53 protein-coding genes, 1 other RNA gene, 1 pseudogene and 1 riboswitch (2 of these 56 running past the window's edge) are annotated in these 55,577 nt (G+C 63.7%); of the genes and pseudogenes, 23 read left to right on the top strand and 32 right to left on the bottom strand.

The window, feature by feature from the left end:
* The 7 genes from F9Z44_RS14340 to pqqA all read right to left on the bottom strand — a co-directional run.
* A protein-coding gene (locus tag F9Z44_RS14340; protein WP_159607236.1) for a hypothetical protein crosses the window boundary here: on the bottom strand, positions 1-249 show its 5' portion. It extends 363 nt beyond the left edge of the window; the window shows 249 of its 612 coding nt (coding positions 1-249); its start codon is at positions 247-249; its stop codon lies beyond the left edge, outside the window.
* A complete protein-coding gene (locus tag F9Z44_RS14335; protein ID WP_201449966.1) occupies positions 224-1,009 on the bottom strand; it encodes a hypothetical protein in 786 nt (261 codons plus the stop codon). Before F9Z44_RS14335 ends, F9Z44_RS14340 begins: the two co-directional genes overlap by 26 nt.
* Before the next feature lie 2 nt (positions 1,010-1,011).
* On the bottom strand, positions 1,012-2,136 hold the full coding sequence (gene pqqE, locus F9Z44_RS14330) for a pyrroloquinoline quinone biosynthesis protein PqqE (protein ID WP_159608736.1): 1,125 nt from the start codon (positions 2,134-2,136) through the stop codon (positions 1,012-1,014).
* A 28-nt stretch (positions 2,137-2,164) separates the two neighbouring features.
* Positions 2,165-2,422: a pyrroloquinoline quinone biosynthesis peptide chaperone PqqD gene (gene pqqD / locus F9Z44_RS14325; protein ID WP_159607234.1), complete on the bottom strand. Its 258-nt coding sequence runs from the start codon at positions 2,420-2,422 to the stop codon at positions 2,165-2,167.
* Positions 2,419-3,150 carry a pyrroloquinoline-quinone synthase PqqC gene (gene pqqC, locus F9Z44_RS14320; protein ID WP_159607232.1) on the bottom strand — a complete coding sequence of 244 codons (732 nt, stop codon included), beginning with the start codon at positions 3,148-3,150 and terminating at the stop codon, positions 2,419-2,421. The genes pqqD and pqqC overlap by 4 nt, the downstream gene beginning before the upstream one ends.
* 12 nt (positions 3,151-3,162) lie before the next feature.
* Positions 3,163-4,080 carry a pyrroloquinoline quinone biosynthesis protein PqqB gene (gene pqqB / locus F9Z44_RS14315; RefSeq protein ID WP_159607230.1) on the bottom strand — a complete coding sequence of 306 codons (918 nt, stop codon included), beginning with the start codon at positions 4,078-4,080 and terminating at the stop codon, positions 3,163-3,165.
* A 74-nt stretch (positions 4,081-4,154) separates the two neighbouring features.
* Positions 4,155-4,229, bottom strand: a complete 75-nt coding sequence (gene pqqA, locus F9Z44_RS22785) for a pyrroloquinoline quinone precursor peptide PqqA (RefSeq protein ID WP_068167214.1) — start codon at positions 4,227-4,229, stop codon at positions 4,155-4,157.
* A gap of 95 nt (positions 4,230-4,324) precedes the next feature.
* Between pqqA and F9Z44_RS14305 the strand changes: the two genes are divergently transcribed.
* Both F9Z44_RS14305 and F9Z44_RS14300 read left to right on the top strand, forming a co-directional pair.
* Positions 4,325-5,398 (top strand): alpha/beta fold hydrolase, encoded by a 1,074-nt coding sequence (locus F9Z44_RS14305; RefSeq protein WP_159607226.1) that lies wholly within the window; start codon positions 4,325-4,327, stop codon positions 5,396-5,398.
* Entirely contained in the window at positions 5,395-6,405 is a 1,011-nt protein-coding gene (locus tag F9Z44_RS14300) for an MBL fold metallo-hydrolase (protein ID WP_159607224.1), read from the top strand. The genes F9Z44_RS14305 and F9Z44_RS14300 overlap by 4 nt, the downstream gene beginning before the upstream one ends.
* Before the next feature lie 14 nt (positions 6,406-6,419).
* On the opposite strand, the gene F9Z44_RS14295 is transcribed toward F9Z44_RS14300, so the two are convergent.
* Positions 6,420-8,507, bottom strand: a complete 2,088-nt coding sequence (locus tag F9Z44_RS14295) for a sigma-54-dependent Fis family transcriptional regulator (protein WP_159607222.1) — start codon at positions 8,505-8,507, stop codon at positions 6,420-6,422.
* A gap of 410 nt (positions 8,508-8,917) precedes the next feature.
* On the opposite strand from F9Z44_RS14295, the gene pedF reads away from it, so the two are divergent.
* Positions 8,918-9,409, top strand: a complete 492-nt coding sequence (pedF, locus tag F9Z44_RS14290) for a cytochrome c-550 PedF (RefSeq protein WP_159607220.1) — start codon at positions 8,918-8,920, stop codon at positions 9,407-9,409.
* A 46-nt stretch (positions 9,410-9,455) separates the two neighbouring features.
* On the top strand, positions 9,456-10,334 hold the full coding sequence (locus tag F9Z44_RS14285) for a substrate-binding periplasmic protein (protein WP_159607218.1): 879 nt from the start codon (positions 9,456-9,458) through the stop codon (positions 10,332-10,334).
* 32 nt (positions 10,335-10,366) lie between these two features.
* On the opposite strand, the gene F9Z44_RS14280 is transcribed toward F9Z44_RS14285, so the two are convergent.
* Positions 10,367-11,389, bottom strand: a complete 1,023-nt coding sequence (locus tag F9Z44_RS14280; protein ID WP_201449965.1) for a TRAP transporter substrate-binding protein — start codon at positions 11,387-11,389, stop codon at positions 10,367-10,369.
* Positions 11,390-11,522: 133 nt separating this feature from the next.
* Here F9Z44_RS14280 and F9Z44_RS14275 point away from each other — a divergent pair, with 133 nt between their 5' ends.
* The 3 genes from F9Z44_RS14275 (at position 11,523) to F9Z44_RS14265 (ending at position 14,715) form a co-directional block, all read left to right on the top strand.
* Entirely contained in the window at positions 11,523-12,326 is an 804-nt protein-coding gene (locus tag F9Z44_RS14275; RefSeq protein WP_159607216.1) for an IclR family transcriptional regulator domain-containing protein, read from the top strand.
* A 236-nt stretch (positions 12,327-12,562) separates the two neighbouring features.
* Positions 12,563-14,083 carry an acetaldehyde dehydrogenase ExaC gene (exaC, locus tag F9Z44_RS14270; RefSeq protein ID WP_159607214.1) on the top strand — a complete coding sequence of 507 codons (1,521 nt, stop codon included), beginning with the start codon at positions 12,563-12,565 and terminating at the stop codon, positions 14,081-14,083.
* A gap of 260 nt (positions 14,084-14,343) precedes the next feature.
* Positions 14,344-14,715, top strand: a complete 372-nt coding sequence (locus tag F9Z44_RS14265; protein ID WP_159607212.1) for a DUF779 domain-containing protein — start codon at positions 14,344-14,346, stop codon at positions 14,713-14,715.
* Between the two features lie 77 nt (positions 14,716-14,792).
* Here F9Z44_RS14265 and F9Z44_RS14260 read toward each other — a convergent pair whose 3' ends face one another.
* The 5 genes and pseudogenes from F9Z44_RS14260 to F9Z44_RS14240 form a co-directional block, all read right to left on the bottom strand.
* A complete protein-coding gene (locus tag F9Z44_RS14260) occupies positions 14,793-15,911 on the bottom strand; it encodes a sigma-54-dependent Fis family transcriptional regulator (protein ID WP_159607210.1) in 1,119 nt (372 codons plus the stop codon).
* A gap of 41 nt (positions 15,912-15,952) precedes the next feature.
* The gene (locus tag F9Z44_RS14255; protein WP_159607208.1) at positions 15,953-16,645 is read right to left on the bottom strand and encodes a nucleotidyltransferase family protein; all 693 of its coding nucleotides are present in this window, start codon (positions 16,643-16,645) and stop codon (positions 15,953-15,955) included.
* Positions 16,642-17,730 (bottom strand): XdhC family protein, encoded by a 1,089-nt coding sequence (locus F9Z44_RS14250; protein ID WP_159607206.1) that lies wholly within the window; start codon positions 17,728-17,730, stop codon positions 16,642-16,644. The genes F9Z44_RS14255 and F9Z44_RS14250 overlap by 4 nt, the downstream gene beginning before the upstream one ends.
* 12 nt (positions 17,731-17,742) lie before the next feature.
* Positions 17,743-18,177: a CoxG family protein gene (locus F9Z44_RS14245; RefSeq protein ID WP_159607204.1), complete on the bottom strand. Its 435-nt coding sequence runs from the start codon at positions 18,175-18,177 to the stop codon at positions 17,743-17,745.
* Positions 18,178-18,205: 28 nt separating this feature from the next.
* Positions 18,206-18,495 (bottom strand): annotated as a pseudogene (locus F9Z44_RS14240) ((2Fe-2S)-binding protein).
* Between the two features lie 443 nt (positions 18,496-18,938).
* Here F9Z44_RS14240 and F9Z44_RS14235 point away from each other — a divergent pair.
* The 5 genes from F9Z44_RS14235 to F9Z44_RS14215 all read left to right on the top strand — a co-directional run bounded on the left by F9Z44_RS14235 (position 18,939) and on the right by F9Z44_RS14215 (position 23,483).
* Positions 18,939-19,415 (top strand): 4Fe-4S dicluster domain-containing protein, encoded by a 477-nt coding sequence (locus tag F9Z44_RS14235; protein ID WP_056275763.1) that lies wholly within the window; start codon positions 18,939-18,941, stop codon positions 19,413-19,415.
* 124 nt (positions 19,416-19,539) lie between these two features.
* Complete coding sequence (locus tag F9Z44_RS14230) at positions 19,540-21,387, top strand: aldehyde ferredoxin oxidoreductase family protein (RefSeq protein WP_159607202.1); 1,848 nt, start codon at positions 19,540-19,542, stop codon at positions 21,385-21,387.
* Positions 21,388-21,469: 82 nt separating this feature from the next.
* Positions 21,470-22,813, top strand: a complete 1,344-nt coding sequence (locus F9Z44_RS14225) for an NAD(P)/FAD-dependent oxidoreductase (protein ID WP_159607200.1) — start codon at positions 21,470-21,472, stop codon at positions 22,811-22,813.
* A gap of 111 nt (positions 22,814-22,924) precedes the next feature.
* Positions 22,925-23,179, top strand: a complete 255-nt coding sequence (gene thiS, locus F9Z44_RS14220; RefSeq protein ID WP_159607198.1) for a sulfur carrier protein ThiS — start codon at positions 22,925-22,927, stop codon at positions 23,177-23,179.
* Positions 23,180-23,183: 4 nt separating this feature from the next.
* Positions 23,184-23,483, top strand: coding sequence for a hypothetical protein (locus F9Z44_RS14215; protein ID WP_159607196.1), 300 nt, complete (start codon positions 23,184-23,186; stop codon positions 23,481-23,483).
* Between the two features lie 27 nt (positions 23,484-23,510).
* Here F9Z44_RS14215 and F9Z44_RS14210 read toward each other — a convergent pair whose 3' ends face one another.
* The 6 genes from F9Z44_RS14210 to F9Z44_RS14185 form a co-directional block, all read right to left on the bottom strand.
* Positions 23,511-24,296 carry a flavodoxin family protein gene (locus F9Z44_RS14210; protein WP_159607194.1) on the bottom strand — a complete coding sequence of 262 codons (786 nt, stop codon included), beginning with the start codon at positions 24,294-24,296 and terminating at the stop codon, positions 23,511-23,513.
* Between the two features lie 95 nt (positions 24,297-24,391).
* Positions 24,392-24,766, bottom strand: a complete 375-nt coding sequence (gene crcB, locus F9Z44_RS14205; RefSeq protein WP_442907197.1) for a fluoride efflux transporter CrcB — start codon at positions 24,764-24,766, stop codon at positions 24,392-24,394.
* Positions 24,767-24,866: 100 nt separating this feature from the next.
* Entirely contained in the window at positions 24,867-25,853 is a 987-nt protein-coding gene (locus tag F9Z44_RS14200) for a recombination-associated protein RdgC (protein WP_159607192.1), read from the bottom strand.
* 81 nt (positions 25,854-25,934) lie between these two features.
* Positions 25,935-27,245 carry a TRAP transporter large permease gene (locus F9Z44_RS14195; protein ID WP_159607190.1) on the bottom strand — a complete coding sequence of 437 codons (1,311 nt, stop codon included), beginning with the start codon at positions 27,243-27,245 and terminating at the stop codon, positions 25,935-25,937.
* Positions 27,246-27,812 carry a TRAP transporter small permease gene (locus F9Z44_RS14190; RefSeq protein ID WP_159607188.1) on the bottom strand — a complete coding sequence of 189 codons (567 nt, stop codon included), beginning with the start codon at positions 27,810-27,812 and terminating at the stop codon, positions 27,246-27,248.
* 6 nt (positions 27,813-27,818) lie between these two features.
* Positions 27,819-28,784, bottom strand: a complete 966-nt coding sequence (locus F9Z44_RS14185) for a TRAP transporter substrate-binding protein (protein ID WP_159607186.1) — start codon at positions 28,782-28,784, stop codon at positions 27,819-27,821.
* Positions 28,785-28,878: 94 nt separating this feature from the next.
* On the opposite strand from F9Z44_RS14185, the gene F9Z44_RS14180 reads away from it, so the two are divergent.
* The 7 genes from F9Z44_RS14180 (at position 28,879) to F9Z44_RS14150 (ending at position 38,301) form a co-directional block, all read left to right on the top strand.
* Positions 28,879-29,814 carry a LysR family transcriptional regulator gene (locus F9Z44_RS14180; protein WP_159607184.1) on the top strand — a complete coding sequence of 312 codons (936 nt, stop codon included), beginning with the start codon at positions 28,879-28,881 and terminating at the stop codon, positions 29,812-29,814.
* Between the two features lie 163 nt (positions 29,815-29,977).
* Positions 29,978-30,754 (top strand): putative hydro-lyase, encoded by a 777-nt coding sequence (locus F9Z44_RS14175; protein WP_236574368.1) that lies wholly within the window; start codon positions 29,978-29,980, stop codon positions 30,752-30,754.
* Positions 30,755-30,768: 14 nt separating this feature from the next.
* Positions 30,769-31,737: a TRAP transporter substrate-binding protein gene (locus F9Z44_RS14170; RefSeq protein ID WP_159607180.1), complete on the top strand. Its 969-nt coding sequence runs from the start codon at positions 30,769-30,771 to the stop codon at positions 31,735-31,737.
* Positions 31,738-31,801: 64 nt separating this feature from the next.
* The gene (locus F9Z44_RS14165) at positions 31,802-32,335 is read left to right on the top strand and encodes a TRAP transporter small permease subunit (protein WP_442907290.1); all 534 of its coding nucleotides are present in this window, start codon (positions 31,802-31,804) and stop codon (positions 32,333-32,335) included.
* 12 nt (positions 32,336-32,347) lie between these two features.
* The gene (locus tag F9Z44_RS14160; RefSeq protein ID WP_159607176.1) at positions 32,348-33,658 is read left to right on the top strand and encodes a TRAP transporter large permease; all 1,311 of its coding nucleotides are present in this window, start codon (positions 32,348-32,350) and stop codon (positions 33,656-33,658) included.
* Positions 33,659-33,840: 182 nt separating this feature from the next.
* Complete coding sequence (locus F9Z44_RS14155) at positions 33,841-34,692, top strand: TRAP transporter substrate-binding protein (protein WP_236574140.1); 852 nt, start codon at positions 33,841-33,843, stop codon at positions 34,690-34,692.
* 12 nt (positions 34,693-34,704) lie between these two features.
* Positions 34,705-38,301, top strand: coding sequence for a hydantoinase B/oxoprolinase family protein (locus tag F9Z44_RS14150; protein WP_159607172.1), 3,597 nt, complete (start codon positions 34,705-34,707; stop codon positions 38,299-38,301).
* 109 nt (positions 38,302-38,410) lie between these two features.
* On the opposite strand, the gene lapB is transcribed toward F9Z44_RS14150, so the two are convergent.
* From lapB to gyrA, 9 genes are all read right to left on the bottom strand, one after another.
* Entirely contained in the window at positions 38,411-39,556 is a 1,146-nt protein-coding gene (gene lapB / locus F9Z44_RS14145; protein WP_159607170.1) for a lipopolysaccharide assembly protein LapB, read from the bottom strand.
* Positions 39,546-39,851 carry a lipopolysaccharide assembly protein LapA domain-containing protein gene (locus F9Z44_RS14140; RefSeq protein ID WP_159607168.1) on the bottom strand — a complete coding sequence of 102 codons (306 nt, stop codon included), beginning with the start codon at positions 39,849-39,851 and terminating at the stop codon, positions 39,546-39,548. Before F9Z44_RS14140 ends, lapB begins: the two co-directional genes overlap by 11 nt.
* A 59-nt stretch (positions 39,852-39,910) precedes the next feature.
* A complete protein-coding gene (locus tag F9Z44_RS14135) occupies positions 39,911-40,231 on the bottom strand; it encodes an integration host factor subunit beta (protein ID WP_056275700.1) in 321 nt (106 codons plus the stop codon).
* A 94-nt stretch (positions 40,232-40,325) separates the two neighbouring features.
* Positions 40,326-42,011 (bottom strand): 30S ribosomal protein S1, encoded by a 1,686-nt coding sequence (gene rpsA, locus F9Z44_RS14130; RefSeq protein ID WP_159607166.1) that lies wholly within the window; start codon positions 42,009-42,011, stop codon positions 40,326-40,328.
* Positions 42,012-42,195: 184 nt separating this feature from the next.
* Positions 42,196-44,214, bottom strand: a complete 2,019-nt coding sequence (locus F9Z44_RS14125) for a bifunctional 3-phosphoshikimate 1-carboxyvinyltransferase/cytidylate kinase (RefSeq protein ID WP_159607164.1) — start codon at positions 44,212-44,214, stop codon at positions 42,196-42,198.
* Positions 44,215-44,249: 35 nt separating this feature from the next.
* Positions 44,250-45,128, bottom strand: a complete 879-nt coding sequence (locus F9Z44_RS14120; protein ID WP_159608733.1) for a prephenate dehydrogenase — start codon at positions 45,126-45,128, stop codon at positions 44,250-44,252.
* A complete protein-coding gene (gene pheA / locus F9Z44_RS14115) occupies positions 45,128-46,225 on the bottom strand; it encodes a prephenate dehydratase (RefSeq protein WP_159607162.1) in 1,098 nt (365 codons plus the stop codon). The genes F9Z44_RS14120 and pheA overlap by 1 nt, the downstream gene beginning before the upstream one ends.
* A 24-nt stretch (positions 46,226-46,249) precedes the next feature.
* Positions 46,250-47,356, bottom strand: a complete 1,107-nt coding sequence (serC, locus tag F9Z44_RS14110; protein WP_159607160.1) for a 3-phosphoserine/phosphohydroxythreonine transaminase — start codon at positions 47,354-47,356, stop codon at positions 46,250-46,252.
* Positions 47,356-50,004 carry a DNA gyrase subunit A gene (gene gyrA / locus F9Z44_RS14105; RefSeq protein WP_159607158.1) on the bottom strand — a complete coding sequence of 883 codons (2,649 nt, stop codon included), beginning with the start codon at positions 50,002-50,004 and terminating at the stop codon, positions 47,356-47,358. The genes serC and gyrA overlap by 1 nt, the downstream gene beginning before the upstream one ends.
* Before the next feature lie 260 nt (positions 50,005-50,264).
* Between gyrA and ompA the strand changes: the two genes are divergently transcribed.
* The 4 genes from ompA to ssrA all read left to right on the top strand — a co-directional run bounded on the left by ompA (position 50,265) and on the right by ssrA (position 52,754).
* A complete protein-coding gene (gene ompA, locus F9Z44_RS14100; protein ID WP_159608732.1) occupies positions 50,265-50,915 on the top strand; it encodes an outer membrane protein OmpA in 651 nt (216 codons plus the stop codon).
* A gap of 68 nt (positions 50,916-50,983) precedes the next feature.
* Entirely contained in the window at positions 50,984-51,691 is a 708-nt protein-coding gene (ubiG, locus tag F9Z44_RS14095; protein ID WP_159607156.1) for a bifunctional 2-polyprenyl-6-hydroxyphenol methylase/3-demethylubiquinol 3-O-methyltransferase UbiG, read from the top strand.
* Positions 51,688-52,365, top strand: coding sequence for an HAD-IA family hydrolase (locus F9Z44_RS14090; RefSeq protein ID WP_159607154.1), 678 nt, complete (start codon positions 51,688-51,690; stop codon positions 52,363-52,365). Before ubiG ends, F9Z44_RS14090 begins: the two co-directional genes overlap by 4 nt.
* A gap of 12 nt (positions 52,366-52,377) precedes the next feature.
* Positions 52,378-52,754, top strand: a transfer-messenger RNA (tmRNA) gene (gene ssrA, locus F9Z44_RS14085).
* Between the two features lie 127 nt (positions 52,755-52,881).
* On the opposite strand, the gene F9Z44_RS14080 is transcribed toward ssrA, so the two are convergent.
* From F9Z44_RS14080 to F9Z44_RS14070, 3 genes are all read right to left on the bottom strand, one after another.
* Complete coding sequence (locus tag F9Z44_RS14080) at positions 52,882-54,132, bottom strand: D-amino acid dehydrogenase (protein ID WP_159607152.1); 1,251 nt, start codon at positions 54,130-54,132, stop codon at positions 52,882-52,884.
* A 167-nt stretch (positions 54,133-54,299) separates the two neighbouring features.
* A riboswitch (glycine riboswitch) is annotated at positions 54,300-54,394 on the bottom strand.
* 8 nt (positions 54,395-54,402) lie between these two features.
* Positions 54,403-55,395: a Bug family tripartite tricarboxylate transporter substrate binding protein gene (locus tag F9Z44_RS14075; protein ID WP_236574139.1), complete on the bottom strand. Its 993-nt coding sequence runs from the start codon at positions 55,393-55,395 to the stop codon at positions 54,403-54,405.
* Positions 55,396-55,412: 17 nt separating this feature from the next.
* A protein-coding gene (locus F9Z44_RS14070) for a M20 aminoacylase family protein (RefSeq protein WP_159607148.1) crosses the window boundary here: on the bottom strand, positions 55,413-55,577 show its end. It continues 1,011 nt past the right edge of the window; only the last 165 of its 1,176 coding nucleotides appear in the window; its start codon lies off the right edge, out of view — the gene reads right to left on this strand; it ends in the stop codon at positions 55,413-55,415.

The raw sequence follows: 55,577 nt of genomic DNA, 5'->3' as shown, positions 1-55,577 counted from the left end.
CTCGCGAAACCACAGCGTCTTGCCGCCTGGCTCGTTGACCCAGGCGTCGATGTCGTTGGGGTTGTTGTCAGGCCAGGAGATGGTGACGATGAACTCGGCCTTGGCCGGGATGTCGCCGGCCTTGCGCGACTTGGGGTTGAACGAGAGCAGGGCGATGACGAAGCAGAAGACGAAGGCGATCAGCATGTTGAACAACATGTCGTAGAACGGATCGGTCTCTGTGTCACGGACCGGGCGGCCGATCGCCATGTGGCGCTCCTGCAAGGGCCTGTGTGGCGGGTGGCGTGGTGGCCAGCGTGTCGGCCACGAGCGCGTCGGCAAAACGGTCCAGCCGCATGAGCTGCAGGCCGAGCAGGATGTTGCCGGTGAGGCCGGTCACTGTGGTCAGCAGTGCGATGCCCAGGCCTCCGGTGAGGTTCTTGAGCAGTTGCGCCGACTGGCTGGCATCGAAGCTGTCCATCTGGCCGAGCTGCAGCGCCAGGATGGAGAAACCAATCACCTTGCCGAGCAGGCCGAGCTTGAGCTGGATGCCGTTGAGCCACCAGGCCATCTCGTGCGGGCCGTGCGCGCGCTCGCCCAGGATCTGCATCCAGGTGTTCTGGTCGGCGCCGGGCTGCGCGCAGCCGCGCAGGTACTCGGCGCTCCAGTCTTCGGCGTCGCTGTTGGCGGCGAGGCGGCGCGTGTCGAGCCAGCGATCGAGCCGCTGGCGCTGCAGGCCCAGCGCCCAGGCGCGCCGGCCGGCCCACACCGAACAGCCGATGAACAGCAGCACGATGACCACCGTGAGGCCCGTGGGATCGGCCGCAACCAGCCGGTGCCAGGCACCGGCCCGCCACAGCAGCAGGGCGCCGAAGGCCAGCAGCCCCATGTAGGCCAGCCACAGCAAGAAGAGGCCATTGGGTGCCTGCTCCAGCGCCAACGGGCTGCGCCGCGCGCCCGGCAGGTGGCTCACCAGCGCGGCGCCGAGCATGCCTTGGTGGTTGGGTGCGGAGGACGCGGCTTTGGCCATGGTCAGGCTTCGGGGTGCAGCGTGCGCGACTCGGCGTCGCTTCGAAAGACGATGGGAATGTGGCGCTGCGCGGGGGCCTGTTTCACCAGTTGCACCACCTTGTCGTGGTGTGGCGATTTGCTGCACACCGGGTCGGCCTGGGTGGCGTCGCCAGTGATCAGGAAAGCCTGGCAGTGGCAGCCGCCAAAGTCCTTGTGGCGCTCGTCGCAGGTGCGGCAGGGCGGCTTCATCCAGTCTTCACCGCGGAAGGCGTTGAAGGCCTGGCTCTTCTGCCAGATGTCGGCCAGCGGCATGTCGCGCACGTTGGGCAGCTTCAGGCCGGGCAGGTCGCGCGCGTTGTGGCAGGGCATGGCCACGCCGTCGGGCGCGACCGAGAGGAACACCGAGCCCCAGCCGTTCATGCAGGCCTTGGGGCGCTGCTCGAAATAGTCGGGCACCACAAACAGCAGCTTGCAGCGCTTGCCGATGGTCTCGCGGTAGCGGTTGACCACCGCCTCGGCTTCGATCAGCTGCTCGTGCGTGGGCATGAGGTGGTCGCGGTTGACCCAGGCCCAACCGTAGTACTGCGTGTTGGCGAGCTCCAGGTACTCGGCGTCCAGCGCGAGCGCCATCTCGATGATCTGGCCCACGTGCGGCAGGTTGTGCCGGTGCAGCACGCAGTTCATCACCATCGGCCAGTCGTGCGCCTTGATCAGGCGCGCCACCTTCTGCTTGAGCTCGAATGTCTTGGTGTGGCTCAGAAAATCGTTGAGTTCGCGCGTGCTGTCCTGGAACGAGAGCTGGATGTGGTCCAGCCCGGCGTCTTTCAGGCGCTGCGCGCGCGCCTCGTTCAAGCCCACGCCGGAGGTGATGAGGTTGGTGTAGTAGCCCAGCGCGTGCGCTTCCTGCACCAGTTCTTCGAGGTCGTCGCGCACCAGCGGCTCGCCGCCCGAAAATCCGAGCTGCGCGGCGCCGAGCTTGCGCGCCTGCCGCATCACATCGACCCACTGCGCAGTGGTCAGTTCGTCCTTGATGCGCGCGTGTTGCGTGGGGTTGTAGCAAAACACGCAGTGCAGCGGGCACTGGTAGGTGAGCTCTGCCAGCAGCCACAGCGGTGGGCCTGCCGGGTGGGTCTTGGCGGCCAGCATGGAGAGCGCCTCGGAGACCGGCGCGAACTCAGTCGATCCAGCCACGGCGGCCTCCTTCTTCAATGAGGGACTCGACTTGCGGAGCGAGGCCCTGGACTGAAAACGCGGCCTCCAGCTCGCTCACGATCTCGGCCACCGTGCGTTCGCCTGTGCAGCGCTTGAGGATTTCGGCGGCGCTGTCGTTGAGCTGCACCATGCCCTCGGGGTACAGCAGCACCCAGCGCGTCTGCGCTTCCTCGTACTGCAGGCGGAAGCGGCGCGAGAGCTTGGGGTGAGAGGAGGTCATTGGCAGGCTTTCTCGATCGCGTCCAGCATGGTCCACAGCACATCGAGCTTGAACTGCAGGATGTCGAGCGCGCGGTGTTGCGCCGCGCGGGTGGTGAAGTGGTCCAGCGTGACCTGCAAGCCGTGCTCCACGTCGCGCCCGGCCAGCGGAATGCGTTTGCGGAAATAGCCCAGGCCATCGGCGTCGATCCAGGGGTAGTGCGTGGGCCAGCTGGCCAGGCGGTCCTTGTGGATCTGCGGCGCGAACATCTCGGTGAGCGAGGAGCACACGGCTTCCTGCCACGGCGCCTTGGCCGCGAAGTTCACATAGGCGTCGCAGGCAAAGCGCACGGCGGGCACGACCCCTTGCAGCGAGAGCAGGTCGTCGCGCTGTATGCCCACGGCCTCGCCCAGCCGGATCCAGGCCTCCAGGCCACCGCTGGCCGAGCCCTCGTAGTCACCATATCCGTCGTGGTCGAGGATGCGCTCGACCCACAGGCGGCGATGCGCGCGGTCCGGCATGTTGGCCAGGATGGCGGCGTCCTTGCGCGGGATGCAGACCTGGTAATAAAAGCGGTTGGCCACCCAGCAGCGCAGCTCGTCGGGCATGCAGCCACCAGCGTTCATGCGCACGTTGAATGGGTGGTGGATGTGGTACGAGCGGCCCTTGTCGCGCAGCTGCGCCTCGAACTCTTCGCGGGTCCAGGCGGGGAGGCCTTCCAGGGAGCGCGGGGTGGTTGCAATGTCCATGGTGGTGGGGTGTCAGAACACGATGTCCATGCCGTCGTGGGCCACCTCGATGCCGTGGCGGGTGAGCTCGGCGCGCTCGGCGGAATCCTCGATCAGCATCGGATTCGTGTTGTTGATGTGGATGAGGATCTTGCGGACGGAGTGCGGCAGCTTGTCGAGCTGTTCGATCATGCCGCCGGGGCCACTTTGGGGCAGGTGGCCCATCTCGGCGGCCTTCTTCTTCGAGAGGCCCTGCGTGATCATTTCGTCCTCGGTCCAGAAGGTGCCGTCCACCAGCAGCACCGAGCAGCTGGCCATGAGGGCGAGCAGGTCGGGGGTCACGGCGCCCAGGCCGGGCGCATAGAACACGCGAGCACCGGTGGCGGGGTTGTGGATCACCAGGCCGAGGTTGTCACCCGCGCGCGGGTTGCCGCGAAACGGCGAATACGGTGGCGGCTTGGAGGCAATGGCCACGGTTTGCACTTCGATGCCGGGCAGGCCGTCCACGGTGACGGTACTGCCGTCCGATGGCATCTCGGTGGTGGCCACGCCGCAGTAGTGCGAGAGGATGCCGGTGATGGGAAAGCCGCTGGAAATGTCGGACAGCACCTCGGGTGTGGCCAGCAGCGGCAGTTTCGAGCCGCGCTCGCGCAGCATGATCAGACCGGTCACGTGGTCGATCTGCGCGTCCATCAGCAGCACCGCCGCGATGCCGCTGTCGCGCACGGCGCGTGCGGGTTGCAGGTCGGGCGTGTCGCGGATCTGGGTGAGGATGTCGGGTGAGGCGTTCACCAGCAGCCAGTCCAGGCCGTTGGCGGTGATGGCGATCGATGATTGCGTGCGCGCGGTGGCCTTGATGCGCCCGTTGCGCAAGCCGTCGCAGTTGGCGCAGTTGCAGTTCCACTGCGGGAAACCGCCACCGGCCGAAGAACCCAGAACGCGGATGCGCATGTCAGGACACCTGAAAGACCAAGAAAAAGGCGCACGCGTTGTTCACCCGTGCGCCCCAAACCAAGCGATGAAAATCAGCGGTTGGCGATGTACATCGTGATTTCAAAACCAAAACGCAGGTCGGTGAAGGCGGGGGTCGTCCATTGCATAGAAGGTCTCCAATAATGGGTTGGCACGAAACATGTCTGCAAGCTCGCCAGCACCATTGCCACAAGCCGCCCCGATGAATAGCAATATCGATGCCATGAAAACTGTGCCATGCCCGGCGGTGGCCAGTCCCGCGTGGCCGCGCCCGCAACACATGCCGCTGGGCCGCCTGCACCGCATGGCCTGGCGGGCCGTGGGGGCGCCGGATGGTGAGCCCTGGCTGCTGTTGCACGGCGGTCCGGGCAGCAGTTGCCAGCCCGGCATGTTGAGGCCTTTTGACTTGTCTTTGCAGCGGGTGGTGGCGCCCGATCAGCGCGGCTGCGGTGCCTCGCTGCCCAAGGGGCGCACGGCCGGCAACCACACGGCAGCGCTCGTGGCGGACATGGAAACGCTGCGCGAACACCTGGGGTTGGAGCGCTGGTCGGTGCTGGCCGGTTCGTGGGGCACGGTGGTGGCTTTGGCTTACACGCTGGCGCACCCGCAGCGAGTGCAGCGCCTGGTGTTGCGCGGGGCGTTTGCGCTGAGCAGGCGCGAGGTCGGCGGGCTGCTGTTGCCCTCGTCGCGCGTGCGACAGTCGCTGGGCTGGGGCGCGCTGTGGCCGGTTTTTCCCGGCGCGGTGCTGCCCGCCGCGCTTCGTCGGCTGACACAACTGATTCAAAGTGGGACACCCGGTGTTGCATCGCTGCGCGCCGCGCGCGGCTGGGGTTTGCTGGAAACGGCGGCGGCCGCGCGCAGCCAGCGGCGCAGCCTGCGGCATGCGGCGCTCACCGCACCGCGCCTGGCGGCTTCGATCCGGCGCGAATGGGCGTCACTGCGCAAGGCCGAGAGGCGCGCCATGGCCCGGCTGAAGAGCCCCGGGAAAACCCGCGCCGACCGCAACGCCTTCGCCAAATTCCGCATCCAGGCGCACTACCTGAGTCACCGCGGTTTCATGCGCCCGGGCGAGCTCGATCGCGGCGTGTTGCAGGCCGCTCGCCACGGCACACCGGTGGACTGGGTGCATGGCCGGTTTGATGCGATCTGCCCACCGGCCAACAGCCGGCGCTGGGCCGCGCTCGGCCGGTCTTCGGGTGGCGCGGTCTCCCACGAGGCGCCACACAGCGGCCACCTGGGCCACGAGCCCGACATGCTGAGCGCCTTGCGCAAGCGCGTGCGCAGGACGCTGGCATGAACGGCCTGCGGTGTGCGCTGGGGGCGGGCCTGCTTGCGCTGTTGTTGGGTTGCGCGTCCACGGCATCCCGGCCCGACTGCAGCGCTGCCAACACGGTGCCGTGGCAAGCGGTGGTGCCCGGTGTGTGGGTGTGGCAACCCGACGCGGAGGGTGAGGTGTCCGCCGCCAATGCGGGCCATGTGGTGCCCACCTCGGTGGTGGTCTCGGGCGGCGAAGCCCTGGTGATCGACCCCGGCCCGAGCCACCGCCACGGCCTGCGCGTGCGCGACTCGCTGGCCTGCCGCTTCGGTGCGCAGGTGCGCTGGGTGGTCAACACCCATGCCCATGCCGAGAACGTGCTGGCGAACTCGGCGTTTGCCGACCGGCTGGCGACAGGCGAGCTGCAGATCCTGTCCAACGAGGGAACGCGCAGCGCGATGCAGCAGCGCTGCCCGGCCTGCCTGGCCAGCCTGAGCGAGCGCGCAGGCGCAGACGCCATGGCGGGCACGCGCATCGTGTGGCCCAGTCGTGTGCTGCAGGCCGGTGAGGTCTTGCGCATCGGCGCTCACCGGCTGCGGGTGCTGCCGCCCGCGCCGGGCCACACCGAGAGCGATCTGGTGCTGTGGGACGAGGCCAGCCGCGTGGTGTGGGCCGGCGGGCTGGTGTACGGGCAGCGCCTGCCCGAGCTGGCGCAGGGCGGGGTGGACGCGTGGTTGTCGGCGCTGGAGCGCATCGCCGCGTTGCGTCCCAGGCATGTGATCGGCAACGCGGTTTCCAGCGCGGAGGACGACGCAGCGGTGCCCCCCGCGATGGCGGCCACCCGCGCTTACCTGACGGAGTTGCGCGCACAGGTGCTGAGCGCAATGGACGAAGGCCGACACGCTGGCGAGAGCGGGTTGATCACCATGCCCGCGTACGCGGGCTGGGCGGGGCACGCGCAGCGCCAGGGCTTCAACGTGCAGCGCGCGTGGCGCGAACTGGAGCCGGTGTGGATGGAGCGCGAAGCTCCATCGCAACCATCGAAGTAACGCCCGGCCCCGACTCAGTTCAGCAGGTCCGGCGGGAGTTGGTCTTTCTTGCGGTAGATGGTGTTGCGCGACACGCCCAGCGCCTTGGCCGCCGCCGACACATTGCCTTTGTGCAGGCGCAGCATCTGCGCCATGGCGCTGAGCGCCACGTCCTGCAACTTCTGGCCCTCAGTGGCCACTTCCACCACTGGCTCGGGCACGCCGCACACGGGGGCGGCCTCGGCTGGCACCACGATGCTGGCCGCGGGTGTGGCCGTGCTCATGGCAAACGTGGGGCGCACCAGCACCTTGTCGTGGTCCAGCTCTTCAAGGAAGTCATCGGGCAGGTGACCCATGTCGATCACGCCGCCCTGGCCGACCATCACCACCGCCGTGCGCAGCAGGTTGTGCAGCTGGCGGAAGTTGCCGGGCCAGGCGTAGCGCTTGAAGAGGTCCATCACCTGCGCCGACACGCCCACGGGCTGGCTGCCTTCGCTGAGCGCGAGCAGGATCTTTTGCACCACAAGTTCGAAGTCGCTGCGCTCGCGCAGTGCGGGCAGGCGCACCACCAAGCCGTTGAGGCGGTAGTAGAGGTCTTCGCGGAAATCGCCGCGCGCGATCATGTCCTTGAGGTTCTTGTGCGTGGCGCTCACCACCGCCACGTCCACCTCGACCTCCTTGCCCGCGCCCAGCGGGCTGACCTTGCGCTCCTGCAGCACACGCAGCAACCGCGCCTGCAGGTGCTTGGGCATGTCACCGATCTCGTCGAGGAACAGCGTGCCGCCGTGGGCCTGCAGGATCTTGCCGATCGAGCCCTTCTTGCGCGCGCCGGTGAAGGCGCCCTCTTCGTAGCCGAAGAGTTCGGACTCGATCAGCGTGTCGGGAATGGAGGCGCAGTTGACCGACACGAAGGGCTGGGCTGCGCGCGTGGAGTCGCCGTGGATCGCTTGCGCGAGCAGGTCCTTGCCGGTGCCGGTTTCGCCCAGGATCATGATCGGGATGTCGCGCCCGCTGACCATGCGCAGCTTGTGGATCACCGAGGTCACCTGCGCGTCGCCGGTGTCCAGGTAGTGCAGCGAAGAGAACTGCATCTTCTTGCCGGTCTGCTTGAGCGGCTCGGGCCCCGGCTGTGCCGCTGGGGGCGCCGAATGGGGTGGCGTGGCTGCGTCGCCGGTGCTGCCCGCGGGCTTGGCGGCCCACATGTTGGAGGCCTTGAGCTTGACCCGGCACCACACCGACACACCGTTGTGCATGCACAGCTGTTTGGGGTTGGGCGTGGCGCCGCTGAACAGGTCGAACAACGCCGACACCGGCAGACCGAACAGCGAGGAAAAGGTGTGGGCCTTGAGTGCGGAAAACGGCAGGCCGATCTGGAACTGCGCGCTTCGGTTGGCCGAGAGAAAACGGCCTTCGGGCGAAAACACCGCGATGCCTTCGACCAGCGTGCCCAGAAATTCGGAGCGGGTGTGGAAGTGGATGCGGATCGCCTTGGGGAAGATGTCGGCGAACATGTGGTTCTCGATCATCTGCGCCGACATGCGCACCAGCGCCAGCGTGTGCTGGTGGTAGCTGCGGTGGTCACCTGTCACATCCAGCGCACCGATCACCTGGCCGTAGGGATCGAAGATGGGCGAGGCCGAACAGGTGAGGAACTTGTTGGCGTTCATGTAGTGCTGACCGCCGTGCACGGTGAGCGCTTCCTCTTCGCTCAGTGCGGTGCCGATCGCGTTGGTGCCCTTGCTTTTCTCCGACCAGTCCATGCCGGGGGTGAGTGCGACCTGGGAGGCGCGTTCCAGAAAATCCATGTCGCCCAGCGAGTGCAGCACCAGTCCCTTGGCCGAGGTGAGCAGCACCATGCTGTGGGTGTTGACGATCTGGTCGTACAGCGTTTCCATCACGGGTGCTGCGTGCTGGAACAGGAAACGGTTTTCTTCCAGCGCGTCAGGCAGGACGCCGTGGGCCGGACTGGAGAAATCAGGCTCGTCGGTGACCGTGATGCCATAGCCCTGCGAGCGGCGGTGCGACTGCCCGATCAGGTCGTGGTGGTCGTGTGCGGGCATGCCCGCAGGCGGGGATTCAACCCGACGACCCGCAACGGTGCTCGTGAAGAGGGCGGAACTCATGTTGTCTCCAGGGTCCGGGGGAAGGCCCCCCCAGTAGTCCATCTGCCATGGCGGTTCGCCGTCCGCTGGCGGGGTGGGGCCGTGGTAATCGCTGTCTTGATGGCTCATGCAATTTTCTTCATAACTGTCCCGGGAAACAACACTGGTAATCCCGGTGTGCAACAACCCACACCGGGTGTACCCATGCCCTGTTAGCAATTAACTTGCCTGCTTTTGAACTACTTTTCCCACTGAAAAGGTGGTCCAGAAGGCACCAGTTGTCCGCAGGGGTGTGACACGCTGCGCGACGACCGTCTGCACAGTTGATGCAAATTGGTACACGTTGGCGGTGTCGATCCGGCTTTTGATGGAAGGCCTGCTTCTTGCTGACCACGACAGGTGAACCCGCTTTTGACCATGGAGACCTTTCGATGAAAACCCGATCCCTTTCTCTCTCGAAACGCGCCGCTCGCGGCCTGCTGGCCCTGGCCGTGACTTGCGGCGTCGCCGCCGTGATGGCCCACGGTGACGTGACCCCGCAATCGGTGGACACCAGCACCCTGCCGCAGCTCGGCGCCAAGTGGCTCGATGCCAACCCTTTCAGCGCAGGCCCGGCCAACAAGGAAGCGCTGCGCATCGGCACCTCGGCCTACAACCAGAACTGCGCGCGCTGCCACGGTCTGGAAGCCATCTCGGGCGGCATGTCGCCCGACCTGCGCAAGTTCGACAGCGACTGCTCGGGCATGGCCGATGCGGCCAAGAAGGCGGCCTGCTACAAGGAGATGGACGACTACTACGTGTCCACCGTGCGTCGTGGTCGCGTGCGCGATGGCCGCGTGTACATGCCACCCTTCGAGGCCACGCTCACGCAGGAAGCCATCTGGTCGATCAAGACCTACCTGGAAACCCGCCGCGAGAAGTGATGTGACCCGCGAGCCGCTGGCGGCCCGCACCGTGAGGAGACAAGACATGACAGAAAAACGCACACACCTTGATCGCCGCCAGGTCCTGGCCGGCCTGCTGCCTTTGCTGGCCGGTGTACCTGTGCTGGCACAAGCCCAGACCGAGCTGAGCGACCTGGCGAAGATCCGCGCCAGCGGTGTGCTCAAGGTCGCGGTCTACAAAGACAACGCGCCCTTCTCTGACGGCCCGACCAACGACGTGAAGGGGCTGGACGTGTCGATCGCTACCGCGCTGGCCCGTCAGCTCGGCCTCAAGCTTGCGCTGCTGCCCTTCGACGCGGGCGAGAACATGAACGACGACCTGCGCAACATGGTGTGGCGGGGTCACTACCTGGGCTACGGCCCGGCCGACGTGATGCTGCAGGTGCCTGGCGACAGGTACCTCATGGCGCGCAACCGCCAGGTGCTGATCCTGGCGCCGTACATGCGCCAGTCGCTGGTGCTGGCCTATGACACCCGCCGCATCGCCGACGTGAGCAGCCCCGAGGACCTCAAGGGATTGCAGCTCGCGGCCGAGCGCGGCGCGGGTGCCACCAGCGCGCTCATGGGGTACAGCGGCGGCCTGCTGCGCGCGCAGGTTGGCATCCACAACACCGGCACGCAGGCCGTGCAAGCCATGCTTGATGGCAAGGCCGTTGCCGCCTACGTGACGCGGGCGCAGGCCGAGTCGGTGCTCTCGCGCGCGGAGGCCCAGCCCGGGCAGTACCGCCTCACGCCCCTGGCGCTCAGCGGCATCCCCGACACCGGCTGGCCGGTGGGCATGGCGATCAAGGCCGAGAACAAGGAGCTGGGCCTGGCGCTGGAATCCGCCCTGCAATCGATCCGTGGCAGCGGCGAGTTGCTGGCGATCTTCAAGCAACACGGCATGACGCTCACTGCGCCCTGAAGGCGCGGCGGGCGTGCGCAGGCTGGATCGTCTTATTTCGCCGCGCGAGCCTTCTCCACCGCTGCGATCATGTCCTTGACCAGCGGCTCGCCAACCTGTGCTGTGAGCTTGTCCATGGCCGGCTTGGCGCGCTCACGCAGTTTGGCAATCTCCTGCGCCGGCATTTCGTACACCTGCATTCCGTTTTTCTTCAGGGTATCGAGCGCCTTGGTCGCCTCCTCGCGTGCGACCTTGCGTTGGTAAAGAGCGGTTTCGCTGGCTGCGTCCTGCAAGATTTTCTGCTCGTCGGCCGACAGCTTGTCCCAGAATTTCTTGCTCACGATCACGGCCTGGGGCGTGTACATGTGGTTGGTCAGCGTCAGGTGCTTCGTGACCTCGTAGAACTTCTCGTTCACGATGTTGAGCAGCGGGTTGGTCATGCCGTCGATGGCGCCCTGCTCCAGCGCGGAATAGGTCTCGGTGTACGGCATGGGTGTCGCTGTTGCGCCAATGGTGTTCATGAAGTCAACGTACTGGGCGGTGGGAATCACGCGCATCTTCACGCCCTTGAGGTCATCGGCGGTGCGGATCGCCTTCTTGGTCGTGTGCATCTGGCGGAAACCCAGGTCCCAGTACGCCAGGCCCACGAGGCCACGTTCCTGCAGCTTGTCGAGCAACTTTCGACCTACCGGGCCGTCGATCACGGCATCCGCTTCCTTGGCGTTGCCGAACAGAAACGGGTAATCGAAGATTGCCATTTCCTTGACGTTGCCGGCCAGCAGGCTGGCGTTCATCACATTCATCTCGACATTGCCGCCTTGCATGGCCGACACCACCTGGGCGTCGGGGCCGAGTGCGCCGCCGGGAAATGGTTTGACGTTCAATTTGCCGCCGCTCTTTTTCGCCACGATCTCGGCAAACTTTTCCACGCCCATCACCTGTGGGTGGCCTTTGTTGCTGGCTGCGGTGAATTTGATGGCGCGGACTTGAATGTCCTGCGCGGCGCCGGGCAACGACAACAGCAGCGAGGCGGTGGCCAGCGAGGTGGCCAGGAAGGTGCGGCGAAGTGTGATCATGCTTGTCTCCGGGTGGTTTGGGTTGGAGCGCGAAGTGTAGGAAGGCGAGCGCATAAGCGGTAGTCACAATTTGTCAAAATGTCCGCTCACCGAACATGTAAATCGATCAGCGAACGAAACTTGGGTTTTCCCTATGGTTGTCCCGTCCCATTCCTCGACCGAAGCGGTGGCGCCCCGGCTCCCCATCGATCCGCACGACCTGATTGCTGGTCTGGGTCGCGGATTGGCCGTGATCGAAAGCTTTGACGACGGACATCCGCGCATGACCGTGGCCGAGGTCGCGACGCGCACCGGCATTCCGCGCAGTGCGGCCAGGCGCCACTTGCTGAGCTTGTGCCACTTCGGATATGCCGACAGCGATGGCAAACGCTTTTGGCTGGCGCCGCGCGTGTTGCGGCTCGGTCAGAGCTACCTGGAAGCGGCGCGGTTGCCACGCCTGGTTCAGCCCTTCATCCAGCGCCTGTCGCTTGCCACAGGCGAAACCGTCAACGTCAGTTTGCTCGACGGCCACGAGGTGGTCTATGTGGCGCGCAGCAACAGTCCGCGCGTGGTGTCGATCGGCTTCTACGCGGGCGCTCGCGTGCCGGCTCACGTGGTGGGGCCCGGAACGGTGCTGCTGGCCGCTTGGTCGGACGACGCGTTGCAGTCCTGGGTGGCGGCCCACGAGTTCAGCGCTTTTACAGCGAGCACGGTGGTGGACCGTGATGCGTTTCTTGAACAGGTGCGCGTATCGCGCGGCAGCGATGCCTGGATCTCACGTGGCCGACTTGATCCGGGTTTGGTGGGCGTGGCCGTGCGGCTCACCGACCGTCGCGGCGAAGTCCGTGCCGCCATCGGCATGACACTGCAGGCCGCGTTCTGGGATGACGCCCGAATTGCAGCGGAACTGATCCCGGCGTTGCAGGAGACCGCGGGCATCCTGCGCCCACTGCTGTAGATCATCGCCCGGCGGGAGGAGCCACACGCGGCACCGCCTGCGCATGAGCATCGCACCGGGTGTGCTGGGTTGGGACAACACGCAGCCGGTTCGCACGGTTTCGGGACAGTCGCCACGCGCCTTGTGTGCTGTCTTGCAGCGCTTTGCCGTGAAAAGCCCATGGCATGGAACTTGAGGTTTGAAGAGCGCCTGACAACACAGGTTTCGCCATCAACGTTCACCCTCAGGAAGACAACATGCTCTATGCAGCTCCTGGCGCCGCCGGCGCCAAGATCACTTACAAAAACCAGTACGACAACTTCATTGGCGGGCGCTGGATCGCGCCCATGCAGGGCCAGTACTTCGACGTCATCACGCCCGTGTCGGGCAAGGTGTACACCCGCGCGGCGCGTTCCACGGCCGAAGACATCGAACTCGCGCTCGATGCCGCGCACGCTGCAGCCGACGCCTGGGGCAAGACCTCCGCGGCCGAGCGTGCGAACGTGCTGCTGAAGATCGCTGACCGCATCGAAGCCAACCTCGAAGTGCTGGCTTACGCCGAGACCGTGGACAACGGCAAGGCGATCCGCGAAACGCTCAACGCCGACATCCCGCTCACGGTGGATCACTTCCGCTACTTTGCGGGCTGCGTGCGCGCGCAGGAGGGCTCCCTCTCCAACATCGACGAGAACACGGTGGCGTACCACATCCAGGAACCGCTGGGCGTGATCGGCCAGATCATTCCGTGGAACTTCCCCATCCTCATGGCGGCATGGAAACTTGCGCCCGCGCTGGGTGCGGGCAACTGCGTGGTGCTCAAGCCCGCCGAGTCCACGCCCATCAGCATCCTGATCCTGGCCGAACTCATCGGCGACCTGCTGCCCCCGGGTGTGCTCAACATCGTCAACGGCTACGGCCGCGAAGCCGGCATGCCGCTGGCCACCTCCAAGCGCATCGCCAAGATCGCGTTCACCGGCTCCACCTCCACCGGCCGCGTGATCGCGCAGGCCGCAGCCAACAACCTGATTCCGGCCACGCTGGAGCTCGGTGGCAAGTCGCCCAACGTGTTCTTCGCCGACATCATGGACAAGGACGATGCCTTTCTCGACAAGGCCATCGAAGGTCTCGTGTTGTTCGCGTTCAACCAGGGCGAGGTGTGCACCTGCCCGAGCCGTGCGCTGATCCAGGAAAGCATCTACGACCGCTTCATGGAGCGCGTGTTGAAACGCGTGGCCGCCATCAAACACGCCAACCCGCTGGACACCGACAGCATGATGGGTGCGCAGGCCAGCAAGGAGCAGCTGACCAAGATCCTCTCGTACCTGGACCTGGGCAAGCAGGAGGGCGCCGAGGTGCTGGCCGGTGGTGGCCAGGCCCACCTGGGTGGTGATCTGGAAGGCGGCTACTACGTGCAGCCCACGCTGTTCAAGGGCCACAACAAGATGCGCATCTTCCAGGAAGAAATCTTCGGCCCGGTGCTGGCCGTGACCACCTTCAAGGACGAGGCCGAAGCGCTGGCGATCGCCAACGACACGCTGTACGGCCTGGGTGCCGGCGTGTGGAGCCGCAACGGCAACGTGGCCTACCGCATGGGCCGCGCCATCAAGGCCGGGCGCGTGTGGACCAACTGCTACCACGCCTACCCGGCGCACGCGGCGTTTGGTGGCTACAAGGAATCGGGCATCGGGCGCGAGACGCACAAGATGATGCTGGACCACTACCAGCAGACCAAGAACCTGCTGGTTTCGTACTCGGAAAACAAGCTCGGGTTTTTCTGACGAGCCTTTGACTCCCTTCTCGCCGGAGGGGTCGCCACGTGGATTCCCAAGGGGCGCCCACCTCATACTGGAGTACCAGAAATCGGTGGTCACCCCTTGGGAATCCACGTGGCTTTCCGCGCGACGACGGTGGCGCTCCAACCACCCGGCTTCGTGGACGGTGTGGGCAGACGCCGATTTCTGGTACTCCAGCATGAGGCGGCTGCCCACACCGTCCACGAAGCTGCGAGCACCCACAAAACCCAAGAGAAGAAAACACCATGGTCGACAAAGTAGTAGCCACCCCAGCCGCCCTCGAACTGGTGGCCTTCCTCAAAACCAAACACGGCCCGGACCTGATGTTTCACCAGAGCGGCGGCTGCTGCGACAACAGCGCCGCCAACTGTTATCTGCCCGGCGAAATCACCATGGGTGCGGGCGATGTGTACCTGGGTGACGTGGGCGGCAGCCCCTTCTACATTGGCCGCGCGCAATACGAATACTGGCGCCACACGCAGCTGATCATCGACGTGATCGAAGGCCACGGCGGCACGTTTTCGCTGGAGGGGCCCGAAGGCAAGGCCTTCCACACACGCTCGCGTGTGTTCAGCGAGGCCGAGCTGGCCGAGCTGGACGCTACCCGTTCAGGTTGAGCTTGTCGCAGCCCTTGGGGGCCCACACCGCGTGAAGGCTTCGACAGGCTCAGCCCGAACGGAGGGCGCCTGTCGAATCAGCTGCGGTCGCGCTGGGCGCCGAGCTTGCGGTACACCGTGGCCCGGCTGATGCCCAGTGCGCGCGCGGCTTCCATCACGTTGCCGCGAGCCTCTTCCACCGCCTTGCGGATGAGGGCGGTTTCCACATCCTTGAGCGGCACCGCTGCGCCCGAGCCGTGCAGGGGCGCCCGCTCACCACCCGCGTTGAGGCGCGCGTGCACGTTGATCCGCAGCCCCGACCACAGGGGTACCTCCTGTGCGTTGCGCTGGGCGCGCGCAGCATCGAACAGGGTTTCCATCGGCACGGCAAACACGTCGGTGCAATGGCCCGCACGTCCCAGCGGGGCGATGCCCAGCATGTCGGCGGCGGGCCGGTTCAAGCCGGTGATGTGTCCATCGCCATCGACACAGACCAGGCCATCGCTGTCACCACCCAAGGTCTGGCCGGGCCAGTTCAGGCTCAGCAACATGCGGTGCGGCCGCGCCAGCGCCAGAGCGTTTTCGATGCTGCGCGCCGACTGCGTGACAAGGTGCTTGAGAGCGGGTTGCTCCACCACGTTCACGCCGGTGAGGTCGAGCATGCCCACGCACTGGCCGTCGGGCCCCCAGATGGGCGCGCCCGCGCAGCTGTAGGCGCTGGTGGCATCGAAGAAGTGTTCGCCGCGGTGCAGCCACACGGGCTGCAGCTCGGCCAGCGTGGCACCGATGGCGGTGGTGCCCACGGCGCGTTCGGACAGGTCCACGCCCACGCGCGCAATGCTGGAGGCTTGCGGGTTGTGGCGATCGATGGGACCGTTGACATCGATCACCAGGCCACTGGCGTCGGTGAGGATGGCGAAGTAACGGGTGTTGGCCATGGCCCGCGTGAGCGACTGGATCACCGGCGCTGCCGCGCGCAGCAAAGGCTGGTTGGCTTCGATGGCATTGCGGACCACGCTGTTCGTCACAGCATCGAAGGCAATCGGCTGGTGTGGATTGAAGCCCATGCCCAGGCAGCGCCGCCACGAGCGGTCGATCCACGGCGAGAGCTCCACCGGGGTGCTCGGGTCGCGCGTGTCCAGCACCGATTTGCGGGCCTGCTCGATCAGGGCCAGGCGGTGTGGGTGGGTCAGGGGTGACGGCGTGTTGGAGTTCACCCTCGGAATTAGAGCAGCGTTTGAGCGCCCCCGCACGGGGTTCAACTGCTCATGGGATCGGTGTTAACCCCCGGCGCGGGCTCGGGCCAGCGGCAGACCCAGCCGGTGTCGCGCGCCAGGGCGATGAGGTCGTCGGGGGTGTCCAGATCGCGCGTGTGGTGCGGGTTGTCCACCACCCAGGGCAGGGTGGCTTGCGGGTGCGCCGCGCGCCACTGCCGCAGGCTGCCGCCGGGCGCGGCCAGCAGGTCCGTGCGCACCGCGGCGTCCATCATCACGGGATGGCCCGGCACGCCGTTCACCAAGGGCACCACGACCTGGCAGCCGGCCGGGCGGCGCTGGAAAGCATCCAGCACGGCCCCGATGTCGGTGGCGTTGATCAGGGGCTGGTCGGCCAGCAGCACCATCACGGCTTGCACGTCGTCGCCGAGCGCGTGCAGACCCAAATGCAGCGAAGAGGCCGGGTCGTCTCCGGGCGCGGGGTTGACCACCCGGCGCGGTGTGAGGTGCTCGGGCCATTGCGCCAGGTGCGCCTGAATTTCGGCGGCGTGGTGACCGAGCACCAGCACGGGCGTCTGAAGCCCCAGGCTGCGCACCGAGCGCACCAGCCGCTCCAGCAGGCTGTGGCCTTGCACCTCCAGAAGGCACTTGGCCCGCCCACCCATGCGCCGGCCAGCGCCGGCAGCGAGGATGAGCACCCCGGTGTGCAACGGCTGTGGCGGTGGAGGGGTGTTCACCGTGCGGGGGCTTGTGAAAAGCAGGTCGGCCCGGACGGTTCGGCCGGGCCATCCGCCAGCGCGTTCTTGGCGTGCGCCACGTCCATGTCGCGCGGCAGCGGCACGCCGTTTTTCACCGCCAGCACCTCGGCCATGATGCTCACCGCGATCTCGGGCGGGGTCTTGCTGCCGATGTAGATGCCGATCGGACCGCGCAACCGCGCGAGGCTCTCGGCCGTCTGCTCGAAGTGCTCGATCAAACGGGCGTGGCGTGCTTCGTTGTTGCGCCGCGAGCCGATGGCACCCACGTAAAACGCCTCGGTGTCCAGCGCTTCGAGCAGGGCGAGGTCGTCGAGCTTGGGATCGTGCGTGAGCGCGATCACGCAGCTGCGGCGGTCGACCTTGAAATCGCGCACCACGTCGTCGGGCATCTCTGTCATGAGCGTCACGCCAGGCACCGACCAGGACGCGCGGTACTCCTCGCGCGGATCGCACACGGTGACCGCGAAGCCGCTGAACAGCGCCATGGAGGCAAGGTACTCGGTGAGCTGGCCCGCGCCGATGAGCAGCATGCGGTACTCGGGGCCGAAGGTGTTGGCGAGCAGCTCGCCGTCGTCGATCAGGGGCGAGGGCGCGGTGACCTCGCGCAGTTCCACGCGGCCTCGGGCCAGCTCGGTGCGCCGCTGGACCATGTGGCCATCGGCCAGCGATTGCACCAGCGCCAGCAGCGAGGCAGCGTCGGGGTTGAATTCGAGCACCAGCTCCAGCGTGCCGCCGCAGGGCAGACCGAAGCGGTGGGCTTCGTCGGCGCTCACACCGTACTTCACGCGCTGCGGCGTGCTGTCGGGAATGTCGTGGGTGATGCCTGCCACTGATGCGCTGGTGCTGGTCTGGTTGGCGCGGCTGTAGCGGTAAATCAGGTCGTCTTCAATGCAGCCGCCCGAGACCGATCCGACCACCGCACCGCTCTCGCACAAGGCCATGATGGAGCCCACCGGGCGCGGAGACGAGCCCCAGGTGCGCACCACGGTAGCGAGCAGGGCGCGTTGCCCCTGGGCGCGCCAGCCGTGCAGTGTGCGCAGAACGGTGACGTCGAGGTTTTCCATTTGTGGTGACTTTCAGCCCCGCGTGGCCAGGTAGACCGCTGCCGCCACGAGGACGGCGATCGTACCCCACACCCAGGCGGGCAGACCCGCGCTGGCCGCAGGCGCGGGCAGGGCCACCACCTCGCCGGCGGCCACCGGGTAGCGGCGTTGCAGCTCTTCTTCGAAGCGGCGGAAAAAGTCTTCGACCAGCGACTTGGCCGCGCCGTCGATCAGACGCTGGCCGAGCTGCGCGATCTTGCCGCCCACGGTGGAGTGCACGGTGTAGCTGAGCTCGCAGCCGCAGCCGCTTTGCTTGAGCAGCACCGACGACTCGCTCTTGCCGAAACCAGCCACACCGCCTTGCGCGTCGAAGCCGAGCTTGTAGGACTGCGGGGGCACGATATCGAAGAGCACCACGCGGCCGTTGAAGCGCGCGGCCACCGGACCGATTTTGATGGCGCTGCCCACCGCGCAGGTGTTCTCTGTCGTTGGCTCCTCATGCCGTCAAGCCCGCAGCACCCTGCTGCCCGGCTCCGACGATGTTTTGATACCCGGTGCAACGGCACAGGTTGCTTTCGAGCAGTTCGCGGATTTGCGTCGCCTTCGCGTTGGGGTGCTGCTGGCACAGGCTCACCGCCTCATGACCATGCCCAGCGTGCAGAAGCCGCATTGCGCCGTGTCGCAACCCACGTGGGTGCCGGTGAGCTGAAGGGTTTGAACCAGCAGCGTGTGGGGCGCTGCATCCACGGTCACGGCTTTTCCGTTGACCTTCAACTGGACCTGCATGCCTGTCTCCTGGGGTTGTGGGCGAACGCGAGTGAAACACGCTCGATTGACCGCCGAATTGAGTGATGACCCTCCATTCAATTGAGTGTTTTCAATCATTCTCACTTTGAAAAAAATGGCTTCTTGATGTCCTGTCGATTAAATCGATGATTGGGTTTGAATTGCCATTTTGTCGAATTGCACAAGTTGACTTGCGCATTGCAATGGATGGGGGCAATCGCGGTGTGGCAGGGCTGCCAGCGGGCTGCGCACGGAAAATCTGTTCGAGCAGGGCGCGCACGGGCCTGAGAAAACGGTGTCTCAAACTGAGACTTTTTGAAAGGGCGCCGTTCAATTGCGGGTAAACCCTGAACCCGAAATGCACCCACAACCAAACAATCGTATGAAGAAGCCTGCATAAAGCGTCCCCACGGACAGGCTTCTACCCACACCCGGAGACACTTATGCAAAAAGTCCTACACATCAACCCCGACAAATGCACCGGCTGCCTGCAGTGCGAAATGGCCTGTTCGTTCGAGAACTACGGCACCTACGCCACGTCGAAGTCGCGCATCAAGGTTTTTGACTTCCATCACACCGGCAAGAAGGTTCCCTACACCTGCACGCAGTGCGACGAGGCCTGGTGCCTGCACGCCTGCCCGGTGGAAGCGATCACGGTGGACAAGATGACGGGCGCCAAGGTGGTCAACGAGACCACCTGCGTGGGTTGCAAGGTCTGCACGATCGCCTGCCCCTTCGGCACGATCAACTACGTTCAGGAAACCGGCAAGGTCCAGAAGTGCGACCTGTGCGGTGGTGAGCCGGCCTGCGCCGAAGCCTGCCCGACCGCCGCCATCACCTTCATTGATGCCAACTGGACCGGCATGGACAAGATGAAGCAGTGGGCCGACAAGCTGGGCAACCAGCCTTCAGCAGCCTGAAACCTTGTGGGTCAGACCACTCGCGCAGCGATGTGCTCTGACCCCAAGCCCGAACCCTTGCGGGTCAGACCACTCGCGCAGCGATGTGCTCTGACCCCAACTGATTAACTCAAGGAGCATCAACATGTCATGGGCTGGAAAAATCCTCCGCGTCAACCTGACCGCGGGCACCGTGAAGACCGAAGCGCTGAACACCGAGTGGGCACGTTCCTACATCGGCTCGCGTGGTCTGGGCAGCAAGTACCTGGTGAGCGAGGTTGACCCCAAGGTCGATCCGCTGTCGCCTGAGAACAAGATCATCTGGGCCACCGGCCCGCTGACCGGCACGATGGCCTCCACCGGCGGCCGCTACACCGTCATCACCAAGGGCCCGCTGACCGGTGCCATCGCCTGCTCCAACTCGGGCGGCTACTGGGGAGCCGAACTCAAGATGGCTGGCTGGGACATGATCATCTTCGAGGGCAAGAGCCCGAAGCCGGTCTACCTCTACATCAACGACGACGTGGCCGAGCTGCGCGATGCCGGCCACCTCTGGGGCCAGAGCGTGTGGAAGACCGAAGAAGTCCTCAAGTCGAGCCTGCAGGACCCGCTGGTGCGCGTGTCGAGCATTGGCAAGGCCGGTGAGAACGGCGTGTTGTACGCGGCCGTGGTCAACGACCTGCACCGCGCGGCTGGCCGCTCGGGCGTGGGCGCCGTGATGGGCAGCAAGAACCTCAAGGCCATTGCCGTGCGCGGTACCAAGGGCGTGGGTAACATCCGCGACCCCAAGGCCTTCATGAAGACCACCTTCGAGAAGAAGAAGATCCTGGCCGAGAACGCCGTGACGGGCCAGGGCCTGCCAGCCTACGGCACGCAGGTGCTGATGAACGTGATCAACGAGATCGGCGCGCTGCCCACCCGCAACCACCGCGACGTGCAGTTCGAAGGCGCCAAAGACATCTCGGCCGAGGCCATGGTCACGCCGCGAGAGAGTGACGGCAAGAAGCACCTGGTGACCAACCAGGCCTGTTTCGGTTGCACGATCGCGTGTGGCCGCATCAGCAAGATGGACGAGGGCCACTTCACCGTGGCCAACAAGCCGCAGTACTGGGGTGCCAACGGCGGCCTGGAATACGAGGCGGCCTGGGCACTCGGCGCGGCCAACGGCGTGAACGATCTGGAAGCCCTGCAATACGCCAACCTGCTGTGCAACGAAGAAGGGTTCGATCCCATCAGCTTCGGCGCCACGGTGGGCGCGGTGATGGAGCTCTATGAGATGGGCGTGCTCACGCAAGAGCAACTCGGTATCGACGCGAAGTTCGGCTCGGCGCAAGCACTGGCCCACTTTGCGGAGATCACCGCCAAAGGCGAAGGCTTCGGCAAGGAAATCGGCATGGGCTCGGCCCGCCTGACCAAGAAGTACGGCCATCCGGATCTGTCAATGAGCGTGAAGGGCCAGGAATTCCCGGCCTACGACGGTCGCGCGATCCAGGGCATCGGTCTGGCTTACGCCACCTCCAACCGTGGCGCCTGCCACCTGCGCGGCTACACCATCGCTTCTGAAGTGCTGGGCATCCCGGTCAAGACCGATCCGGTCGAGAGCGAGGGCAAGCCCGAACTGGTGAAGGCGTTCCAGGACGCCACCGCCGCGTTCGACTCGTCGGGCCTGTGCGTGTTCACCACCTTCGCCTGGGGCGTGGCCGATCTGGCGCCGCAACTGCAAGCGGCGTGCAACGAAGAGTTCACCACCGAGGAGCTGGAGAAGATCGGTGAGCGCATCTGGAACATGGAGCGCGAATTCAACAACGCCGCCGGCTTCACCGCCAAGGACGATTCGCTGCCCAAGCGCCTGCTGACCGAAGCCGCCAAGACCGGCGCCTCCAAAGGCATGGTCAGCAAGCTGCCCGAGATGCTGCCCAAGTACTACGCCGCGCGCGGCTGGGACTCCGAGGGACGCCCCACCGCTGAAACCCGGGCTCGCCTGAGCCTGTAAAGCCCAGCCCCGAACAGCCTTGGCCTGAACCCAGGGGGCAGTCACCACGCTGCCCCCTTTCTTTTTTTCGAGGAGACACGACATGCACCACGTCATCCTGGGCGCCGGCCCCGCCGGTGTCATCGCCGCCGAGACCATCCGCAAGCATGCCCCCGCCGACTCCATCACCCTGGTGGGGGACGAGGCCGAGCCACCGTATTCGCGCATGGCCATTCCCTATCTGCTCATCGGCAACGTGAAGGAAACCGGCACCTACCTGCGCAAGAGCCTCACGCACTACACCGACCTGCGCATCAACCAGGTGGCCGGTCGCGCCACCCGGGTGGACACGAAGGCGCGCACCGTCACGCTGGACAACGGCAACACGCTGTCGTTCGACAAGCTGCTGATCGCCACCGGCTCGCACCCGGTGCGCCCCCCGATTCCCGGCATGGATCTGCCCGGCGTGCACCCCTGCTGGACGCTGGAAGATGCGCGCGCCATCATGGCCCTGGCCAAGCCCGGTGCCCGCGTGTTGCAGATGGGTGCGGGCTTCATCGGCTGCATCATCATGGAAGCTCTGGCTGCGCGCGGCGTGGCACTGAGCGTGGTGGAAATGGGCGACCGCATGGTGCCGCGCATGATGGGCCCCACGGCGGGCGGCATGATCCGCGACTGGTGCGAGAAAAAGGGTGTGAAGGTCTTCACCGGCACCAAGGTGGAAGCGATCGAGCGTGCCACCAGCGAGCCTACCGGCATCGTCGGCAAGCTGGCCAGTGCCATGGGACTGGGGTCGTCCGAGCCGGCCAAGGGCTTGCGCGTCAAGCTCTCGGGCGGGCAGACGGTGGAGGCCGATCTGGTGATCAGCGCCACCGGCGTTCGTCCAGCCATCGGCTTCCTGAAGGACTCGGGCATCACCTGCCTGGTGGGGGTGCTCACCGACGAACACCTGCAGACCAATGTGCCGGGCGTCTATGCTGCCGGTGACTGCGCTGAAGCGTTTGACAAGGTCAGCGGCAAGACCATCGTGAGTGCCATCCAGCCCAACGCCGCCGAGCAGGCGCGCGTGGCCGCGCTCAACATGGTGGGTCAGAAAGCCGACCTCAAGGGCGTGACGCAGATCAACGTGCTCGACACGCTGGGCCTCATTTCCACGAGCTTCGGCAACTGGGAGGGTGTGGCCGGTGGCGAACACGCCGAACTCACCGACAAGGCCAGCGGGCGCCACCTGAGCCTGCAGTTCAAAGACGATGTGATGGTGGGCTGCAACTCGGTCGGCTGGACCGAGCATGTTGGCGTGATGCGGGGCCTGGTCGAAGGCCAGGTGAAGCTGGGCGACTGGAAGGACCGCCTGATGCACGACCCGACGAAGTTGATGGACGCCTACCTCGCCAGCGCGCAAGGGCAGGGCCAATGGGCGGGCGCTGCAGATGAGCGTCGGCGCTGAACGATTGGCCCCCACGCTCCGCCGCATCGCGGGTCGCTGCCCCCCAAGGGGGCTGATCCGCCTTGGGGCGGCCCGGCGGCGGATCGTTCTCCGTTGATCACAATCCCTTCCATGAACATCACTTTCAAACTGTTTGCCACCCTCACCGATTACCTGCCTCCCGAAGCCCGGCGCAGCAACCAGGTGTCGCTGGACATCGATCCGGCCACACCCATCAGCCAGATCATCGAGCCTTTTGGTCTGCCACCCAAGCTGGTGCACCTGGTGCTGGTCAACGGCAAGTACATCCAGCCAGACGAGCGCCTGAGCGCCACGTTGGTCGAAGGCGACGTGCTCGCCATTTGGCCGCCGATTGCCGGGGGCTGAAGCGATGCAGTCGCGTTATGAGGAGCGCTTCGAACGCGACATGGGTTGCACCGAGGCCGAGTGGCTGGGCTGGTTGCCAGCGGCGGTGGGGGCGTGCACCTGGCACCGCGAAGGTGCCCACGCCGTGATCGAGGTGCCTCCCGGGCGCCTGGTTCTGAGCTGGGCGCAGCAGCCGCCACGCGTGATCGCGCTCATGCGCATGCCGGTGCTGCGGGTGAACTTCGCCTTCAGTGGCCTGGACGCGGAGCAGCGCTACGCCTTCATGAAGCGCTTCGACCTCTACATGCAGCGCGGCGGCGGCTGAAACCTGGCGTGTCTCCGCGGCCAGACATCACCCGGGACGCGGGCGTTCGGACTGCAGCGATTTGAGCCGGCCACCGCGCAACTCGGCAACGGCCTGGGCGATGGACTGGGCGGCTTGGCGCGTTTCGTCCTGTTCGTTGAGAGCGCGGTCCAGCGCATAGCGGCCGGGTTCACCTGATTCGTTGCATCCAATGCACCGGTCCAGCCGGGCCACAGCGCCTGCGTCGATGAAGCCCATCCAGTCGAGCCAGTCACACAGCGGGCGGCGCGAGCTTTCAATGCCTGCTGCGTCGCCGTGCACCACGACGCCGTAGGCTCGTCCGGCCAGATGCATGGGGCGGCCGAACCCGGCCAATTCCGATGTCTTGGCTGGTGCGGCCTGCCCGCCGCTGTCGGCCCACACCAGGCGGTCGATCATCTGCTTGAGCGGGCCGGGGCTCTGGCACCAGTGGACCGGCGTGATGATCAGCACCGCGTGCGCGGCGGTCCAGCGCTCGCGGATCGTGGCCATCCGGTCGGGTGTCTGGCCCAGCCCGTGTTGCGGGTGACAGCTGCAGGGACCGTGGCCCCGTGGCATGGCCGTGGACATGCAGTCCTTGCCGGGATGAAGGTGCAACGGGCATTCCGAAGTGACGAGGCTCAGGTCAAGCACATCGCATTCGATGCCGATGGTCTCCAGTGTCTCGCGCGCAATGTGTGTGAGGCGGGCGCTCTGCGCGTTCTCGTCGGGGCAGGTGCCGTTGTCGGGCATTGCGCCGCACACCAGCAGCACGCGGGTGGGGGAGGACACCTGGGGGGCGCGGAAGTGGCTCATGGCGGTGGGTGCGGTTCGCAAGGGCACCAATGTGGCCGAGTCGCGCGCCGGTGTCTGTTCGCTGGCGCACCTGCTGCATCGCGGGGGGTTGAGCGTCAGGCCAGTGTTTTGAGGCCCAACCAGGTGAGCAACAGCGAGCCGATCAGGTGCAGCCCGGCCACCCCGCTGGCCATCACGACGCGGCCTTGTTGCAGCAGCGTCACCACCTCGGCCGAGAAGGTGGAGAAGGTGGTGAGTGCACCCAGCAGACCGGTGATGATGGCCAGGCGCCACACCGGATCGAGTTGCGGCTGGGTGTTGAAGAACGCCACCGACAGCCCGATGGCGTAGGCCCCGATCCAGTTGGCGGCCAGCGTGCCCCAGGGCAGCAGCGAGCCGGGTGTCGTGAGCCACAGGCCCAGGCGCCACCGCGCCAGCGCGCCCACGCAGGCGCCCAGGCAGATGGCAATGACGCTGGGCAGGGTGTTCATGGCGTGGCTTTCTGACATGCCGTTCGCCCTGAGCTTGTCGAAGGGCTCGCGAGGTTTCGTGGTGGGGCTTCGACAGGCTCAGCCCGAACGGAGATGCAGGTCAGAAGGGTGGGCCTTCGTCGTCTCCGTCAGCAGTCACGGCAGCGGGCTGAGCTGCAGAGGGTGCGTCGCCCGCGGGCGCGGCACCGAACGCCATCTCGCCGCCCAGCGCCTCGACGAGTTCGGGTAACAGCTTCTGCAGTTCGCCAGTGGAGAGGGCCACGTCTGCATCAAAGCCGTTCTCGCCTTCGTCCGGGCGGCCGTCGAACACACCTTCGAGGAAGTTGATCTTCTTCAACTGCAGCGACTCGGTGAGCACGAAGCCGATGCGGCCTTCCCAGCTCAGCGCCAGGCGCGTGGGCAGTTTGCCTTCGGTGATGTGCTGGCGCACCTCGTCGGTGGCGAGGTTGTGGCGGGTGAATTTCACCGACGACTTTTCTTCGTCGCCCGATTTCAGTTCGCACTCGCGCTCCACCGCGAAGCCGCCCGGCCATTCGTCGGGCGTGGTGGCCGAGAGCCATTGCGTCATGGCGGTTTGCGGCGTCACGGCGGTCTGCAGCAGTGTGATGACCAGGCCGTCGAAGGCGCGCACCAGGGCGGTCACGACCTCGTCGATCTTGCCCTGGCTGCTGGCATCGGTCACGAGCCAGCCGGCCTCCAGGTCGAGCCAGATCCACACGTTCATCTGGCGTGCAAACGCCTGCGGGAGCAGGGCCAGCAGCGCGTCTTCGCGCAGCGCCTTGGTTTCCTTCTTGCCGGGCTTGCGGCCGGTGGTGGCCTCGATGTGGTCGGCCTCTTCCTGCGCCTTCTTTTTCACCACCGAGCCGGGCACGCCCTTGGTCTCGATCTGTAGTTTGAGGATGCGCTGGCCGGCGACCGATTCCACCAGCGGGCCATGGGCCTCGCCACGCGGCTCGACCCAGCCGACCGACTTGTCCTGCGTGGCACCGCAGGGCTTGAAGCGGGCCGCGTCGAGGGCGGCCTCCATGTCTGCCACCGTTGCCGTCCAGCCGGGGGCAATGCGGTAGATCGTCACATTCTTGAACACGGGATTCCTCTGAAAAAAGCAAACCGCCGCACAAGGGCGGCGGGGAAGTGTCAGTGTAGAGGATGCGGCTTGGCCCTCCGGCTACAACTCCTTGCCCATCACCAGGTTGGGCAGCACGGTGACGATGCCGGGGAACAGCGTGATGAGCGCAATGGCCAGGATCATGCAGGCGAAGAAGGGCAAGGTGACGCGCGCGATGCGGTTGCTGTCGATGCCGGTCATGTTCTGCAGCACGAACAGGTTGAAGCCCACCGGCGGCGTGATCTCGGCAATCTCGATCAGCATGATGATGAAGATGCCGAACCACACCAGATCGAAGCCCGCCTGCTGGACCATGGGCAGCACCACGGCGCTGGTGAGCACGATCATGCTGATGCCGTCGAGCGCCGCACCCAGCACGAGATACACCACCACCAGCACCGCGATCAGCCCGTAGGGCGAGGGATTCAGAGCCTGCACCATCTCGGCAAGTTCGCGCGGAATACCGGTGAAGGCCATGGTCTTGGTGAGAAAGGCTGCGCCCGCCAGGATGAACATGATCATGCAGCTGACCCGCGTGGCGCCGGTCAGGCCTTCCCAGAAGTTGCGCCATGTCAGTTGCCTGCTGGCCGCAGCGATCAGCAATGCTCCCAGCACGCCATAGGCCGCGCATTCAGTGGCGGTGGCGATGCCCGAGACCAGCACCCAGACGATGAAGACGATGAGCAGACCGCAGGGAATGAGGCTGCCCGAGCGTCGCATTTTCTCGGCGAAGGTGGTGGGCGCTTCGGGCGGCGGCACCTTGTCAGGATTGCGCAGGCTCCACCACACGATGTAGCCCGAAAACAATCCCATCAACAGAAAGCCCGGCAGGAAGCCAGCCAGGAAAAGGCGGATCACGCTGGCGTCGGCGGCCACGGCGTAGACCACCATGGTGATCGACGGTGGAATCAGGATGCCCAGACCACCGGCGGCGGCGAGTGATCCCAAGGCGAGGTTGCGGTCGTACCCGCGCTTCTCCAGCTCCGGCAGCGCGACCTTGGCGATGGTGGCGCAGGTGGCGGCGGAGGAGCCCGAGACCGAGCCGAAGATGCCGCAGCCCAGCACGGTGGTGTGCATCAGGCGGCCGGGCACGCGCGAGAGCCACGGCGACAGGCCATCGAACATCTGCTCGGACAAACGGGTGCGGTAGAGCACTTCGCCCATCCAGATGAACAGCGGCAAGGCCGCCAGTTCCCAGCTGGCCGTGGTCTCCCAGAATGCCGAGAAGAGGTTCTTGCCCGGCAACGTGGTGGTGAAGAAGGCCTGACCCACCCAGCCGACGATGGCCAGCGTCATGGCGATCCAGACGCCGCCGCCCAGCATGAGCAACATGATGAAGAGCAGCAGGGCACCGATTTCAAGCAGGCCCATTCAGAGCTCCTCCGAAAAGTCACCGCGCGCGTGTCGCTCTTCGACACGGGTCACATAGGTCGGCCGCTGGCCGCGCAGCACGCCCACGCATTCGTCGAGCGCCGCGATCACCAGGATGGCCGAACCCACCACGAAGCTCATCTGCGGGATCCAGATGGGAATGGCCACCATGTTGCCCGCGATGTCGTTGAACGCCCAGCTTTCGTAGGTGAACATGGCCGCCCAGTAGCCCAGGTAGGCAATCGTCACGGTGGCCACCGCCAGCGCGATCACCTCCATCCAGCGGCGCACGGCCGGGCTCGCCCATTCCAGCACCAGGGTGACCCGCACGAAGTCACCGTTGCGAAAGCTGTAGGCCATGCCGAGGAACGCGGCGGCGGCGCACAGCCAGGCCACGACATCGTTCACCCACGACACCCGCCACTCAAACAGGCGCCCTGCGGAGGCCCAGAGCATCAGGATCAGGATGCCCAGCACACACAGGGCGGCCAGGCCACCGCCAAGCGCGTACAAGCCATCCAGCGCGCGCCGCAGGGGGCTGCGCGCCGGGGAGTCGACGGAGGTCATGCCGGGTCAGCGGTTGAGGCTGTCAACGAGGGATTTGCCCTCGGCACCGGCCTTATCCTGCCATTCCTTCAGCATCGTGTCGCCCACCGCCTTGAGATCGGCTTTCAGTTGAGGTGATGGCGGCAGGATGTTCATGCCGCGGGCCTTGAGCGTGGCCAGGGTGTCGGTGTTGACCTTTTGTGAGGCTTCCCATCCGCGGGCTTCGGCATCGGCTCCAGCCTTGAGCAAGGCGTCCTGCGTCGGCTTGTCCAGCGCTTCAAATGCCTTGCGGTTCACCAGCACGGCGTTCTTGGGCAGCCATGCCTGCACGTCGTAGTAGTAAGACAGGTGTTCGTAGAGCTTGCTGTCCACACCGGTGGCGCCCGAAGTCATGTTGGTTTCAACCACCCCGGTGGCCAGCGCCTGCGACAACTCGGCAGCCTGCACGGTGACGGGCTGGGCGCCGACCAGGTCGGCGATGCGCGCTGTCGAAGGGCTGTAGGCGCGCCACTTGCTGCCCTTGAGGTCGGCGGCGCTGTTGATCGGCTTCTTGCTGTAAAGCCCCTGGGGCGGCCAGGCCACGGCGTAGAGCAACATCATTCCTTGCTCCGCAAGCTTCTTCTCCATGATGGGTCGCTGAGCCTTGTAGAGCTTCATCGATTCGGCATAGCTGTCGGCCAGGAAGGGCAGGCCATCGGCCCCGAACATCTGCCACTCGTTCTGGTAGTTGGCGAGAAGGATCTCGCCGATCTGGGCCTGTCCGCCCTGCACTGCTCGCTTGATTTCGGGAGCCTTGAACAGCGACGCGCCGGGGTGCACCGTGATCTTGAGTTTGCCGCTGGTGGCCTTGTCCACGTCGTTGGCAAATGCCGTCAAATTGACGGTGTGGAAGTTGCTGGCCGGGTAGGCAGCAGGCAAGTCCCATTTGGTTTGCGCGTGGGCTGCGGTGCCCAGAACCAGGGCGGCGACAAGCATGCCAAATTGGTGCTTCATGATTTCTCCGGGACAATGAATGGATGAATCGGATCACCAGCATAAATGCAAATACCGGGCCAGTCGCTCGGGTATTTCCCCCTGAGCCAACTTCATGAACCTGCGATTTGTTGAGGCGTTTTACTGGGTAGCCTCGCTCAAAAGCGTCACGCGTGCGGCCGACAAGTTGTTTCTCACGCAGTCAGCCATGTCCAGTCGCATCGCAGCGCTGGAGGAGGAACTGGGCGTGTTGTTGCTGGACAGGCGCGACAAGCAGTTTCGCCTGACGGTGGCTGGAACGCGCTTCTTCACCTATGCCCAGCGGTTGCTGGAACTGCAGCGTGAGGTGAAGGCCGAGATGGGGTCGGGGGCGGCACTGGCGGTGTCTCTGCGCATCCGCGCCATCGAATCGGTGCTGCATTCCTGGTTGATCCCGTGGATCGAGAAACTGCGCGCTGACCACCCAGCGCTGGCACTTGAACTCACCGTGGAAACCACACCCATCCTCGTGGAGCAGGTGCAACGCGGCACACAGGACATCGTGTTTGCCGCCTTGCCCGCAGCAGCCGATGGCGTGCGCAGTCGAACGCTGCCGCCAATGGAAATGGTGTTCATGGGCCACACGCAATTGCATCGCAAGCGCCGCTACGCCTTGAGCGAATTGGCTGAACTGGAACTGTTGACGTTCCAACGCGGATCGCATCCTCATGTCGCGCTGATCGACCTGTTCCGACAGGAGGGCGTGGAGCCCGGTCGGGTGCACACCATCTCATCGATCTCGGCCATGGTGCAACTGGTACAAGGCGGCTTTGGCGTGGCCACGCTGCCGCTCTACGCGGTGCAGCGCATGCAGAACTATCCAGATCTGCGTCCACTGGCATGCGACAGCGCATTGCAGCCACTGCCGATCCACGCCAGCTATCGAACAGATCCCACAACGAGCGCTGTGGAGACGGTGGTGCAGTCCGCGCTGGCCTTCGTTGATGCGCAGTTTGGCACCAAGACACACGCTGGGCGTGCACCAATAAAGCGAGTTCTGCCCCGTTCCTGAGCATTGACAAAATCGATTAGCTAAGCGAAAAATTTTGAGTTTGAACTCCCGCTGATCGCCCTCCACAATCCGCCCATCGTCATCACGGTGACATGCAACGGCAACAGGAGACGCGGTGGATTCAGCTTCCCAACACGCAGTGGATGTGTTCGGCCCAGACGGTCTGCAGAACGCTTCGCATGTGCGTAGCCTCATCCGCCAGGGTCGTTGGAGCTCCCATACCAGCGGCCTGGCCGACGAGCACGTGCAGGGCAATGTGGTCATCCTTCCAGAGTCATTGGCTGTCGACTTCCTTCGTTTCTGTCAACGCAATCCCAAGCCCTGCCCGTTGCTGGCGGTGTCCGAGCCAGGCGATCGTCGGGTGCCGATGCTGGGTTCTGACATCGACATTTGCTCTGACCTGCCGCGCTACCGTGTCTGGCGCCATGGCGAGCTGATCGACGAGCCCACAGACATCACGAACCTCTGGCGCGAAGACCTGGTGAGTTTTGTGATCGGCTGCTCGTTCTCCTTTGAGCAGGCGCTGTTGGCGGCGGGGCTTCCGCTGCGCCACGTTGAGCAAGGGCGCAACGTTGCGATGTACCAAACCAACATTTCCACCGAAGCGGCTGGACTTTTCGGTGGCCCACTCGTGGTGTCCATGCGGCCCATGAAGGCTGCTGACGCCATCCGGGCTGTACAGGTGACATCTCGCTTTCCCAGCGTCCACGGGGCACCGGTGCACATCGGTGATCCGTCCCAGATCGGCATTCACGACCTCTCGCGGCCCGACTATGGCGATGCGGTGGACGTGATGCCCGATGAGCTGCCTGTGTTCTGGGCTTGCGGCGTCACACCGCAAGCCGCGATCCAGCAGGCCCGCCCCGCGTTCTGCATCACCCACGCCCCAGGTGCGATGCTGATCACCGACCTTCTCAACCACCAGTTAGCTAGTTTTTGAACCAGGAGCCAACGATGAAAAAGATGTTGTTCAGCCTTTCCTTGATCGCCGCCGCCGGCGCCGCTTCGGCTCAGACCACCAAATGGGATTTGCCGTCAGGCTATGGGCCCAATACCTTCCAGGTGCAAAACCTCGCGCAATTTGCGGAAGACGTCGACAAGGCCACCGCAGGCAAGCTCAAGATCACGGTGCACCCGAATGCATCTTTGTTCAAAGCCAATGAAATCAAGCGTGCCGTCCAGTCGGCGCAGGTACCGGCAGGCGAGTTCATTCTCTCGGGCGCGTCCAATGAGGCGCCTGTCTTCGGCGTGGACTCCATTCCCTTCCTCGCGACCAGCTATGTTGAATCGCGGCGCCTCGATGCTGCTTCGCGTCCCTTGCTGGTCAAGACGCTGAACGCGCAGGGCATGAAGCTGCTCTACACCGTGGCCTGGCCACCCCAAAGTCTGTACTCCACCAAGCCCGTGAGCGCGCTCAAGGACCTCAAGGGCACCAAGATGCGTGCATACAACCCTGCAACGTCATTCATCGCCACCGCCGTTGGCGCTCAGCCGGTCACCATCCAGTTGGCTGAATTGCCGGCTGCGCTGGCGACGGGCGGCGTGGACAATTTTCTGACCTCCAGCGCCAGCGGTGTGGACAGCAAGCTTTATGAAGGCGCCAAACACTTCTACGCTGTGGCCGCCTGGCTGCCGCGCAACGCTGTCGTCGTGAACCAGAAATTGTTTGATGGACTTGACAAACCCACCCAGGATGCTGTGCTTCAGATGGCGGCGGTTGCCGAGCAGCGCGGTTGGGCCACCAGTGAACGCAAAGATGGTGAGTACATCAAAGAGTTGACGGACAAGGGGATGAAGGTCGATGCGTCCGCTGACGGTCTCAAGAAAGAGCTCAAGACCATTGGCGAACGCATGACAGCCGACTGGATCAAGCTCGCCGGCGAGGACGGCAAAGCCGTGATCGACGCTTACCAGCAAAAGTGATCCGGCCATGAACTCAAGTACCGTTGCCGAGACCGGACAGCACGCCACCAACCGCACGCCCATCCTGCGGCGCGCGCTGGACAACGCCTATCGATGGGCGGGGGCGCTGGGTGCAACCTGCGTTGCGTTGATCTGCGTTCTGATGATCGTGCAAACGTTGGGACGTCACTTTGGCTTTCCGACGGGGGCCATCAACGATGTGGTGGCGTGGCTGTGCGCGGCAGCGGCCTTTCTCACCATGGCGCATGCGTTCAAGCATGGCGACTTTGTGCGGGTCACCCTGGTGTTGGAGAAGGTGTCGCCTGCCACCCGTCAGCGGCTTGAGTTCATGTGCTTGGCGGTGGCCGCAGTCGCCGTTGCCTATCTCGCCTGGTGGGCCTGTCGATTCACCTACGAGAGCTGGCAGTTCAACGAACTTGCACAGGGCTTGTGGGCTGTCCCGATCTGGATTCCCCAGATGAGCTTTGCGTTGGGTTCGTTGCTGTTTCTGGTGGCGGTCCTTGATGAATTGGTCATTGTGGCCCGTGGCCACGTACCCACCTTTGTGCGACTGGTGCAAGAGCGCCACGCCAAAGGCGATTTTTCTTCAGATCTTTGAAAGAGCGCAGCCATGGACATCCTTGCCATTGGTGGATTTCTCCTGTTCCTGATGTTGTTGTTGCTGTCTGGTGGTGTGTGGATCGCGATGACTCTCGCCATTTGCGGCTGGGTGGGGCAGGCGTTTTTCACCAGCAGCCAGCCGGGTCTCAATCTCTTCTCGGCGTTCTGGGAGAGCACAGCGAGTTGGGAGTTGGCCGCCTTGCCGCTCTTCATCTGGATGGGTGAGATCCTGTTTCGCACCAAACTCAGCGAAGAGATGTTCTCGGGGCTGGCACCCTGGTTGAATCGTGTACCGGGTCGCTTGTTTCACACAACCATCCTGGGTTGCGGCATCTTCGGTTCGGTGTCGGGGTCTTCGGCGGCCACGTGTGCGACCATTGCCAAAGTGTCCCTCCCGGAGTTGCAAAAGCGCGGCTACAACGAGAGCATCGCGATCGGTTCGCTGGCCACAGCGGGAACGTTGGGGATCCTGATTCCACCTTCCATCACCATGGTCGTGTATGCGGTCGCAGCCGATGCATCGATCATCCGCATCTTCTTGGCGGGCTTCCTGCCTGGCCTGCTGCTCATGGGCTTGTTTTCAGGCTATATCGCATGGTGGGCACTGCGCAACAAGGACCAGATGCCCCCCCATGAGAAGGTCACCACCTTCCGCGAGAAGCTCCATTTGTCGCGCAATCTCGTGCCCTGTGCCTTGTTGATTGTGTTCATCTGCTGGTCACTTGTGGCGGGCTGGGCAACTGCGACGGAGTGTGCCGCGTACGGCGTGGTGGGGGCATTGGCGCTGGCTGCCTGGAGCAGGTCCCTCACGTGGACCAACTTCACAGAGAGTCTGGGAGGGGCGACGCGCACCAGCTGCATGATCATGTTCATCCTTGCTGGTGCGGCGTTCTTGACCAAGACCATGGCCTTTACCGGTATTCCGCGTGAACTCGCCGAGTGGGTCGATGCCATGCATCTCTCACCCTACGCGTTGATCGCTTGCCTGGTGGTGGTGTACCTGGTGTTGGGCACGGCGCTGGACGGTATCAGCATGATCGTGCTCACCGCAGCGGTGGTGATGCCCATGATCCAGAAAGCGGGTTTCGATCTGGTCTGGTTCGGCATCTTCGTGATTCTGCTGGTCGAGATTGCCGAGGTAACCCCACCCGTGGGCTTCAACCTGTTTGTGTTGCAGAACATGACTGGCAAGGACAGTACCTTGATTGCCAAGGCGGCTATTCCCTTCTTCTTCTGTCTCGTTGCCTGCATCGCCTTGATCACGGTGTTTCCTCAGATCGTTACCGCAGTTCCCGACGCCTTGATGGGCGTGGCGAAATGATGCGAACTGGGTCAATCATGATCGCGTTGCCAGACCTGCATCGCTGAGAGCACTCCATGAAAATTCAATGTGCGGCGGCTGCATTCGCAGTCGCGTTGGCGCAGCCATGCCCAGCGCAGCAAGAAATCACATGGCAACTGGCCACCGGTTACCGTGCGGACTCGTTTCACACGCAGAACATCGTGCAGTTTGCCGGTGATGTAGAACAGGCAACGGCGGGTTTGCTGCGCATTGAGGTGCGTCCCAACAACACGATGTTCAAGCTCGGCGAAATTCGCCAGGCAGTGCAGGAGGGCAAGGTGCAGGCCGGGGAGACCATCATGACCAGCATGGTGGGTGAGATCCCGATTGCGGGTGCAGATGCCATTCCCTTCGTGGTTCATAGCTATGGCGATGCTCGCCGGCTCTGGAATATTCAGCGACCTCTGGTCGAGAGGCACCTTGCGTCGCGAGGGCTAAGACCTTTGTACGTTGTGCCCTGGCCACCACAGGGTTTGTTCACCACGCATCCGGTGCGCTCCGGGGTCGACTTCAGGGGTACGCGCATGCGCACCTACAACCAGTCCACCGTGCGTATCGCCGAGATGCTGGGGGCTTCGCCGGTGGACGTGCCCATGGTGGAGATCAATCAGGCTCTTGCCAGCCGAAAGGTTGACAGCATGATCACCTCGGCAGTTACCGGCGTGGAAAACCGTGTGTGGGATCAGATTGCCTTCTACTACGGCATCAACGCATGGTTCCCCAAAAACATCGTGTTCGTCAATGCCAAGGCATTTGATGCCTTGCCAGCCACAGCCCGCGAAGCAGTCACCCAGGCTGCGGCGCGCGCGGAGAGACGTGGCTGGGCGCTGAGCGAGACCGTGGCCAACGAATCCACCCAGGAGTTGCAGCGCCACGGCATGAAGGTTGGCCGCATACCAGCCGAATTCGAGGCTGAACTCAAGCGTCTGGGTGAAAAGTTTTCTCGCGAATGGGTGAAGTCGGTGGGCAGCGAGGCCAACCTGATCTTTGTCCCTTACTACCTTCAACGTTAAAGTCCAAAAATCATGCAAGACAACACCTCTCCACTGGGCAACCGCTGGCAATTCTGGATCGACCGAGGAGGCACCTTCACCGACATCGTCGCCAAGAAGCCCGACGGCTCACTCATCACCCACAAGCTGCTGTCTGAGAACCCAGAGCAGTACCGTGACGCGGCTGTGGCAGGCATTCGCTATTTGCTGGGTTTGAGGTCTGGCGAGCCCGTGACACCTGCGCTCGTGGAGTGCGTGAAGATGGGAACTACCGTGGCCACCAATGCCCTGCTGGAGCGAAAAGGTGAGCCCACGCTGCTTGTGACCACGCGTGGCTTTCGCGATGCGCTGCGCATCGCGTATCAAAACCGCCCGCGTCTGTTCGATCGCCGCATCGTCTTGCCCGAGCTGCTGTACAGCGAAGTCATTGAAGCCGAAGAGCGCATCAGTGCGCACGGCGATGTTCTGCAGTCGCTGAATGAGGCGGCATTGCGAACTGAACTGCTGTCGGCTTATGCAGGTGGCCTGCGCAGCGTGGCCATTGTGTTCATGCATGGTTACCGTTTTATTGCGCATGAGCAGGCAGCCAGCCGTATCGCGCGTGATGTCGGCTTCACACAGGTGAGTACCTCGCATGGGACCAGCCCCATGATGAAGTTCGTCAGCCGCGGCGATACGACGGTGGTCGACGCCTACCTCTCGCCCATCCTCAGACGCTATGTGGAGCAGGTGGCCGGCGAGATGCCAGGTGTCAAGCTGTTCTTCATGCAGTCTTCCGGTGGGTTGACCGACGCGCGTGCCTTTAATGGGAAGGACGCCATCCTCTCAGGCCCGGCCGGTGGCATCGTGGGCATGGCCCGCACAGCTGGCCTGGCGGGGCAGGACAAGGTGATCGGCTTTGACATGGGAGGTACGTCCACCGACGTTTCACACTACGCGGGGGAATTCGAGCGCGAGTTTGAAACCCAGGTGGCGGGCGTTCGCATGCGAGCGCCCATGATGAGCATCCACACGGTGGCCGCTGGAGGAGGGTCCATCCTGTCTTTCGACGGTGCGCGCTTCCGCGTTGGCCCCGAGAGCGCAGGCGCCAACCCCGGGCCCGCCAGCTACCGCCGCGGAGGCCCCCTGGCGGTAACCGATGCAAACGTGATGACAGGGAAGATCCAGCCGCGCCACTTCCCCAGAGTCTTCGGTCCCAAGGCCGACGAGGCGTTGAGCCTGGAAGCCGTCCAGGCGCGGTTCGGCGAGTTGGCCACGCAGACCGGGCGACCTCCCGAAGAGGTGGCGGAGGGCTTCATCAACATCGCGGTCCAACAGATGGCCAACGCGATCAAGAAGATTTCTGTTGCCCGCGGTTACGACGTCACGCGCTACACGCTGCAATGCTTCGGCGGAGCGGGCGGGCAACACGCCTGCCTGGTTGCTGATGCATTGGGCATGACGCGCGTCTTTGTACATCCGCTCGCCGGTGTGCTCAGCGCCTACGGCATGGGGCTGGCCGATCAAAACGTGATTCGTGAGCAGGCGGTGGAGTTACCGCTGGCGGTTACCTCCCTGCCTCTGATCGCTGAAAAGCTCGACGCGTTGGGCGCGGTGGCGCAAGCGGAGCTGGAGCGCCAGCAGGTGAACGCGGGTGAAGCCAAAGTGCACTACCGGGTGCATGTGCGCTACGAAGGTAGCGATGCTGCGCTGGTCGTGCCATTCGGGGACCTCGCCACGATCCAGGCTGGCTTTGAGGCCGCCTACCGCCAACGTTTCGCTTTCCTGATGCAGGGCAAGCGCCTGGTGGTGGAAGCGGTTTCAGTGGAGGCGGTGGTGGCTGGCGATGCGCCCGACGAACCTCGCTTCGAGACGCATGAGCCTCGCGAAGTCCCGCGGCGTGAGACCGTGCGGATGTACTCGGGAGGCCAATGGTTGGATGCCGCACTGGTGGTGCGCGAGGATTTGCGCCCGGGTGACGTGATTCCGGGTCCCGCGATCATTGCCGAGAAGAATGCAACGACGGTGGTGGAGCCCGGTTGGGAGGCTGTTCTGACCGCACTTGATCACCTCGTTCTGGACCGCCGTGTGCCGCGCACGGTGACTTACGCCGTGGGCACCACGGTAGATCCCGTTTTGCTGGAGGTGTTCAACAACCTGTTCATGAACATCGCCGAGCAGATGGGGCTGCAACTGCAGAACACGGCCTACTCGGTCAATATCAAGGAACGACTTGACTTCTCGTGCGCGTTGTTCGATGCCGAGGGAAACCTGATCGCCAATGCGCCGCACATGCCTGTGCACCTGGGCTCCATGGGCGAGAGCATCAAGACTGTGATACGGGAGAACTCCGGCACGATGCAGCGTGGTGATGTGTACGCGCTCAATGACCCCTACCATGGAGGCACCCATCTGCCAGATGTGACCGTGATCACGCCTGTGTACCTCGGGAACAAGCCCACGTTTTTCGTGGGCTCGCGCGGCCACCACGCCGATATTGGCGGTACCACACCAGGCTCCATGCCACCGTTCTCCACGCGCATTGAACAGGAAGGCGTGCAGATCAATAACGTGAAGCTGGTTGACCGTGGCGTTCTGCTCGAAGCCGAGATGGTGGCGTTGTTGCAAAGCGGAGAGTTCCCATCTCGCAACCCGCAGCAGAACATGGCCGATCTCAAGGCCCAGATCGCCGCCAACGAGAAGGGCGTGCAGGAGCTGCGAAAGATGGTCGAACAGTTCGGCCTGGACGTGGTGCAAGCCTACATGCGCCATGTGCAGGACAACGCCGAAGAATCGGTGCGACGCGTGATCACGCGACTCAAAGACGGCACTTTCACCTTGCCGCTGGACAACGGCGCGCAGATTCAGGTGTCGGTGCGGGTGGATTCCGCGCAACGCAGCGCGGAGATTGACTTCACTGGAACGTCGACCCAGCAACTGAACAATTTCAACGCCCCCACTGCAGTGTGCATGGCCGCTGTGCTCTACGTGTTTCGCACATTGGTTGATGACGATATCCCGCTCAACGCCGGATGCCTCAAGCCGCTGAAGGTGATCATCCCTGAAGGCTCCATGCTCAACCCCAACCCGCCGGCTTCGGTGGTGGCTGGGAACGTTGAAACTTCCAGCTGCATTACCAATGCCTTGTATGGTGCCCTGGGTGTGATGGCGGCGAGCCAATGCACCATGAACAACTTCACCTTCGGCAATGCGGCCCACCAGTACTACGAAACGATCTCGGGCGGCAGTGGCGCTGGGGATGGTTTTGAGGGCACGAGCGTGGTGCAGACCCACATGACCAACTCGCGCCTGACCGACCCCGAAGTGCTGGAATTCCGCTTTCCGGTCAGATTGGAAAGCTATGAAATCCGCAATGGCTCGGGTGGTGTTGGCCAATGGCACGGTGGTCACGGAGGGGTGCGGCGCGTTTGTTTCCTCGAAGACATGACGGCCAGCATCCTGTCCAACGGTCGCCTTCACGGTGCTTTTGGCATGGCTGGCGGCCGTGCCGGCCAAGTGGGCATCAACCGCGTGATGCGCGCTGATGGGAGCATCGAGGAACTGGGTCACATCGGCCAGGCCGAGATGAAGCCCGGCGACATATTCGAGATTCACACGCCGGGTGGTGGGGGCTACGGAACACTGCTGTAGGTCCGAAGCTTGGTGCAGTGGCGCAGGGCAGCTGCGGAGCTGTCTCTGTCATACCTCGGATGTTGCCCTTCCCTGGACAGGGACGCAGCGCAGGCGCGGCGCGGGGGCGTCAAAGCTCTTCGACTCGGCGCGCGGGGTAACTGTCCCAAGTCTGGCAGCCAGGGCATTGCCAGAAATGCTGGCGTGCTTCGAAGCCGCAGGCTGCGCATCGATACCGCCGCAACGGCGCGCTGGCTTGCTCCAGCGCCTGCTGCACCCTCGCTTGCGCACGCTCGCTAGACAGAGTCTCTCCCGCCAACCACTGCGCGGTGATGACCAGCGAGGGCTCGCGTTCGAGGTGACTGAGGTAGCGGTTGCGCACCGCCTCAGGATCAAGGCTCAGACTGGCCAATGCTTGGGTGATGTCGATAGACGGCGCACGCTCGTGGCTTGCCTGCAGGACCTCCAGCGCTTCTGCCTGGCGTCCGGTCTGGCGCGCCAGGTCGGCGAGTGCTTGAGCCGCCAGCGGCAGCCCTTGTGGCGCATGCTGGTTGAGGCGCAGCAGGGCTTCCATTGCGCCCGCCACGTCGCCAGCCTGTACTTTCAGTGTCGACAATGCCATCCACCCACGCGCAAGCTGTGGGGCGCACTGTATGGCTTCTTCCAGCAGGCGCAATGCTTGAGCACGATCGTTACTCCGTTGGGCGATATCGGCCTCTTCACAAAGATAGTGTGCCAACCGCGTGGAGAAGCTGCCTTGATCGGCGGCCTCCAGCCGTTGGGCGATCTGCTTGGCCCGCGGCCAGTCGCGTGAACGTTCGTAGATGCCCAGCAATGCCAACAAGGCTTCGCCCTCGAAAGCCGAACCCTGTAGTTTGTTGAGCGCAGCCTCGGCGCGGTCCAGCAGTCCCGCCTTGAGGAAGTCCAGGGCCAGAGCATGTTGTGCGCGGTCGCGGTCCTTGTTGGTGATGTCGGCGCGCGAGAGCAAATGCTCGTGCACACGGACGGCGCGGTCATAGTCGCCGCGGCGCCTGAACAGGTTGCCCAGCGCGAAGTGCAACTCCGCTGTGTCAGGATCGCCTTGCACAGCTTCAATGAAGGCGTCGATCGCTTGGTCCTGCTGTTCATTGAGCAGGTGGTTCAGGCCGCGAAAGTAGGCCTTGGGTGCCTGACGACTTTCCATGCGCCATTGGCGGAGATCAAGGCGCGAGGCACCCCAGCCAGCTGCAAATGCCAGGGGAAGGCCCCACAGCAGCCAGGTGAAATCAAAGTCCATGGCGGCGGTCGTTGGGGTCAGGAAAAAGGGTGGAGTCTGCGTCGAATGAGGTACTCGCTGGGGTGGCTGATGCGGCGCCACGCCGCGAGCGTTTGGCCCGCAGCCACAGTGGCAACATGACCAGCACACCCAGGAACACGCCAAGCACGAGTGCGACTAGGATAACGAGCACCAGCGGTGCCTGCCAGCTGGCACCAAAGAACAGGTTGAGCGTCACGCTGTCCTGGTTGTTCAGCGCAAAGGCGAACAACACAAAAAAAATGGCTGCGTTGAGCAGCCACATCAGGTATTTCAAGTCGTCCCCTTTGTGGTGGGACGATTGTAGCGATCAGGTCGCAGCCGAGGCTGCGACCATCACGTCGGTTTCTTGGGTTCGCGCCCGAGAATTTCAGCTGTCTTGGCATCCACTTGCTCGCGCAAGGCCTTGCCCGGCTTGAAATGCGGTACACGCTTTTCAGGAATCATCACGCTTTCACCAGAACGCGGGTTGCGTCCCACGCGGGGGGATCTGCGATTGACCGAAAAACTGCCGAAACCGCGGATCTCGATTCGGTGGCCTTTGACCAGTGCATCACCCATGGCGTCGAGGATGGCCTTGACGGCAAACTCTGCGTCGCGGTGGGTCAGCTGGCCGAATCGGCTGGCCAACGCTTCAACGAGGTCGCTGCGGGTCATGTGTTCGGATTTGGGCTTGGGCATTCAAGGACCGGCACCCAGTCAGGCCACACGCCGTGAGGCGTGCGTTTGACCAAAGTGCCAGCAATTGTGCTTAGCCGTTGTTGTTGTCCAGCTTGGCGCGCAGCAGGGCGCCCAGGCTGGTGGTGCCGGCACTTTCGCGCGAGGACTGCTGGCTCAGGGTCGCCATGGCTTCCTGCTGGTCAGCGGCGTCCTTGGCCTTGATGGACAACTGGATGTTGCGTGTCTTGCGGTCGATGTTCACCACCACGGTGGTGACTTCGTCGCCTTCTTTCAACATGTTGCGTGCATCTTCCACACGATCACGGCTGATTTCGCTGGCGCGCAGATAGCCCAGAACGTCTTCACCCAGGTCGATTTCAGCGCCCTTGGCATCAACGGTCTTGACCTTGCCGGTCACGATGGAGCCCTTGTCATTCACCGACACGAAGGTGGTGAATGGGTCGCCGTCGAGCTGCTTGATGCCCAGGGAGATGCGCTCGCGCTCCACGTCGATGGCCAGCACAATTGCTTCGACTTCCTGGCCCTTCTTGTAATTGCGCACGGCGGCTTCGCCGGTTTCGTTCCACGACAGGTCGGACAGGTGAACCAGGCCATCGATGCCGGCAGCCAGACCCACAAACACGCCGAAGTCGGTTATCGACTTGATCGGGCCTTTGACGCGGTCACCGCGCTTGGTCGCTTCAGCAAACTCGTGCCATGGGTTGGCGCGGCACTGCTTCATGCCCAGCGAGATGCGGCGCTTGTCTTCGTCGATGTCGAGCACCATGACTTCAACTTCGTCGCCCAGCGACACCAGCTTGGATGGCGCAACGTTCTTGTTGGTCCAGTCCATTTCAGACACGTGCACCAGACCTTCGATGCCTGGCTCGAGTTCCACGAACGCGCCGTAGTCGGCGATGTTGGTGATCTTGCCGAACATGCGGGTGCTTTGTGGGTAGCGGCGGGCCACGCCCATCCAGGGGTCGTCGCCCATTTGCTTCAGACCCAGCGAGACGCGGTGCTTCTCGGTGTCGAACTTCAGAATTTTGGCGGTGATTTCCTGGCCGGCCTGCACCACTTCGCTCGGGTGGCGCACGCGACGCCATGCCATGTCGGTGATGTGCAGCAGACCGTCGATGCCACCGAGGTCCACGAACGCACCGTATTCGGTGATGTTCTTGACCACGCCGTGAACGATGGCGCCTTCTTTCAAGGTGTCCATCAGCTTGGCACGCTCTTCGCCCATGGAGGCTTCCACCACCGCGCGGCGGCTCAGCACCACGTTGTTGCGCTTGCGGTCGAGCTTGATGACCTTGAACTCCAGGGTCTTGTTTTCGTAGGGGGTCAGGTCCTTGGTCGGACGGCTGTCGACCAGCGAGCCCGGCAGGAAGGCGCTGATGCCGTTGACCATGACCTTGAGGCCGCCCTTGACCTTGCTGGAGGTCGTGCCGGTGACGAATTCACCCGACTCGAGTGCTTTCTCCAGGGACATCCACGAGGCCAGACGCTTGGCCTTGTCGCGCGACAGCAGGGTGTCGCCGAAACCGTTTTCCACGGAGTCGATGGCCACCGACACGAAGTCACCAACCTGCACTTCGAGTTCACCCAGGTCGTTCTTGAATTCGGCCAGCGGCACGTAGGCTTCCGACTTCAAACCGGCGTTGACCACCACGTGGCTGTGTTCGATGCGAACAACTTCGGCGGTGATGACTTCACCCGAGCGCATCTCGGCGCGTTTCAGGGACTCTTCGAACAGGGCGGCAAAAGATTCAGACATTGAATTTCCTATAACCACTCAGCGTCGGCGCATTCAACCGGTTTGATTCGGTTTGCGCAGGGATCGACGTGTGGGTGGTGTTGACGTTGCGGTGCGAAACACCGCGGGGTTGGTTGAAAAGAACCGTCGGGCATGCGGGCTGGGAGCGCCCGGCTGTGCCGTCAGGGCCGTTTGTAAAACGCTCTCAGTTCCCTGAGAACGCTGTTTTGCCTTGCCACCAGTTCATCACCACTTGCACCGATTGCTCGATGCTCAGTTCAGAGTTGTCCAGTTTCAAGGCATCTTCGGCTGGCTTGAGGGGTGCGTGCATGCGGGATGAGTCCCTCAGGTCACGCGCTTTCAGGTCTGCCAAAAGACTGTCGATGTTAGCAGCAATTCCCTTTGAAATCAATTGCTTATGGCGCCGCTCGGCGCGCTGGTCGGCGGTGGCCGTCAGGAACACCTTCAAGGTCGCGTCCGGGAAGATCACCGTGCCCATGTCGCGCCCATCCGCCACCAGGCCGGGCAGACGCCGGAAGCTCAGTTGAAGGGCGTGCAAGGCGGCTCGCACCGCCTGGTGTTCGGACACCCTGGATGCCATGCCGCCGGTGGATTCCAGGCGGAGCGGGTCGGTGATGTCGCGGCCACCCAGGAACACTTTGTGGTCGCGGAAGGACAGCGGCAGTTGCGCGGCCAGGCGGGCGAGGGCGGGTTCGTCGTCCAGCGGCACGCCCGCGTCCTGCGCTGCGAGCGCCGTTGCCCGGTACAGCGCGCCGGAGTCCAGCAGGTGATACCCCAGACGCTGCGCCACTTCGGAGGCCAACGTGCCTTTGCCGGATGCCGTGGGTCCGTCAATGCAGATGACGGGGATGGCCTGGGCAGGTGTGGTGCACACCTCGAACAAGGTCTCGAAGTAGTCGGGGAACGTCTTGGCCACGCATTTCGGGTCTTCAATGCGCACCGGCAGGCTGGCGGGGTTGAAGGCAGCCAGCGAGAAACACATGGCCACACGGTGATCGTCGTAGGTGTGGATCGATGCTGCTCGCCAGTGCTGCGTGCTCGGCGGTGGGGTGATGCGGATGAAATCGGCGCCTTCTTCCACCGTGGCGCCCAGCTTGCGGCACTCGATGGCCATGGCTGCGATACGGTCGGTTTCCTTGACCCGCCAACTGGCGATGTTGCGCAGGGTGGTGGTGCCGTCGGCATACAGAGCCATCACGGCCAACGTCATGGCCGCATCCGGAATGTGGTTGCAGTCCAGGTCGATGGCTTTGAGTGGCCACGCGCCGCGCTGGATGTGCAGGCGGTTGGCTTCGCCTGCGATCTCGGCGCCCATGAGCCGGGCGGCTTCGACGAACCGGATGTCGCCCTGGATCGAGGCCTGGCCGACGCCCTCGATGGTGATGCCCTTGGTGCTCTTTGCGATGGCGCCCAGCGCAATGAAGTAGCTGGCGGATGAAGCGTCACCTTCCACCGGTATGCGTCCCGGGGAGCGGTAGCGGCTGCCGGCGGGAATGGTGAAGCGTTGCCAGCCGTCGCGTTGCACCGTCACCCCGAACCGCGAAAGCAGATTCAGTGTGATCTCGATGTAAGGACGCGAGATCAGTTCGCCCACGACATCAATGACCACGGCTTGTTGCTGAGCCACCAGCGGCAGGGCCATCAGCAGCGCTGTGAGGAACTGGCTGGACACGTCGCCGCGCACTCGGATGGGTCGGTCGATGAGCAGCGCAAGGGGGGAGCCCGTGCCGAGCTTGAGCGGCGGGTAGCCCTCCTGGCCCAGGCAGTCCACGGCGCAGCCAAGTTGGCGCAGGGCATCCACCAGATCACCAATGGGCCGCTCGTGCATGCGCGCCACACCACTGAGCTCGAACTCGGCACCGTGTGTGGACGCCAGCAGGGCCAGGGCGGCGGTGAGCGGGCGCATGGCGGTGCCGGCGTTGCCCAGAAACAGCCGCGCTTGTCGCACCGGGAGCAAACCGCCCAGGCCACGCACGCGCAAGGCGCCATCGGGCTGTGGCTCGATCTGGCAGCCGAGCTGGCGCAGGGCGTCCAGCATCACTTGCGTGTCGTCGGAGTCCAGCAGGTCGGTTACATCGGTGTGGCCCTCGCTCAGGGCAGCGAGCAGCAACACCCGGTTGGAGATGCTCTTGGAGCCCGGCAAGCGCACGGTGCCGCCGGCGGTGGCCAGTGGGGGAATGTCGAGGAACGGAATGGAGTACATGTGCGGTGACACGAGAACGCCGCAGCGGGCGTCGCTCAGCTCTGGGGCTTGATGGCAGTCATGCGCCAATGGGCGCGCGCACTGCTGGCTTGGTCAATGAGGGTTTCCAGCGCGTCTGGATTGTCGGCATTGATGGCTGTTTCCAACGCATGCAAAGCCCGCTGGAAAAACCGGGATTGCGCCAGGAGTTCTTCGCGGTTGGACATGAGGATGTCCCGCCAGATGGCTGGGTCGCTGGCGGCAATGCGTGTGAAATCACGGAAGCCAGGGCCTGCCAGCGACAGGAAGTCTGCCGCCTGTTGCTGACTCTGGATGCCGTTCATCAGCGCAAACGCAACCAGGTGGGGCAGGTGGCTCACCGCTGCGTAGGCTGCATCGTGCGCCTCGGGCGACATTTGCTTGACGTGGCAACCCAGGGCAGTCCAGACCTTGTTGGCATTGTCCAGTTGTGCCGTGAGCGTGCGCTCGATCGGGGTGAGGATGACCTGGCGTCCGCTGTACAGATCGGGGTCGGCATGCTCCACCCCCGCGAGCTCCTTGCCAGCGATCGGATGCGCGGGCACGAACACGCCCACCTGGTCCTTGAGAACGCGTCGTGCGGCGTCGATCACTTCGCGCTTGGTCGAGCCCACGTCCATGATCAGCACGTCGCCGCGCACCAGATGCCGGATGGCTTTGAAGGTGGCCTCGGTGGCCGAAACGGGTACAGCGAGCAGCACGAGATCCGCGCCCGACACGGCCAGCAGCGCGGAGGGTGCCTCGACGTCGATCACACCCAGCTGGCGTGCCCGCTCGGTGGTGGACGGCGACTTGCTGTAGCCCACCACGCGCTTGACCAGACCGGCGCGCTTGAGGGCCAGCGCGAACGAGCCGCCCATCATTCCGCAGCCGATCAATCCCAGTTGTTCAAACATCATTCGTTCACCGGGTACGCGCCCAGCACCTTGTAGAAAGCGCACAGGCCTTGCAGTTCTTGGAGAGCGGCTGCTACATGAGGCTGCGAGGGATGGCCCGCGATGTCGATGTAGAAGTAGTACTCCCACTGCCCGGACTTCGCTGGCCGTGATTCGAAACGTGTCATCGAAACGCCGTTGTTCTTGAGGGGCACCAGCAGGTCGTGCACCGCGCCTGGCCGGTTGGGTACCGACACCACCAGGCTGGTGCAATCGCGTCCCGACGCGGGTGGCATGGCCAGCGTCTGGGGCAGGGCGATCACGGCAAACCGGGTGCGGTTGTAGGCCTCGTCCTGAATGGCATGCGAGACGATGTGCAGTCCGAACTGGGCCGCGGCGCGTTCACTGGCGATGCCCGCCCAGGCCGGGTTGGTGGCAGCGAGTCGAGCGCCTTCGGCGTTGCTGGAGACGGCTCGCTTCTCGGCCTTGGGCAGGTGCTGCGAGAGCCAGTTCTGGCATTGGGCCAAGGCCTGGGGATGCGCCATGACCACTTCGATGCCGTCCAGCGTGTTGAGCTGGCGCAGCAGGTTGTGACGCACCAGCAGGCTCACTTCGCCCACCACGTGCACGGGCGAGCGCAGGAAAAGATCCAGCGACCGCGCCACCACGCCTTCGGTGGAGTTCTCCATGCCGACCACGCCAAACTGCGCGGTGCCGGCGGCGGTGGCGTGGAAAACCTCATCGAAGTCGGCGCAATAGATCAGGTTGGCCGCGCTACCGAAGAATTCGATGGCGGCCTGTTCGCAGAATGTGCCTTGCGGGCCGAGCACGGCAACGCGCTGCGGCGCCTCCAGCGCGAGGCAGGCCGACATGATTTCGCGCCAGATCGAGGCCACATGTTGGTTCAAAAGCGGGCCCTGGTTGGCGCCCTGGATCTTTTCAATCACCTGGGCCACGCGGTCCGGCCTGAAAAAGGGCGAACCTTCTTGCCGCTTGATGACGCCGACTTCCTCGGCCACGCGCGCACGCTGGTTGAGCAACGAGAGCAACTGCTGGTCCAACGCATCGATCTGGACACGCAGAACTGCCAGGGCATCTGACTGGGTGGGTTGGGTCATGTCTTCGGGTTCTGGGGCCTGGGATCAGGCCCGTGTTTTTTCAAAGTCGTGCATGTATTGCACCAGCGCTTGCACGCCCTCGAGTGGCATCGCGTTGTAGATGCTCGCTCGCATGCCACCCACTGATTTGTGGCCCTTGAGCTGCAACAGCCCCGCGGCCTTCGCGCCCGCCAGAAAGGCATCGTTCAGGGCTTCATCGCGCAGAAAGAATGGAATGTTCATTCGCGAGCGGCAGTTCGGTGCCACCTTGTTCAGATACAAGGTGGATTGGTCGATGAAGTCATACAACAGCGACGCTTTGGCGATGTTGCGTTGCTCCATCGCGGCCACACCGCTCAGATCGCCCTCGGTCTGTCGCTTGAGCCATTGGAAGGTGAGACCCGCCATGTAGATGCTGTAGGTGGGCGGTGTGTTGTACATCGAGGCGTTAGCCGCCACCGTCTTGTAGTCGAATGCGCTGGGACAGACGGACAGGGCGTGACCAAGCAGATCTTCGCGAACGATCACAAGAGTCAGGCCAGCCGGGCCCAGGTTCTTTTGAGCGCCTCCAAAGGCCAGACCCACGCGCGACCAGTCCACCGTTCGTGAGGCCACGTGGGATGAAAAGTCGATCACCAACGGCGCGCTGCTGCCCAGGGCCTTGAGGTTGGGCAATTCATGGAACTCGATGCCGTGGATGGTTTCGTTGCTGCAGATGTGCACGTACTGTGCGTCTGCGCTGAGCTTCCAGGTGGCGGGCAAAGGCAGGGTGGTGTGGCCTGAATCGGCGTTGCTGGCGGCCAGCGCGGGTTGGGCGTAGCGCGCGGCTTCCTTGATGGATTTCTCGCTCCAGCTGCCCGTGACCACAAAATCTGCTTTGCCCCCGCGTGAGAGGTTCAGCGGCACGATGGCGTTCTCGGCCAGTCCGCCGCCCTGCATGAACAAGATGCGGAAATCTGCCGGCACAGCCAGCAGTTCGCGCAGATCGGCTTCGGCTGCCTCGATGATGGCGCTGAACTCCTTGCCGCGGTGGCTCATCTCCATCACGCTCATGCCACTGCCGTGCCAATCGAGCATTTCATCAGCGGCCTGTTGAAGCACCTCGGCAGGCATGGCCGCCGGGCCGGCGGAAAAATTGAAAGGGCGCGCCATCACGCGTCAGTGCCCGGATCGTCGACCTCGTTCGGCTCGGTCGAGTCGTCAAGTTCCGGCACATTGGCATCGTTTTCAACGATGCGCTGCAGCCCCGAGAGTTCAGCGCCTTCGTCCAGTGCAATCAGCGTGACGCCTTGTGTGGCGCGCCCCATCTCCCGGATCTCCGAGACCCGTGTGCGCACCAGCACACCCTTGTCGGTGATCAGCATGATCTCGTCGTCGGTGTGCACCAGCGTCGCAGCCACCACCTTCCCATTGCGCTCGCTCTGCTGTATCGCGATCATGCCCTTGGTGCCTCGACCATGGCGGGTGTACTCGGAGATCGGCGTGCGTTTGCCGTAGCCGTTGATGGTCGCGGTCAACACACTCTGGTGTTCGTCCTCTGCTACCAGCATGGCGATCACGCTTTGGGTCTCTTCGATCATCATGCCGCGCACGCCGCGCGCATTGCGGCCCATCGGGCGAACGTCGTTTTCGTCAAAGCGCACGGCCTTGCCACCGTCGCTGAACAGCATCACATCGTGCTGGCCGTCGGTCAGCGCCGCGCCAATGAGGTAGTCACCTTCGTCCAGGTCAACGGCGATGATGCCGGCCTTGCGCGGGTTGCTGAATTCGTCAAGCGCGGTCTTCTTCACGGTGCCCATGCTGGTGGCCATGAAGACATAGCGGTCCGACGGAAAGCTGCGCATCTCGCCGGTGAGCGGCAGCACCACGTTGATCTTCTCGCCTTCTTGCAGCGGGAACATGTTGACGATGGGCCGGCCGCGCGAACCGCGCGAACCCGCCGGTACTTCCCACACCTTGAGCCAGTACAGGCGGCCTCGGTTGGAGAAGCACAGGATGTAGTCGTGCGTGTTGGCGATGAAGAGCTGGTCGATCCAGTCGTCTTCCTTCGTGGCCGTGGCTTGCTTGCCGCGACCACCGCGTTTCTGCGCCCTGTATTCGGAAAGCGGCTGGCTCTTGATGTAGCCACTGTGGCTCAGCGTCACCACCATGTCGGTGGGTGTGATCAGGTCCTCGGTGGCCAAGTCTTGCGCGTTGTGCTCGATTTCGCTGCGGCGCGCGCCCAGCTTGGTCTGGCCGAACTCCTGCTTCACGATCACCAACTCGTCGCCAATGATCGTGGAGACGCGCTCGGGCTTGGACAGGATGTCAAGCAGATCGTCGATCTCGCCCATGACCTCCTTGTACTCCGCCACGATCTTGTCTTGCTCCAGGCCAGTCAGGCGCTGCAGGCGCATCTGCAGAATTTCTTGCGCCTGCGTTTCTGACAGCCGATACAGGCCGTCTCCGCCCATGCCAAAGGCCTTCTCCAGACCGTCGGGACGGTAGTCGTCGGCGTTGATAACGCCGCCGTCGGCACGCGTGCGGGTGAGCATTTCGCGCACCAGTTGACTGTCCCAGGGGCGGGCCATCAGCTCGGCTTTGGCCACAGGCGGCGTGGGCGATTCCCGGATGATCTTGATGAACTCGTCGATGTTGGCCAGCGCCACAGCGAGACCTTCGAGCACGTGACCACGCTCGCGCGCCTTTCGCAGGTTGAACACCGTACGGCGTGTCACGACCTCGCGGCGGTGCTCGAGGAACACCTGGATCAGGTCCTTCAGATTGCACAGGCGCGGTTGGCCATCGACCAGCGCCACCATGTTGATGCCGAAGGTGTCCTGCAGCTGCGTCTGCTTGTACAGGTTGTTGAGCACCACCTCGGGCACTTCGCCACGCTTGAGCTCGATCACCAGGCGCATGCCCGACTTGTCCGACTCGTCCTGAATGTGGCTGATGCCCTCGATTTTTTTCTCGTGTACGAGCTCGGCAATGCGCTCTTGCAGCGTCTTCTTGTTCACCTGGTACGGCAACTCGTCCACGATGATCGACTGGCGCTGGCCGCGGTCAATGTCTTCAAAATGGCATTTCGCGCGCATCACGACGCGACCGCGACCCGTGCGATAGCCATCCTTCACGCCATTGATGCCATAAATGATGCCCGCCGTGGGAAAGTCGGGCGCCGGAATGATTTCCATCAGCTCATCAATCGACGCGTCCGATTGCTTGAGCAGGTGCAAGCACGCGTCAACCACTTCGTTGAGGTTGTGCGGCGGAATGTTGGTGGCCATGCCGACCGCAATGCCCGACGAGCCATTGACCAGCAGGTTGGGCAGACGCGAGGGCAGTACCAATGGCTCTTTCTCAGAGCCGTCGTAGTTGGGACCGAAGTTGACAGTTTCCTTGTCGATATCGGCCAACATCTCGTGCGAGATTTTCGACAGGCGGATCTCGGTGTATCGCATGGCAGCAGCGTTATCGCCGTCCACCGAGCCGAAGTTGCCCTGGCCATCCACCAGCATGTGACGAAGTGAAAAATCCTGCGCCATTCGCACGATCGTGTCGTACACCGCGCTGTCGCCGTGTGGGTGGTACTTACCAATGACATCGCCGACGATACGAGCCGATTTTTTGTAGGGCCGGTTCCAGTCGTTGTTGAGCTCATGCATGGCGAACAACACGCGCCTGTGTACGGGCTTGAGGCCGTCACGAGCATCGGGAAGTGCGCGCCCGACAATCACGCTCATGGCGTAGTCGAGGTAGCTGCGGCGCATTTCCTCTTCAAGACTGATGGGCAGGGTCTCTTTGGCGAACTGTGTCATGAGCAGGGCTGAAATGCGTCGGGTGGGCCAAAAGGCAACTCGCCATTTTACGGGTGGCACCGGATTGCACCCTTGTGCGCCTATTGTTGTAGCACCACAACGAATGCGGGGGCTGCCGGGATGCAGTCACCGAGGTGCCCGCACCCGCCGGTCTGCCCTATAGCGCTTGTGGCACAATGAAATCCAGCGTTTTGAGTGGTGGTCACTTCAAGCGTCTTTTTTTGTACGCAGATTGTCTGCGGCTTACCAAGAGGAAAACCATGAAAAAACTCAACAAAGTGGCAATGCTGATCGCAACGGCCGCCATGGCAACGGCCGCTGGCGCCCAAACCATCGACAACTGGCGCAATGGCACCAGCGAACTGGTGTGGAAAAACGGTACCAACGAACTGTGCTGGCGCGATGCCAACTGGACGCCTGCAACGGCAGCAGTCGGTTGCGATGGCGCTATCGTTCCTGTGGCTGCCCCAGCACCTGCTCCTGCCGCTGCCCCGGCGCCGGCTCCTGCCGCTGCTCCAGCACCGGCTCCTGCCGCTGCTCCAGCGCCCGCAGCGTCCAAAGTGACCTACGCTGCAGACGCGTTCTTCGACTTCGACAAAGCGGTGCTCAAGCCAGAAGGCAAAGCCAAACTGGACGACTTGGCCAGCAAGGTTTCCGGTATCAATCTGGAAGTTGTGATCGCCGTGGGTCACACCGACTCCACCGGTGCTGCTGGTTACAACCAAGCCCTGTCCAACCGCCGCGCTGAAGCCGTCAAGGCTTATCTGGTGAGCAAGGGCATCGAAAGCAACCGTATCTACACCGAAGGCAAGGGTCTGACCCAGCCAGTGGCTGACAACGCCACCCGCGAAGGCCGTGCCAAGAACCGCCGCGTTGAGGTGGAAGTTGTTGGCACCCGCGCCAACAAGTAAACCTTCAGGTTTCTCAAAGAAAACCGCGCCTCGGCGCGGTTTTTTCATGGGCTGACGATAATCCAACAATGAATCACAACCTCAATGCCGATCCGGCCGAGTTGGCCAAATTCTCCGATCTGGCTCATCGCTGGTGGGATCCAGAAAGCGAATTTCGGCCGTTGCACCAGATCAATCCTTTGCGATTGGGCTGGATTGATGGAATGGCCTCACTGGCAGGCAAACGTGTTCTCGATATCGGGTGTGGCGGAGGCATTCTTTCGGATGCCATGGCGAGAAAAGGCGCTCGCGTGACCGGTATCGATCTCTCGGTCAAGGCGCTCCGGGTGGCCCAATTGCATGCGTTGGAAGCAGGTACGGCCAATGTCGACTACCTGGAAATCAGTGCAGAGGCCATGGCGCTTCAGGAGCCGGGTTCGTTTGATGTGGTCACCTGCATGGAAATGCTGGAGCATGTGCCTGATCCATCGTCTGTTGTTCGTGCGTGTTCGGCTCTGGTGAAGCCTGGTGGCTGGGTCTTCTTTTCGACCTTGAACCGCAACCCCAAGGCCTTTTTGTTTGCCATCCTGGGCGCCGAGTACATCTTGCAGCTTTTGCCCAAGGGGACCCATGAGTACGCCAAATTCATCAAGCCCAGCGAGCTGGCTGGCTATGGCCGCGACGCTGGACTTGAGCTGACGGACACCCGCGGCATGGAGTACAACCCGCTGACACGCCGTTACTGGTTGAGCCAAGACACCAGCGTGAACTATCTGTTTGCAACGCGAAAGCCATGAAGCCTGTTGCGTTCAGGGGCGTGCGAGCAATTCTGTTTGATCTGGACGGGACGCTGATTGACAGTGCACCCGACTTGGGTGCTGCGGCAGATGGCATGCGAGTGCGTCGTGGTTTGCCGTCCAAACCTTTATTGGATTACCGCCCGCATGTGGGCTCAGGTGCGCGCGGCATGCTGCACGTTGCGTTTGGTATGGGTGTCGAGCATGTCGACTACGAACACTACAAACAAGAATTCTTCGTTGACTACGAAAGCTGCCTGATCCAGCGCACTCGCCCTTTCGAAGAAGTGGGCCAACTGGTGTCTTCTCTGCTTGAGCTGGGTTTGCTTTGGGGGGTTGTGACCAACAAGGCGCAACGTTTCACGGTACCCATCACCCGTTCCATGGAGCTGTTCGATTCAGCCGCCACCGTGATCAGTGGTGATACGACTGCACACGCGAAGCCGCACCCCGAGCCTTTGTTGGAGGCTGCGCGACGCATGTCGTTGCAGCCGGCCCAGTGCATTTATGTGGGTGATGACGAGCGCGACATTCGCGCAGGGCGCTCTGCGGGCATGTGGACGGTGGCCGCGCGCTATGGCTATTTGGGTGCGGGCGCCGATGTTGCGTCCTGGGGCGCCGACGCGGAGGTGTCTTCTCCCTTGCAGGTCTTGCAATTGCTGGAACTGCCTTAAAATACCGATCTTGGGGCTGCACTGGTTTCGACGTGGGTTCGGACGCGCAGCAGGGCATGTCGAGGTTCTGTCACCTCGTAAAGCAACAGAAAAAAACCAACTGCAAACGACGAACGTTTCGCACTCGCCGCTTAATCAGCGGTGAGCCTTGCAACAGCAGGCCGATGGGCTGGGCAAGGGGGTCGCAAGACCTCCCGGCTGCAAGGATAATTTCATCGGCTGGCTTTGCGTCGGGCACCTTGACGCAGGGCGAGACTCAAGGATGCTGGCTTCCCGTTTAGCGTGCCACTGCGCGACTCGGGCGGCGAGACTCAAATCAGACGGCTACACATGTAGAACTGTTCGAAGAAGGCTTGCGGACGGGGGTTCAAATCCCCCCAGCTCCACCATACGACCTGACCAAGGCCGCTAACCATACACGGTTGGCGGCCTTTTTCATCCCCGGTCCATGCGTTCTGCAGCGGTAAGGAGATGGTGGAACTTGCTTGCTGCACCCACTGCGGTTGGCTGTGCCCTTCAGGCGGTGACGGCCACCGGCAACATGCGCGGCGCGCGCAGCCGCTCCCATTGCGCCACATGCTCGCCGAGCTGGTGCGCCGTGATGGCCGAGAGCGTCCAGCCGAGGTGGCCGTGACCGGTGTTGTAGAACACGTTGGCCCGGCGGCCCGCCCCCACGCGAGGCATCATGTTGGGCATCATGGGCCGCAGGCCGGCCCAGGGCTCCACCCGGCGTGTGCTCACACCGGGGAAACACTGGTTCACCCAGTCCACCAGCGGCCGGATGCGGTCGGCGCGGATGTCCAGGTTGATGCCGTTGAACTCGGCCGTGCCGGCCACGCGGAAGCGTTCAACACCCAGGCGACTGGTCACCAGCTTGGTCTCGTCGTCCAGCAGGCTCACTTGCGGCGCGGCGGTCTGGCTCTGTTCGTCGCCCAGCATCACGGTGATGGAGTAACCCTTGACCGGATACACGTTGAGCCGGTCGCCGAGCTGGGCGCCGAGCGCGCGGCTGTGCACGCCGGCGCTGATCACCACGGCGTCGGCGTTCACCACCTGCCCGTCGGCCAGCGTCACCTGCGCGGTGCGGCCGTTGCTCTGCACGCGGGCCACCGTCTGGCCGGTCATGAGCTTCACGCCCAGGCGGGCGCAGGCCTGGCCCAGGCCGTGGGTGAACTTGTGGATGTCGCCGGTGCTGTCGCTCTCGGTGTAGTAGCCGCCGAAGTAGTCGCCTTGCAGCGTGGGCTCGATGGCGCGCATCTCGTCGGGCGTGACGGCGCGACGCGGCAGGCCGCCTTCGGCCAACAGTTTGGACACTTCGCCCGCATGTTCGAAACCGGCGCGGTCACGGTAGATGTGCAGGATGCCCTGCTGCTTCAGGTCGAAGTCGATGCCCTCGGCTTGAGCCCAGCCGAACAGGTGCTCCCGCGCTGCAATGGCCAGTCGCGTGGTGGCCACGGTATTGCTGCGGTATTTCGGGATGGAGGCGACGAACTCGGCGAACCAGCTGAGCTTGTGCCAACTGGGCTTGGGGTTGACCAGCAACGGCGCGTCGGCCTTGAACATCCACTTCAGCCCCTTGAGCAAGGTGGAGGGGTGGGTCCAGACCTCGGCGTTGGAAGCTGAGAGCTGGCCGCCGTTGGCGTGGCTGGTTTCCATGCCCGCATAGCGGTGCCTTTCAATCAGGGTGACCTGGTGGCCCTGACGGGCCAGTGCGTAGGCGCTGGTGACGCCGGTGATGCCGCCGCCGATGACGATGAGGTGTGCCATGGGAATCTCGCTTGCAAAGTCGTCAAACAATGGAGGGCACGACCCGCACACCGTGTGCGGATCATGACCCCCTCTGTTTGTGACCTGAGAGATTCACCAGCCCATGGGGCCGGCTTGCTCCTGCGGTGGGCCGGGGGACGAATCCCGGCCACTCTTCAGAGTGTGATGCGTGTCGACCGGTCCTTTTGCCTGAGAGTTTCCGGGGCGGTTGCTCCTTCGGCGCCGGCTTGTCTTGCAAGCCAGTCTCTCCCGGTCGACGGGTTGAGGCCGCTATTGTGCCTGCAGCTGGATTGACTTCGCGATGGCCCGGAACTGCTGGATACCGTCAGCGTAGGCTTTGTCCACCGCCTTCATTGACAGTGGTTTGGCCAACAGCTGGCTGTTGGCTTCGAGCGCCTGGTGCACACCCGGATCGGCCAGGGTCTCGGTGATGGCCTTGTGTAGCGCGCCCACCACCGGCTCCGGGGTGTCCTTCTTCACGAAGTAGCCGGTCCAGATGTTGAAGGTGAAGTCCTTGAGCTGGGTGCTCTCGGTGATGGCAGGGTAGCCCTTCACGTTCTCCAGCCGCTCGCTGTTGAGCATGGCCAGAACCTTGACGCGACCGCTCTTGTGCATGTCATCGTATTTCTTGCCGTATGGCGCCAGGAAAAAATCGACCTGGCTGGCCAGCAGGTCTTGCTCGGCCGGTGCCGCGCCCTTGTAAGGCACGTGGACCATGGGAATGCCGGTGACCTTGGACAGGTGCTCGCCGAGCAGGTGGTAGAACGAGCCCGGGCCGACGCTGGCGTAGGTCAGGGGCCGGCCCTGCTGCGCCGCCTTGCGGGCCTGCTCCAGGAACTCGTCCACGGTGCTGGCGGGGAAGTCCTTGCGGGCCAAAAAAGCGATCTGCGCGGTGGCGATCATCTGCACCAGGCGGAAGTCTTCGCTCTTGAACTTGATGGAGGCAATGGCCAGCGGGGCCAGGATGAGTTCGTTGGGTGAACCCTGGAACACGGTGTAGCCGTCGCTGGCGCCGTTGAGCACTTTCTGCGCGGCGATCGACCCGCTGGCGCCACCCAGGTTTTCAATGACGACCGGCTGGCCCAGCTGTTTGCCCAGCGTGTTGTTGACAGAGCGCGCGACCACGTCCGACAAGCCACCAGCCGGGTAGGGCACCATCAGCGTCACCGGTCGGTTGGGGTAACTCTGGGCCTGGGCCATGCCCGCATGGCTGGCCAGGGCGATGGCGGCACCGGCCATCAGGGTCTTGAGGTGGCTGATCATGGGCATCTCCAATGGGTTCAGGGGTGGTTGGGGGAAAGCAGTTCGTTGACCAGCGCGATCCAGTAGGCCGCACCGGTCGCGATGTTGTGGTCGTTGAAGTCGTAGGCCGGGTTGTGCACCATGCAGGCGCCGGGCTCCTGGCCGCTGCCGTTGCCGATGAACAAATAACTACCCGGCACGCG

Source organism: Hydrogenophaga sp. PBL-H3, from assembly GCF_010104355.1.
Lineage (GTDB): Bacteria > Pseudomonadota > Gammaproteobacteria > Burkholderiales > Burkholderiaceae_C > Hydrogenophaga.
The sequence above is the reverse complement of the archived record's forward strand: the minus strand, read 5'-3'. Positions and strand labels throughout refer to the sequence as shown.

Coding starts and splice junctions, on each gene's coding strand:
- F9Z44_RS14335 (WP_201449966.1), bottom strand. CDS start 1,009: ATGGCCAAAGCCGCGTCCTCCGCACCCAACCACCAAGGCATGCTCGGC.
- pqqE (WP_159608736.1), bottom strand. CDS start 2,136: ATGCTGGCCGCCAAGACCCACCCGGCAGGCCCACCGCTGTGGCTGCTG.
- pqqD (WP_159607234.1), bottom strand. CDS start 2,422: ATGACCTCCTCTCACCCCAAGCTCTCGCGCCGCTTCCGCCTGCAGTAC.
- pqqC (WP_159607232.1), bottom strand. CDS start 3,150: ATGGACATTGCAACCACCCCGCGCTCCCTGGAAGGCCTCCCCGCCTGG.
- pqqB (WP_159607230.1), bottom strand. CDS start 4,080: ATGCGCATCCGCGTTCTGGGTTCTTCGGCCGGTGGCGGTTTCCCGCAG.
- F9Z44_RS14305 (WP_159607226.1), top strand. CDS start 4,325: ATGAAAACTGTGCCATGCCCGGCGGTGGCCAGTCCCGCGTGGCCGCGC.
- F9Z44_RS14300 (WP_159607224.1), top strand. CDS start 5,395: ATGAACGGCCTGCGGTGTGCGCTGGGGGCGGGCCTGCTTGCGCTGTTG.
- F9Z44_RS14295 (WP_159607222.1), bottom strand. CDS start 8,507: ATGAGTTCCGCCCTCTTCACGAGCACCGTTGCGGGTCGTCGGGTTGAA.
- pedF (WP_159607220.1), top strand. CDS start 8,918: ATGAAAACCCGATCCCTTTCTCTCTCGAAACGCGCCGCTCGCGGCCTG.
- F9Z44_RS14285 (WP_159607218.1), top strand. CDS start 9,456: ATGACAGAAAAACGCACACACCTTGATCGCCGCCAGGTCCTGGCCGGC.
- F9Z44_RS14280 (WP_201449965.1), bottom strand. CDS start 11,389: ATGATCACACTTCGCCGCACCTTCCTGGCCACCTCGCTGGCCACCGCC.
- F9Z44_RS14275 (WP_159607216.1), top strand. CDS start 11,523: ATGGTTGTCCCGTCCCATTCCTCGACCGAAGCGGTGGCGCCCCGGCTC.
- exaC (WP_159607214.1), top strand. CDS start 12,563: ATGCTCTATGCAGCTCCTGGCGCCGCCGGCGCCAAGATCACTTACAAA.
- F9Z44_RS14265 (WP_159607212.1), top strand. CDS start 14,344: ATGGTCGACAAAGTAGTAGCCACCCCAGCCGCCCTCGAACTGGTGGCC.
- F9Z44_RS14250 (WP_159607206.1), bottom strand. CDS start 17,730: ATGGAAAACCTCGACGTCACCGTTCTGCGCACACTGCACGGCTGGCGC.
- F9Z44_RS14235 (WP_056275763.1), top strand. CDS start 18,939: ATGCAAAAAGTCCTACACATCAACCCCGACAAATGCACCGGCTGCCTG.
- F9Z44_RS14230 (WP_159607202.1), top strand. CDS start 19,540: ATGTCATGGGCTGGAAAAATCCTCCGCGTCAACCTGACCGCGGGCACC.
- F9Z44_RS14225 (WP_159607200.1), top strand. CDS start 21,470: ATGCACCACGTCATCCTGGGCGCCGGCCCCGCCGGTGTCATCGCCGCC.
- thiS (WP_159607198.1), top strand. CDS start 22,925: ATGAACATCACTTTCAAACTGTTTGCCACCCTCACCGATTACCTGCCT.
- F9Z44_RS14215 (WP_159607196.1), top strand. CDS start 23,184: ATGCAGTCGCGTTATGAGGAGCGCTTCGAACGCGACATGGGTTGCACC.
- F9Z44_RS14210 (WP_159607194.1), bottom strand. CDS start 24,296: ATGAGCCACTTCCGCGCCCCCCAGGTGTCCTCCCCCACCCGCGTGCTG.
- crcB (WP_442907197.1), bottom strand. CDS start 24,766: ATGAACACCCTGCCCAGCGTCATTGCCATCTGCCTGGGCGCCTGCGTG.
- F9Z44_RS14195 (WP_159607190.1), bottom strand. CDS start 27,245: ATGGGCCTGCTTGAAATCGGTGCCCTGCTGCTCTTCATCATGTTGCTC.
- F9Z44_RS14190 (WP_159607188.1), bottom strand. CDS start 27,812: ATGACCTCCGTCGACTCCCCGGCGCGCAGCCCCCTGCGGCGCGCGCTG.
- F9Z44_RS14185 (WP_159607186.1), bottom strand. CDS start 28,784: ATGAAGCACCAATTTGGCATGCTTGTCGCCGCCCTGGTTCTGGGCACC.
- F9Z44_RS14180 (WP_159607184.1), top strand. CDS start 28,879: ATGAACCTGCGATTTGTTGAGGCGTTTTACTGGGTAGCCTCGCTCAAA.
- F9Z44_RS14170 (WP_159607180.1), top strand. CDS start 30,769: ATGAAAAAGATGTTGTTCAGCCTTTCCTTGATCGCCGCCGCCGGCGCC.
- F9Z44_RS14160 (WP_159607176.1), top strand. CDS start 32,348: ATGGACATCCTTGCCATTGGTGGATTTCTCCTGTTCCTGATGTTGTTG.
- F9Z44_RS14150 (WP_159607172.1), top strand. CDS start 34,705: ATGCAAGACAACACCTCTCCACTGGGCAACCGCTGGCAATTCTGGATC.
- lapB (WP_159607170.1), bottom strand. CDS start 39,556: ATGGACTTTGATTTCACCTGGCTGCTGTGGGGCCTTCCCCTGGCATTT.
- F9Z44_RS14135 (WP_056275700.1), bottom strand. CDS start 40,231: ATGACCCGCAGCGACCTCGTTGAAGCGTTGGCCAGCCGATTCGGCCAG.
- rpsA (WP_159607166.1), bottom strand. CDS start 42,011: ATGTCTGAATCTTTTGCCGCCCTGTTCGAAGAGTCCCTGAAACGCGCC.
- F9Z44_RS14125 (WP_159607164.1), bottom strand. CDS start 44,214: ATGTACTCCATTCCGTTCCTCGACATTCCCCCACTGGCCACCGCCGGC.
- F9Z44_RS14120 (WP_159608733.1), bottom strand. CDS start 45,128: ATGTTTGAACAACTGGGATTGATCGGCTGCGGAATGATGGGCGGCTCG.
- pheA (WP_159607162.1), bottom strand. CDS start 46,225: ATGACCCAACCCACCCAGTCAGATGCCCTGGCAGTTCTGCGTGTCCAG.
- serC (WP_159607160.1), bottom strand. CDS start 47,356: ATGGCGCGCCCTTTCAATTTTTCCGCCGGCCCGGCGGCCATGCCTGCC.
- gyrA (WP_159607158.1), bottom strand. CDS start 50,004: ATGACACAGTTCGCCAAAGAGACCCTGCCCATCAGTCTTGAAGAGGAA.
- ompA (WP_159608732.1), top strand. CDS start 50,265: ATGAAAAAACTCAACAAAGTGGCAATGCTGATCGCAACGGCCGCCATG.
- ubiG (WP_159607156.1), top strand. CDS start 50,984: ATGAATCACAACCTCAATGCCGATCCGGCCGAGTTGGCCAAATTCTCC.
- F9Z44_RS14090 (WP_159607154.1), top strand. CDS start 51,688: ATGAAGCCTGTTGCGTTCAGGGGCGTGCGAGCAATTCTGTTTGATCTG.
- F9Z44_RS14080 (WP_159607152.1), bottom strand. CDS start 54,132: ATGGCACACCTCATCGTCATCGGCGGCGGCATCACCGGCGTCACCAGC.
- F9Z44_RS14075 (WP_236574139.1), bottom strand. CDS start 55,395: ATGATCAGCCACCTCAAGACCCTGATGGCCGGTGCCGCCATCGCCCTG.